The organism is Microbacterium sp. 05N427 (assembly GCF_056397105.1).
Window position 1 is genome coordinate 1 of record NZ_JBFTMT010000018.1, and the last position, 57,671, is coordinate 57,671.

The following is a 57,671-nucleotide window of genomic DNA, read 5'->3' on the forward strand; positions in this document are numbered from 1 at the left end:
TGCTGCTCACCGACGGCGGATTCCTCCTCTTCCTGCGCAACTCGATGCTCGTCGCGCTCGTGACGGTGCTCGTGTCCGGGTTCGTCTGCCTGCTCGCCGCCGTCGCCGTCGCTCGATTCCGGTTCAAGTTCCGCACCTCGGTGCTGCTGATGATCCTGGTCGTGCAGATGGTGCCGCTCGAGGCGCTGGTGATCCCGCTGTTCCTGCAGGTGAAGACCCTCGGGCTGCTGAACAACATCCTCGGGCTCATGGTCGTCTACACCGCCCTCTCGCTCGCGTTCGGCATCTGGATGCTGCGGGGCTTCGTGCAGGCCGTGCCGATCGAGCTCGAGGAGGCCGCCTACATCGACGGCGCGAGCTGGTGGCGGATGTTCCGCTCCGTGCTGCTCCCGCTGGTGATGCCGGGCCTCGTCGCGACGAGCGTGTTCAGCTTCATCACGGCCTGGAACGAGTTCATCTTCGCCATGACGATGCTCGGCGGAGCCAAGGATCAGTACACTGTCTCGATCGGTCTGAAGTCGTTCTTCGGCGAGCACTCCAACGACTGGGGAAGCATCATGGCGGCGTCGACGATCATCACCATCCCGGTCATGATCTTCTTCGTCCTGGTGCAGCGCCGGCTCTCGGCCGGACTCGTCGCAGGAGCGGTGAAGGGATGAGCGTGGCAGAGGCGAATGACGCATCGGAGCGCGACGCCGAGACGGCGCAGCTCGAGCGCCTCGCGAACGCGGTGCTGTGGCCGGGCTTCTACGGCCGCACCGTGCCGGCGTGGCTCGACGCGGCGCTGCAGCACGGGCTCGCCGGCGTGGTTTACTTCGCGCAGAACATCGGCCCCGATCTCGCCGCCCTGAGCGCCGGGATCCGCACCGCCAACCCGCAGGCGCTCATCGGCGTCGATGAGGAGGGCGGCAGCGTCACCCGGCTCGAGGCCGCGACCGGATCCACGCTCCCCGGCGCCGCGCAGCTCGGCGCGCTCGACGACGTGGCCGCGACCGCGGCGACCGGCGCAGAGCTCGCCCGCCGGGTGCGGGCGGTGGGCGCCGATGTCGTGCTCGGGCCGGTGGCGGACGTGAACACGGATCCGCGCAACCCCGTCATCGGCGTGCGCGCGTTCGGCGCCGACGCCGACCTGGTCTCGCGGCACGTGGTCGCCGCCGTCGAGGGCATCCAGGCGGGCGGTGTCGCCGCCTGCGTCAAGCACTTCCCGGGGCACGGCGATACGCACGTCGACTCGCATCACGACCTTCCGCGCATCGCCGTTGATCCGGCCGAGATCGAGCGCGTGCACCTCGCGCCGTTCCGCGCCGCGATCGCTGCGGGCGTGGACGCCGTGATGACGGCGCACATCGTCGTCCCGGCATGGGGCGAGGAGCCCGCCACGCTCAACCCTCGCGTGCTGGGCATGCTGCGGGACGCCGGATTCGACGGCGTCATCATCACCGACGCCCTCGACATGGCCGCGATCCGCGAGTCCGTCGGGATCGGCGGGGGAGGAGTGCTCGCGCTCGCCGCGGGAGCCGACCTGCTCTGCATCGGCAACCCGACGAACCCCGGTGCGAGGGCGCTGCCGGATCAGGACGAGCACGACTACCGCACGGCGCGGGACGCGATCGTCTCCGCGCTGCGGGACGGATCCCTGTCCCGCGAGCGGGTGGCCGAGGCCGGTGCCAGGGTGGCGCGGCTCGCTACGAAGCTCGCGGCGACGGCAGCGGCGGACGCCACGGATGCCGCCGTCTACGACGGTGCCGGCATCGTGCGTCGCGCGCTGCGCGTGCGCGGGGAGCTGACGACCGCGGGCGCCCCGTTCGTGGTCGATGCCCGCCGCAGTTCGACGCTCGCCGTGGACAGCGCCGCCGGTTACGTCTCGGAAGCGCTCGCCGCGGGAGCGGCGACGGTGCGTCTCGAGCCGGCGCGCCTGGATGAGACGCAACGCGGCACGGCCGTCGACGCGGCGGTCGCGCAGGCCGACGGCCGGCGGATCGCGCTGCTCGTGGACCGGATCGACACGGACCCCGCGCAGCGCGCGCTCGTCACCGCGTTCGCCGCGCGCGCGACCGATGTCGTGGCGGTGAACGTCGGCCTGCCCGTGGACGGCATGGATGTCCCGGTGATCGAGGTGGGTTCCGCGAGTAAGATCGGCGCCGAGCTCGCTCGGGAGAGGCTCGTCGGCTCCGTGCGATGATCCGCTCTCTTCGGGAGGCGGAGGGGGTGTGATGGACGCGGACGTCTTCACCGTGGTGCGCCGGGCCGTGCCGCGCCTGAGCGCCGCCGAGGCGAGGGTCGCCGAGCGCGTGCTCGCGGATCCGACCCTCGTCGTGGATCTCGCCATCACCGACCTCGCGCAGCTGTGCCGCACCTCGCTGTCGACCGTCGCGCGCTTCGCGCAGACTCTGGGCTTCAGCGGCTACCGCGAACTGCGCGTCGCCTTCGCCGGTGCCGTGGCGCGCGCGCAGGCCGAGCAGGAGCGCTTCGGCTTCGACGATGCGGTGATCGACCAGGGCGATCCGGTGGAGGCCGTCGCGGCCAAGCTCGCGGCGAGCGAGATCGGTGCGATCGAGCACACCGTCGCGGGTCTCGACTTCGTCGCGCTGGACCGCGTCGCCGTCGCGATCTCGGGCGCGAGACAGGTGCACCTGTTCGGGCAGGGCGCGTCATCGCTCACCGCGCAGGACATGCAGCTCAAGCTCGCCAGGATCGGATGCGTCGCGGTGCACTCGCCGGATCCGCACATCGCGATCACCGGCGCGTCACTGCTCGGAGCGGAGGACGTCGTCCTCGCCGTGTCGCACGATGGTGCGACCGCGGAGACGATCAGGGCCGCCGAGGTGGCGCGCGCGGCCGGGGCCTTCACGGTCGCGCTGACCAACGTCCCAGGATCCCCGGTCACGGCGGTGGCCGACGTGGTGCTCGGCACACGCGCCACGGAGTCACCACTGCGAATGGCCGCGATGTCGAGCAGGATCGCACAGCTCGCCGTGCTCGATCTGCTGTTCGTGCGCGTCGTGCAGCACCGCGGCGAGACGGTGACCGGGCCGCTGCGCGCGACCCGTCGGGCGGTCCGCGGCGCCTGACGCCGCCGGGGCGGCCTGGTCAGTCCACGTGGTCGCGGGTGCTGCCCAGCGCACGGGTCGCGATGCGGTTGGCCCTGGCCACGCAGCCGCTCAGCGACAGCCCGCTGAGCACCCCGGCGAGGAAGCCCGCCGCGAAGGCGTCGCCGGCGCCGATCGTCTCGACCACGGTCGAGGGCACGGCGGGGGCATCGGCGCGCTCGGCGCCGTCGAATGCGGTGGCCCCGTCGTCCCGCGTCACGACGAGGTGCCTCGGCCCGGGGAACAGCGCGCGCAGACGGTCCGGATCCCCGGTGCCGAAGACGGCCTCGGCGTCGTGCGCGCTGCACTGCGCCACATCGGCTGCGGCGAGATATCCGCCGAGCAGCTCGCGGGCCTCGTCCTCGCGGCCCTGCCAGAGGGCGGAGCGCCAGTTCAGGTCGAAGCCGATCAGCCTGTCGCCGCGGTCGGCGAACAGTTCGTCCTGCGCGGCGCGGGCGCCGACGGACAGCGCAGGGGTGATCCCGGTCGTGTGCACGAGCGCCGCGTCGGCGAGTACCCGCTCCGCGGCCGGCGTGTGCAGGGTCGCGGGGGAGATCCGACTGCCTGCGGATCCGGCACGGTAGTAATGCATGGCGCTCTGCACAGGGCCATCGCCCTCGGCCGAGAGCTCCTTCACGTACAGCCCTGTGGGGGCGGCGGGGTCGATCTCGACCGCGGAGGCGTCGACGCCGTGCTGTGCGAGCTCGGCGAGCAGGAAGCGGCCGAAGCCGTCATCGCCCACCCGGGAGACCACGGCAGCGCGGGAGCCGGCTGAGGCGACGGCGAGCGCGACGTTCCACTCCGCGCCGGCCAGGGAGCGCTGGAACGTCCGATTGCTCTCCAGCGGACCGGCCGTGGTGGGCACGAGCGCGACCAGGCCCTCGCCGAAGCAGGCGATCAACGGGGTTTCTGGCACGCTCGCGACGATACCGGATCCCAGTGGCAGGCACGTGTCGGGGCGCCACGCGCTCGTGGTTATACCCCCCTCGGGGCAGAAGGTCAAGAATCGCGCTGGACATGTCGCGATATCCGGCCTATAGTTGATATTTGCGCCTCGCTCCTCCCTGCCCTCATATGGTGGTCGGCAGACTCCGTACGTCTTCGCTCCTCGACAGAGCGCCTTCAGCGTGCGGCCGTGTGACGTGGCGCGCTCACCTGACGACGAGGAATCGAGACGCCCTTCGGGGCTCACGGAGGTTATTCCCTTGGCTGCTGCTCGCAACGCATCCACCCCCACCACCACCAAGAACGGGCGTGGCGCATCCCGCCTCTCGTTCGCCAAGATCTCCGACACGCTGACGGTCCCCGACCTGCTGGCCCTGCAGACCGAGTCCTTCGACTGGCTCGTGGGCAACGAGGCCTGGAAGCAGCGCGTCGCGGAGGCCAAGAAGGCCGGCCGCAAGGATCTTGCGCAGGCCAGCGGCCTGGAGGAGATCTTCGAGGAGATCTCGCCGATCRAGGACCTGAGCGAGACCATGCAGCTCTCGTTCACGAACCCGTATCTCGAGCCCGAGAAGTACTCCATCGAGGAGTGCAAGGAGCGCGGCAAGACCTACGCGGCCCCGCTGTACGTCGAGGCCGAGTTCATGAACCACCAGACCGGTGAGATCAAGACTCAGACGGTCTTCATGGGCGACTTCCCGCTGCAGACCGCCAAGGGCACGTTCATCATCAACGGCACCGAGCGCGTCGTCGTCTCGCAGCTGGTCCGCTCCCCGGGCGTCTACTTCGACAAGACCGCCGACAAGACCTCGGACAAGGACATCGTCTCGGCTCGCGTGATCCCCTCGCGCGGTGCCTGGCTCGAGTTCGAGATCGACAAGCGCGACCAGGTCGGCGTGCGCATCGACCGCAAGCGCAAGCAGTCCGTGACCGTGTTCCTCAAGGCGCTGGGCCTGACCAGCGAGGAGATCCTCGCCGAGTTCGCCGGCTTCGCCTCGATCGAGGAGACCCTGGCGAAGGACACGATCCTCACCAAGGAGGACGCGCTCCGCGACATCTACCGCAAGCTCCGTCCGGGCGAGCAGGTCGCCGCAGAGGCCGCCCGTGCGCTGCTGGACAACTTCTACTTCAACTCCAAGCGCTACGACCTGGCCAAGGTCGGTCGCTACAAGATCAACCAGAAGCTCGGCCTGGACACCCCGCTGGACGAGTCCGTCCTCACGGTCAAGGACGTCGTCGAGACGATCAAGTACCTGGTGCGCCTGCACGCCAACGTGGAGACCTTCGAGGGCATCCGCGGCGGCAAGAAGGCGGAGATCCGCCTCGCGACCGACGACATCGACAACTTCGGCAACCGTCGCATCCGCGCCGTCGGCGAGCTCATCCAGAACCAGGTCCGCACCGGCCTGTCCCGCATGGAGCGCGTCGTCCGCGAGCGCATGACCACGCAGGACATCGAGGCGATCACCCCGCAGACCCTGATCAACGTGCGCCCCGTCGTCGCCGCGATCAAGGAGTTCTTCGGCACCTCGCAGCTGTCGCAGTTCATGGACCAGAACAACCCGCTCGCGGGTCTGACCCACAAGCGCCGCCTCTCGGCCCTCGGCCCCGGTGGCCTGAGCCGTGACCGCGCCGGCGTCGAGGTGCGTGACGTGCACCCCTCGCACTACGGCCGCATGTGCCCGATCGAGACCCCTGAAGGCCCGAACATCGGTCTGATCGGCTCGCTCGCCACGTTCGCGCGGATCAACTCGTTCGGTTTCATCGAGACCCCGTACCGCAAGGTCGAGGGCGGCAAGGTCACCGAGCACATCGACTACCTGACCGCCGCCGAGGAGGTCGACTTCAACATCGCCCAGGCGAACGCCCCGCTCGACGCGGATGGCGGCTTCACCGAGGCGCACGTGCTGGCCCGCCCGAAGGGCGGATCCGGCGAGGTCGACATGTTCCTCCCCGAGGAGATCGGCTACATCGACGTCTCCCCGCGCCAGATGGTGTCGGTCGCGACCTCGCTCGTGCCGTTCCTCGAGCACGACGACGCGCAGCGCGCGCTCATGGGCGCCAACATGCAGCGCCAGGCCGTGCCGCTGCTCCGTTCCGAGTCGCCGTACGTCGGCACCGGTATGGAGGGCTACGCCGCCATCGACGCCGGTGACGTGCTCACCGCCGACAAGGCGGGTGTCGTCTCCGAGGTCTCCGCGGACCGCGTCGTGGTCATGCTCGACGAGGGCGGCACGCAGGAGTTCTACCTGCGCAAGTTCGACCGCTCGAACCACGGCACCTCGTACAACCAGAAGGTCGTCGTCTCGGCCGGTGAGCGCGTCGAGGTCGGCGAGGTCATCGCCGACGGTCCCGCCACGGAGAACGGCGAGCTCGCGCTCGGCAAGAACCTCCTCGTCGCCTTCATGACGTGGGAGGGTCACAACTTCGAGGACGCGATCATCCTCAGCCAGGACCTGGTGAAGGACGACACCCTCTCCTCGATCCACATCGAGGAGTACGAGGTCGACTCGCGCGACACGAAGCTCGGCAAGGAGGAGATCACCCGTGACCTCCCCAACGTCAGCCCCGAGCTCCTGAAGGACCTCGACGAGCGCGGCATCATCCGCATCGGTGCCGAGGTCCGCCCCGGCGACATCCTCGTCGGAAAGGTCACGCCGAAGGGCGAGACCGAGCTCTCGGCCGAGGAGCGCCTGCTCCGCGCGATCTTCAACGAGAAGAGCCGCGAGGTCCGTGACACCTCCCTGAAGGTGCCGCACGGCGAGCAGGGCACCGTCATCGCGGTCAAGGAGTTCAACGCCGAGGACGGCGACGACGAGCTCGGCTCCGGCGTCAACCGCCGCGTCGTGGTCTTCATCGCCCAGAAGCGCAAGATCACCGAGGGCGACAAGCTCGCCGGCCGCCACGGCAACAAGGGCGTCATCGCGAAGATCCTGCCGGTCGAGGACATGCCGTTCCTCGCCGACGGCACCCCGGTCGACGTGATCCTGAACCCGCTCGGCATCCCGGGCCGGATGAACTTCGGCCAGGTGCTGGAGACCCACCTCGGGTGGATCGCCGCGCAGGGCTGGAAGATCGAGGGCACCCCGGAGTGGGCAGCGCGTCTTCCCGAGGAGGCGTTCGACGTCGCCCCCGGCACCAAGCTGGCGACCCCGGTGTTCGACGGCGCCAGCGAGGAGGAGATCACCGGTCTGCTCGACTCGACGCTGCCGACCCGTGACGGTGTGCGCCTGATCGACTCGACCGGTAAGACCACCCTGTTCGACGGCCGCTCCGGCGAGCCGTTCCCGGGGCAGATCTCCGTGGGCTACATGTACATCCTGAAGCTCCACCACCTGGTCGACGACAAGATCCACGCGCGTTCGACGGGCCCCTACTCGATGATCACCCAGCAGCCGCTCGGCGGTAAGGCCCAGTTCGGCGGCCAGCGCTTCGGTGAGATGGAGGTGTGGGCGCTCGAGGCCTACGGCGCCGCCTACGCGCTGCAGGAGCTCCTCACGATCAAGTCCGACGACATCCTCGGCCGCGTCAAGGTCTACGAGGCGATCGTCAAGGGCGAGAACATCCAGGAGCCGGGCATCCCGGAGTCGTTCAAGGTGCTCATGAAGGAGATGCAGTCGCTCTGCCTGAACGTCGAGGTCCTCTCGGCCGATGGCACGGCGGTCAACCTCCGCGACACCGACGACGAGGCCTTCCGCGCCGCCGAGGAGCTGGGGATCAACATCTCCAGCCGCTTCGAGTCCGCCTCGATCGACGAGATCTGACATTTCGACGGGCTCAGCGACCTTCTGAACGGTCCCTGAGCCTGTCGAAAGGTCACCCACAGTTTGAATTTGAGACACAGGAGAACTAGTGCTCGACGCAACAACGTTCGATGAGCTTCGCATTGGCCTTGCCACCGCCGACGACATCCGCAAGTGGTCCTACGGCGAGGTCAAGAAGCCCGAGACCATCAACTACCGCACGCTGAAGCCGGAGAAGGACGGCCTCTTCGGCGAGCAGATCTTCGGCCCCTCCCGCGACTGGGAGTGCGCCTGCGGCAAGTACAAGCGCGTCCGCTTCAAGGGCATCGTGTGCGAGCGATGCGGCGTGGAGGTCACCAAGAGCTCCGTGCGCCGTGAGCGCATGGGTCACATCGAGCTCGCCGCGCCCGTCACCCACATCTGGTACTTCAAGGGCGTGCCCTCGCGCCTCGGCTACCTGCTGGACATGGCGCCGAAGGACCTCGAGAAGGTCATCTACTTCGCCGCGTACATGGTCATCTCGGTCGACGAGGACGCGCGTCACCGCGACCTGGCGACCCAGGAGAACAACATCCGTCTCGAGCTGAAGACGCTCGGCGACCGCCGCGATGCCAAGATCGCGGAGCGCCTGGCCAAGCTGGAGGAGGAGCTCGCGGCCCTCGAGGCCGAGGGCGCCAAGGCCGACGCCAAGAAGAAGGTCAAGGACGCCGCCGAGAAGGAGATGTCCCTGATCCGCAAGGGCGCTGACGAGTCGATCGTCAAGCTCGAGCGCGTGTGGGAGGACTTCCGTACCCTCGAGGTCGGCGCCCTTCGTCCCGAGGACGACGTCTTCCACGAGCTGCAGGACCGGTTCGGCCAGTACTTCGAGGCCCACATGGGCGCCGAGGCGATCCAGCGCCGCCTGGCGGCCTTCGACCTCGCCGCCGAGTCGGAGAAGCTGCACCTGCAGATCTCCGAGGGCAAGGGTCAGCGCAAGATCCGTGCGATCAAGCGCCTGAAGGTCGTGAACTCGTTCCTGGAGACCGGCATGAGCCCGGCCGCCATGGTGCTCGACGTCGTGCCGGTGATCCCGCCGGAGCTGCGCCCGATGGTGCAGCTGGACGGTGGCCGCTTCGCGACCAGCGACCTGAACGACCTGTACCGCCGCGTGATCAACCGCAACAACCGTCTTCGTCGTCTGATCGACCTCGGCGCGCCCGAGATCATCGTGAACAACGAGAAGCGCATGCTGCAGGAGGCCGTCGACGCGCTGTTCGACAACGGCCGCCGCGGTCGTCCCGTCACGGGCACCGGCAACCGTGCCCTGAAGTCCCTCAGCGACATGCTGAAGGGAAAGCAGGGTCGCTTCCGCCAGAACCTGCTCGGCAAGCGCGTGGACTACTCGGGCCGTTCGGTCATCATCGTGGGCCCGCAGCTCAAGCTGCACCAGTGCGGTCTGCCGAAGACGATGGCGATCGAGCTGTTCAAGCCGTTCGTGATCAAGCGTCTGATCGACCTGGGCCACTCGCAGAACATCAAGGCCGCCAAGCGCGCCGTCGAGCGCATGCGCCCCGAGGTCTGGGACGTGCTCGAGGAGATCATCCGCGAGCGCCCCGTGCTGCTGAACCGCGCCCCCACCCTGCACCGCCTGGGCATCCAGGCCTTCGAGCCGCAGCTCGTCGAGGGTAAGGCCATCCAGCTGCACCCGCTCGTGTGCGCGGCGTTCAACGCCGACTTCGACGGTGACCAGATGGCCGTGCACCTGCCGCTGTCGGTCGAGGCCCAGGCCGAGGCCCGCGTGCTGATGCTCGCCTCGAACAACATCCTCAAGCCGTCCGACGGCCGTCCGGTCACCCTGCCCTCGCAGGACATGATCATCGGTCTGCACCACCTGACCACGGTCAAGGAGGGCGCGACCGGCGAGGGCCGTGCGTTCGGTTCCGTGGGCGAGGCGATCCTGGCGAAGGACGAGGGCACCCTCGACCTGCAGGCCAAGGTCCGCATCCGCATCCCGGGTCTGACGTTCCTCGAGGGCGAAGCCCCCGAGGGCTACGAGCGCCACGGTCTCGTGGACACCTCGCTCGGCCAGGCGATCTTCAACGACACGCTGCCGAAGGGCTACCCCTTCGTGCGCGGCGTCGCCGACAAGGGCAAGCTGTCCCAGATCGTCAACAAGCTGGCCGAGGAGTACCCGAAGGTCGAGACGGCTGCGTCGCTGGACCGGATCAAGGACGCCGGCTTCTACTGGGCCACGCGTTCCGGTGTGACCGTCGCGCTCAGCGACGTCATCACCCCGCCGAACAAGGGCGAGATCGTCGCGGGCTACGAGAAGCAGGCCGAGAAGGTCCAGGGCCAGTACGACAAGGGCCTCATCACCGACGCCGAGCGTCGTCGGGAGCTCATCCAGATCTGGACCGCGGCGACGGACGACGTCCAGGCGGCCATGATGGCGAACTTCCCGGTGGACAACACCATCAACCGCATGGTGTCCTCCGGCGCCCGTGGTAACTGGCTGCAGATCCGTAACATCGCGGGTATGCGTGGTCTGGTGAACAACCCCAAGGGTGAGCTCATCCCGCGTCCGATCATCTCCTCGTACCGCGAGGGCCTGTCGGTGGCGGAGTACTTCATCGCCACGCACGGTACCCGTAAGGGTCTCGCCGACACCGCCCTGCGCACCGCCGACTCGGGTTACCTGACCCGTCGTCTGGTGGACGTCTCGCAGGACGTCATCATCCGTGAGGACGACTGCGGCACGTCGAAGGGCCTGGAGCTGCCGATCGCCGCGCCGAACAGCGCCGGCGAGCTGGTGCGCGACGCGAACGTGGAGAACTCCGTGTTCGCCCGTACGCTCGCGTCCGACGTCGTGAACGAGGCCGGCGAGGTTCTCGCCAGCGCCGGTGAGGACGTCGGCGACGTGCTCATCGACAAGCTGGTCGCGCTCGGCGTGGAGTCCATCAAGGTCCGCTCCGTGCTGACCTGCGACTCGGCCGTCGGCGTCTGCGCGCAGTGCTACGGCCGCTCGCTGGCCACCGGCAAGACGGTGGACATCGGCGAGGCCGTCGGCATCATCGCGGCCCAGTCGATCGGTGAGCCCGGAACGCAGCTGACGATGCGTACCTTCCACCTCGCCTCCGCCGGTGACATCACGCAGGGTCTGCCGCGTGTGCAGGAGCTCTTCGAGGCGCGTACCCCGAAGGGCGCGTCCCCGATCGCCGAGGCCGATGGCCGCATCACGATCGAGGAGACCGACAAGTCCAAGAAGGTCATCCTCACGCCCGACAACGGAGACGAGGAAGTGGTCTACCCGGTGCTGAAGCGTGCGACGCTCCTCGTCGAGGACGGCCAGCACGTCGTCGTCGGCGAGCCGCTCCAGGTCGGAACGCTCGACCCCAAGGAGGTCATGCGCGTCATGGGCGCCCGCGAGGTGCAGCGCTACCTCGTCAACGGAGTGCAGGGCGTGTACCGCTCCCAGGGTGTGCCGATCCACGACAAGCACATCGAGGTCATCGTGCGCCAGATGCTGCGCAAGGTCACCGTCGTCGACCACGGCGACACGACCCTGCTGCCCGGCGAGATGCTCGACGCCCGTCGTTACCAGGACGTCAACCGTGCGACCGTGGCAGAGGGCAAGCGCCCCGCGTCCGGCCGTCCGGAGCTGATGGGTATCACGAAGGCGTCGCTCGCGACCGAGTCGTGGCTGTCGGCCGCTTCCTTCCAGGAGACGACCCGCGTGCTCACGCAGGCCGCCATGGAGGGCAAGAGCGACCCGCTGGTCGGCCTCAAGGAGAACGTCATCATCGGAAAGCTGATCCCCGCGGGGACCGGCCTGCGCCGCTACCGCGACATCACGGTGGAGGCGACCGAGGAGGCCAAGAGCGAGCGCTACCCGAACCGGATCTTCGCATCCGACGGTGCGTACGCCGACGGTGACTTCGGTTACGTCGACTTCGACGCGTTCTCCACCGACGACATCACGCCCGGCACCTACAACTGAGTGAGGCGAGAGCCGAGAGAGCCTGCTCGCTCGGCCGAGCCGACGGACTGATCGTCTGACGGAAGGGCCCCGGATCTTCGGATCCGGGGCCCTTCCGCGTTCCCGGATCCCGCTCCCGGGGCTCGACCATCCGCTCCCGGGGCTCGACCATCCGCTCCCGTCGCGAAAGGTGCCGCCATTTCGTTCGGAAAGCATTCGGCGCTGCGCGGGGCGGCTCGGGGCCGCTCAGGATCCGAAGATGCTCGCCACGATGCTCGAGGTGTAGCCCTTCGGGGCGAGGTTGGAATAGCGGGTGTCGATGAGCACGTCGTCGCGCCAGAACAGCGTGCGGCCATCCGTGACCGGGTACTTCGGGTCTTGCCACTCCTTCTCGCAGCGCGTGCCCTTGTCCGGCGTGTAGCAGCTGTAGCCCTCGGTCTTGACGAGACCGTTCAGCATGTCCAGCGCCTCGCCGCGGGCCTTGCGGGAGATCGTCGTGGTGATGTTCGTCGTATCGGCCTTCGGATCCGCCCAGATGCAGATCAGGCTCCCGTCGGCTTGAACGCCGCTCGGCCCGAACACGGGGGAGTTCAAGGGAGTGTCGCCGAGCTGCGAGCGCACGTCGGCGGACAGGAGTGCGGGGCAGTCCTTCGGCAGCGCGACCGGGGTCGACGTCGGGGTGGGGGTCGGCGATCCGCTCTTTCCGGGGGACGGCGTCTTCGTCGACGACGCGGAGCCGGATCCTGTCGCGGAAGGGGACCCGCCGGGGGCCGAGGGGCTGCACGCGGCCAGCGCGGTGGCGAGGGCGAGCACGGTGAGAGCGACCGCGACGCTGCGTGTCTTCATGGCGCCAGGATAAGGGTCAGCGTTCGCCGGTCCGAGCGGCGCTCCGGAGTAGCCTGGGGAGATCTTCGGAGTCCATCCGGGGAGAAGGGGGCGGCATGACCGAGCATCGTGTGGTGGTCGTGGGCGAGGCGAGGGTCGATGAGATCCGGGACCCGGGCGGAGTGCGCGAGAGCGTGACCGGCGACGCCGTGGAGCTCGCCGCCGCCCTGCTCGGTCACGGTCTGATCCTGACCGTCGTCGCGCCGGTCGCGGAGGATGCCGACGGCGACCGGATCCGCACGGCGCTGCAGGATCGCGGGATCCGCCTCGTCTCCGTCCCCGCGCCCGAGGGCACGCTGCGCCGCTCGATCGTGCGGGATCGCGGCGGCGTGGAGGTCGAGCTGCGCCGGGGAGAGAGCGCGTTCACCGACACGCGCCGGTCGCTGGCCGCCCAGGGAGAGGCCGACCTGATCGTGGACTTCCGCGACCGCGATGGCTCGACGATCGCCGAGGTGCGCGATGAGGTGCTGAGCGCGTTGGGGCTCGGCGCGCCCGCCGATGCTGCGGAAGCGTCGTTTCCGAGGGAAGGCGGTGCCGAGGAGGTCGCTCCGGGGATGGCGCAGCCGGAGCAGGGGCGCGCGCCGGTGCCAGAGACGGAGGCGCCCGTGGAGGCGCCCGCAGAGGCAACCTCGGAGGCGCCGACTGTCGCTGCTGCACACGCGGCAGTGCTCCTGCCCGCCCCGATCGTCGCCGGCACGAACCGACACACGCCGGTGCGGCTCCTGCCGGATCCGCCGGTCGCGCACGCCCCGGCGCCGGATTGGCACGGGCTCGAAGCCCGGCTCGCCCGCATCGCGACCTGACGAGGAGAGCACCCGCGACGCGCTTCGCACCCGCGACGAGCTCCGCGCCCGCCCTGGTTCAGTGCCGCGGCGCGTAGCGCACGGGCGGATGCGTGCGCAGGACCAGATCGCGCAGATCCTCGAGGGAGGCATCCGCGCCGAACACCCCGGCCGCGCGTGCCTGCACGAGAACATTGCCGAGCGCGGTGGCCTCCACCGGCCCCGCGAGCACCGGCAGGCCCGACCGATCCGCAGTCGCCTGGCACAACAGCCGGTTGAGGGATCCGCCGCCGATGAGGTCGATCACGTCGACTCCGCGGCCCGTGAGCGCCGCTGCGGCTCCGACGGCGTCCGCGAACGCCTGGGCGATCGACTCCACAACCATGCGGACGAACGCGGCGCGAGTGACGGGCGGCTCACCGCCGGCGGCGCGGACGACGGCGGCGATGCGCGCGGGCATGTCGCCGGGCGCGCTCAACGACGGATCGTTCGCGTCGAACACGGAGACCGGGACGCTCGTCGTGGCGGCCAGCGCCACGAGCTCGGGCAGGTCGATGGGCGCGCCGTCCTCGGCCTCCCAGGCGCGCACGGTCTCGTTGAGCAGCCACAGTCCCGTCACGTTGTGCAGGAAGCGGATCCGTCCGTCGACCCCGAGTTCGTGCGTGAACCCCGCGTCGCGGGCGGCATCGGTGAGCACAGGGGCGTCGAGCTCGAGCCCGACCAGGCCCCAGGTGCCGCAGGAGATGTAGGCCGCCGAGGGGGAGGCCAGGGGGGCGGCGACGACCGCCGAGGCCGTGTCGTGGGATCCGACCGCGACGACGGGCAGATCCGCGCCGATCCGGGCCGCGACGGCCGGAAGCAGACGCCCGATCCTCTGTCCGGGGTCGACGAGCGCCGGCAGCAGGTCGGCGCGGATCCCGATCCGCTCCGCGAGCGCGACGTCCCACTCCCGATCGTGCACGCCGAGCAGTCCCGTGGTCGACGCGTTCGTGCGCTCTGCGACGCGGGCGCCCGTGAGGCGGTGGGCGACGAGGTCGGGGACGAGCAGTGCGGTCTCCGCCTCGGGCGCGGCGTCATCCGTCGCGAGCTGGTACAGCGTGGTGAACGGCAGGAACTGCAGGCCGTTGCGGGCGTACAGCTCGGCGAAAGGCACCCGCGCGTGCACGATGTCGACGCCGCGGGCGCCGCGATCGTCGCGGTAGTGGAACGGCTCGGCCCGCGGCGCGGCGCCCCGCAGCAGTCCGTAATCGACCGCCCACGTGTCGACGCCGATGCTCTCGATCGAGGGCTCGCGACGCACCGCCTCGGCGAGGCCCTCGATGACGCGCTCCATGAGCGCTTCGAAATCCCAGTGCAKGCCGTCGGGGCGCCGCACGGGCCCGTTCGGGAAACGCGCCACCTGCTCGAGCTCGAGCAGGTCTGCTCCGACGCGGCCGATCATCACGCGTCCGCTCGTGGCGCCGAGGTCGACGGCGACGAACGCGCGGGGGCGCTGCGGTGCGCTCATCGGGTCGCCGCCTGCGCCGAGCCCACGGAAAGCTGCCGAGCGCACGCCCCGTTCGCGCGAACGACCCGTGCGCTCGGCGCGAACCCGTGCACTCGGCCGAGCGCGCTCGGCGCGAACCCGTGCACTCGGCGAAGCGGAGTCATCGCAGGAAGGCGGCGGCGACGCCGGAGTCGACGGGGATGTGCAGTCCTGTCGTGCGGCTGAGCTCGGGACCGGTGAGCACGTAGACCGCGTCGGCGACGTTCTCCGGCACGACTTCGCGCTTGAGGATCGTGCGGTTCGCGTAGAACTGGCCGAGGTCCTCTTCGGCGACGCCGTAGGTCGCGGCACGGTTCGCACCCCAGCCCGAAGCGAAGATGCCGGATCCGCGCACGACGCCGTCGTGGTTGATGCCGTTCACGCGCACGCCGTGCTCGCCGAGCTCGACCGCGAGCAGTCGCACCTGGTGCGCCTGATCGGCCTTCGTGGCGGAATACGCGATGTTGTTGGGCCCCGCGAAGACGCTGTTCTTCGAGGAGATGTAAATGATGTCGCCGCCGAGCTTCTGATCGATGAGGATCCGGGCCGCGGCCTTCGAGACGAGGAAGGATCCCTTCGCCATCACGTCGTGCTGCAGATCCCAGTCCTGCTCGGTGGTCTCCAGGAGAGGCTTGGAGAGCGACAGACCCGCGTTGTTCACGACGAGGTCGACGCCGCCGAACGCGAGCACCGCTTCGTGCAGAGCAGCCTGCACCGCGTCGGCATCGGCGACGTTCGCCGCCACGCCGATCGCGACGTCGGTGTTCCCGAGCTCGGCCGCGGTCGCCCGGGCCTTGGCGAGATCGAGGTCGGCGACGACCACGCACGCGCCCTCGGCCGCGAGCCGGGTGGCGATGGCCTTGCCGATCCCGGAGGCCGCTCCGGTCACGAACGCGATCCGCCCCTGGTGGCTCCGCGGCTTCGGCATCCGCTGCAGCTTCGCCTCCTCGAGCGCCCAGTACTCGATGCGGAACTTCTCCGCGTCGGAGATGGGGGAGTACGAAGACAACGCCTCGGCGCCGCGCATCACGTTGATCGCGTTGACGTAGAACTCGCCCGCCACGCGCGCGGTCTGCTTGTTCGCACCGTAGGAGAACATGCCCACCCCGGGCACGAGCACGATGAGCGGATCCGCGCCGCGGATCGCGGGGGACGCCGGTTCGGCCGCTGAGCCCGCCGAAGCGTGCGCGTCGTAGTACGCCTGGTAGTCCGCGCGGTACGCGGCGTGCAGCTCGTGCAGGCGCGCGATCTGCTCCTCGGCGGTCGCCGTCGCGGGCAGGTCGAGGATGAGGGGCTTGACCTTGGTGCGCAGGAAGTGATCTGGGCAGCTCGTGCCGAGCGCGGCGAGCGCCGGGGCCTTCTCGGCGGCGAGGAAGTCGAGCACGACAGCGGCGTCGGTGAAGTGTCCGACCATGGGCCGGTCTGTCGAGGCGATGCCGCGGATCGTGCCAGCCAGCGCCGCGGCACGCTCGCGGCGCACGGCCGAGGGCAGTGCCTCGAAGCCGGCGCGGACGCCCCCGAACGGCTCCGCCTTCCCGTTCTCCGCGATGTACGCGGCGGCCGTCTCGATGATCCAGAGCGAGTTGGCCTCGGCCTCCTCTGACGTGTTGCCCCACGCCGTGATGCCATGCCCGCCGAGGATGCAGCCCACGGCATCGGGGTTCTCCGCCTTGACCTGGGCGATGTCCAGCCCCAGCTGGAATCCGGGGCGCCGCCACGGCACCCACGCCACCCTGCCGCCGAAGATCGCCGCCGTGAGCGACTCCCCATCGGCCGCGGTCGCGATCGCGATGCCGCTGTCGGGGTGCAGGTGATCCACGTGCGCCGCGTCGACGAGCCCGTGCATCGCGGTGTCGATCGACGGCGCGGCTCCTCCCTTGCCGTGCAGGCAGTAGTCGAACGCGGCGACCATCTCGTCCTCGCGATCCACTCCGGGGTAGACGTCCTGCAGCGCGCGCAGCCTGTCCAGGCGCAGCACCGCGAGGCCCTGCTCGGTGAGCGTGCCCAGGTCGCCGCCGGAGCCCTTCACCCAGAGCAGCTCGACGGGCTGTCCCGTGACGGGGTCCGTGTCGGTGCCCTTCGCGGAGGTGTTCCCGCCCGCATAGTTCGTGTTCTTCGGGTCGGCGCCCAGGCGGTTGCTGCGCGCGATCAGCTCGGCGGCGGTGGGGGAGGTCATGTCTTTTCCTTGGATGCGGTGATCGTGCAGGGTCTCGGGCGGTGGCAGGAGGGCGCTCAGGCGCCCCAACCGGCCGGGGCTCCGCCGACGCGTTCGGCGGAGATGCGCTCCAGGTAGCCGGAGGCGAGGAAGGCCGCCATCGGGTCGGCGGGAAGGCCGCGCTCCTCGCGCCAGGCGGCGAGCGCCGGACGCACGTCGGTGTAGAACGCGTCCATCAGCACGGCGTTCGCGGCCAGCACGTCGTTCGCGCGTTGCGCGGCGGTCAGCGCCTCGCGGTCGATCAGCAGGGCGCGGGCGGTCATCTCCTGCACGTTCAGCACCGAGCGGATCTGTCCCGGGATCTTCGCCTCGATGTTGTGGCACTGGTCGAGCATGAACGCCACGTCGGGGTTGTTCAGGCCGCCGCCGCGGATCACCTCGGCGAGGATGCGGAACAGCTGGAACGGATCCGCGGCTCCTACGATGAGGTCGTCGTCGGCGTAGAAGCGCGAGTTGAAGTCGAACGAGCCGAGCTTGCCGAGGCGCAGCAGCTGCATGACGATGAACTCGATGTTGGTGCCGGGGGCGTGGTGCCCGGTGTCCAGGCACACCATCGCCCGCTCGCCGAGCGCCGCGACCTGCGCATAGCTCGTGCCCCAGTCCGGCACGTCGGTGTGATAGAACGCGGGCTCGAAGAACTTGTACTCCAGCACGAGGCGTTGCGCATCGCCGAGGCGCGCGTAGATCCGCTGCAGCGAGTCCTGCAAGCGGTCCTGCCGGTCGCGCATGTCGTTCTGCCCCGGGTAGTTGGATCCCTCCGCGAGCCAGATCTTCAGATCCCGGGATCCGGTCGCGTGCATCACGTCGATGCACGCGAGGTGGTGGTCGATCGCCTTCTGCCGGATCCGGTCGTCCTCGTGCGCGAGCGCGCCGAACTTGTAGTCCTCGTCCTGGAACGTGTTGGAGTTCACCGTGCCCAGGGCGACGCCCAGGTCCTCCGCATGGCGGCGCAGGTCGTCGTAGGAGTCGACGAGATCCCACGGGATGTGCAGCGCCACGGCGGGCGCCAGAGCGGTGTACGCGTGCACCTGGGCGGCGTCGGCGATCTTCTCGAACGGATCGCGGGGCGTGCCCGGTGTGCCGAACACCCGGAAGCGCGTGCCGGAGTTTCCGAACGCCCAGCTGGGCAGTTCGATCGACTGCTTCTCGAGCTCGGCGAGGATCTCGGGGGAGAGCGTGGTCATGATGCGGTGCTTTCTTCGAGGGCGGACGTGCGGCGGGCAGCGGCGAGCTGATCCGCCAGGTGGAAGATCTCGGTGAGTGCGGTCGAGGCCTGGTCGGGCCGACCGTCGAGGCCGAGGAAGTAGGGCGCCATGTCGGACTCCCACTGCGCCGCGATCGGCGAGGCAGCGAGGTAGGCCTGAGCCGCGGCGTCGTCGTCGGTCTCGTAGTAGCCCACGAGCCGACCGCCTTCGGCGAGGAACAGCGAGTAGTTGCGCCGGCCCGCGGCGGCGATCTCGGCGAGCATCTCCGGACGCACCGGGGTGTGGCGGGCGACGTAGTCGTTGATGAGCTCGGGCCTGATGCGGAGCTCGAAGCAGTGGCGTGTCATTGTCATCCCCTTCCTCGGTTCGATCGGAACGCGCCATGAAATGAAACGTTTCATAACCAACGATGGCAAGGCTATGACATGCGTCGCTGCTCCGTCAATACTCGGGCTGGCTATGCTCGGCCCGTCCCTATGATTCGTTTCACACATCCCACGCCGCGCAGCGGTTAGAGTCGGAGCGGGAGGAACGATGTCGGCGAGCGTGAAGGACGTCGCGGAAGCGGCAGGGGTCTCGGTGGGGACGGTCTCCAACGTCCTGAACCGGCCGGACCGCGTCGCGGAGGCGACGGTCGCGCGCGTTCAGGAGGCGATCAGCAGGCTGGGGTTCGTGCGCAACGATGCGGCGCGGCAACTGCGCGCAGGCCGAAGCAACAGCATCGGCCTCGTGGTGCTGGATGCCCGCAACCCGTTCTTCGCCGACGTCGCGCAGGGCGTGGAGGAGCGCGCGGCGGAGCACGGCCTCACGGTCCTCGTCGCGAACAGCGATGAGAAGGCGGATCGGGAGCAGGCCCACATCGACCTGTTCGAGCAGCAGCGCGTGCACGGGGTGCTGATCACGCCCGTCGCGGAGTCGCTGCCCCGCCTGCGGCGGCTCCGCGAGCGCGGCATGCCCACCGTCCTCGTCGATCGCGAATCACAGGACGGCGACTTTCCCTCGGTCGCGGTCGACGACGTGAGTGGCGGACGCATCGCCGTGGAGCACCTCTGCGATATCGGGCGCCGGAGGATCGCATTCGTGGGCGGACCGCTCTCGCTCCGCCAGGTGTCCGATCGCCTCGAAGGCGCGCAGCGTGCGGTAGCAGGCCGCGACGACGCCACCGTGGAGTTCATCGGCACGGAGGCGCTGACGGTCCAGGCCGGGCGGGATGCGGGTCGCCGGATCCTCGAGCGCGAGCCTTCCGCCAGGCCGCACGCGATCTTCGCGGCCAACGACCTCCTCGCGCTGGGCCTGCTGCAGGCGCTCGTGATGACCGGCGATGTACGCGTGCCGGAGGACATCGCGCTGATCGGCTACGACGACATCGACTTCGCCTCCTCTGCGGTCATTCCGCTGAGTTCGGTGCGTCAACCGGCCGCCCTCATCGGCTCGACAGCCGTCGACGTCCTCATGCGGATCGCCGACGATCCGCACGCCGCGAACGAGCACGTCGTGTTCCAGCCCGAGCTCATCGTGCGGGCCTCGACCGGCGGGTCCGCCGCCCTCTGATCGGCCCGCCGGATCGGCGCGCTCCGCTCGATTTCTCGTGTCCGGATCCGCCGGGTATGCTTGATCTTCGCGCCCCCGGTCGGCTGGAAAAGCGGGGCGGGCGTGCATGGCAAGTTGCCCGAGCGGCCAAAGGGAGCTGACTGTAAATCAGCCGCGTAATGCTTCGGGGGTTCGAATCCCTCACTTGCCACCCAAACGACGAAGGCCTCCGCAATGCGGGGGCCTTCGTCTTTGCGCGGATGCGTGGCATCGCACCAAGTGTCAGCCTCTCCGGCGTCTGCACCGTAAGTCGTCGGTCGTGGCCGTTCGTCTCTGCGTCTCAGGTCGTTCGGGGACAGACAGGATCACGTGGAGCCGATTACCCTGGCCGTCATGTCGCCCCGCGGGCGACGGGAGCGAACCCAGGGGGAGTCATGTCGATGATGCAAAATGATGGTGCAAGTGCCGCTTCCGGGTGGGGGGGTCGGAAGCGTCTTGTTGCCGGCGCGGCGGGTATGGCGCTGGCCCTCTCCGTGTCAGTCGGAGTGGCTATCGCGCACCCGGTGCCGGTGACTTCGCAGGCCCTCGGCACCTGCAACGCCGGTCGCGACGGTGCCCGTGAGATGTGGAACGGAAAAGAGTTCGAGTGCAAGTGGATGGGGTGGTTCAGTTGGGAGTGGGTCCTGGTAGGACGTGGGGGTTCCGGCGGTCGCTTCGTCGTCCAGGCCTGAGCGGCTCGCCATGGAAGATCTGAAGCGCACGCCTGCGAGGGAGTTCTTCGAGGTGCTCGACCTCATCACCGAGGATCCTTGGAGCGAGCAGCACGTCGGCTACTTCGCGGACAAGGTGAACGCTCAGAGGGTCGCAGACGACGGCCAGGTTCGGAGTCCACACGCCGCAGGCAGCTTCATCAGGATCCACACCTTCGACGACAACATCGCCGGCTTCTTCCGGTAGAGCTGCAGATCCAGGAGCGACGGACGGGCCCGGCGGGCGAGGTCGTGTCTGTTGAGGTGGTCAGCGCTCGGCGCCGCGCAGATTCAGGCCCTGGGTGAGCCCTTCTTAGACTGGTCGTCATGCGTGCGCTCACCGAAGACCAGATCCGGGCGTCGTTCCGCAATGCGGAGCTGGACGAGACCGCCGAGATCGCGATGCCGCATGACCTGCTCCTCGCGGAGTGGGACTATCTCGACTTCTTGGCCTGGCGGGATCCGATCGCATCCCGCAACGGCTACATCCTGATCGAGCAGGACGGCGAGGCGGTCGGGATCGTGTTGCGCGCCGCGGATCCGACCCGTGTGCACTCCGGGATGTGCAACCTCTGCCACACGATGCAGCCCGGCAACCAGGTCGCCCTGTTCGCCGCGCGCCGTGCGGGGGAGGCAGGGCGCAAGGGATCCGTCGTGGGCACCTACATCTGCGCCGACCTCTCCTGCCATGAAAGCGTACGGATCGTTCCTCCTCTCGCGCCCAACGAGATCCGCGCAGAGCAGCACGTCGATCGTCGCCTGGACGGCACGCATCGGCGGGTGTACTCCTTCGTCGCCTCCGTGCTTGGCGAGGTCTGACCCGCCCGCTCGCGGGGCCAGGCGCCGCTTGCCGGCGCGGCGCGCGACCCGCGACGGATGCACGACCGCGACACGGATGCACGACCGAAACGGCGGATCCGTCGTGCGTCCGTTCCCGGGTCGTGCATCCGTCGCATCGAATCTGGATCGGGGCGCCCAGGGCGGCGACGCCCGGCGCCGTTGCGTCCCAGTGTGGGCCTGAACCTCAGGCTCACGTTTCTTGAGACTCGGTGCCAACGATGGGGGCGGCGCGGGTAGGCTGAACGAGCGGCCGAGGGCCGTGCGATCACCGCCGATCCCGAAGGAGCACCATGTCCGAGCCCCTGCTCTACCGCGTCGAGGACGGCCTCGCCCGGATCACGCTGAACCGTCCGCAGCGGCTGAACGCCTTCAATGCAGAGCTCGCGCATGCGTGGGCGGACGCGACCGCAGCCGCGGTCGGCGACAGCACGGTGGGGGCGATCCTGATCGAGGGCGAAGGCCGCGCGTTCTGCGCGGGCGGCGACGTGATCGACATGGCGACGGGCATGGGCGGGAACGACGAGATCGAGCGGCTCGCGCAGGTCATCCACTCCGGGATCGCGGCACTCACGTCCTCCTCACTGCCGGTCGTCGCGGCCGCGCACGGCACGACCGCCGGCGGAGGCCTCGGGATCCTGCTCGCGAGCGACTACGCCGTCGTCGGATCCGACTCGCGCTTCGGGAGCCTCTACGCGAACGTGGGCCTCACGCCGGATCTCTCTGTCAGCGCGCAGCTGGCGGCGGCCGTCGGCGAGCGCCGCGCACTGCAGCTCCTGCTCACAGACCGCATGCTCACGGCGGCGGAGGCCGTCGAATGGGGTATCGCCGCCGAAGCCGTGGGTGAGGGTGATGCGGCGACGATCGCGGCCGCCGTGCGCGCCAGGGCGGAGGAGGTCGCGCGGTTCTGGCTGTCCGGCGCGTTCGGCGCTTATGGGCAGGCGAAGCGCCTGATCCGCTCCCGCGCGGAGCGCACGTTCCCCGAGCAGCTGGACGAAGAGGCCCGCACGATCGCCGCCGCGTTCGGCGGTTCGGAGGCGCAGGGTCTCATCGCGGCATTCGCGAAGCGGTCCGCCGGACGCTGACCGCTCGCCGCGACCTCCTCGACGGAGTCATCGCTCTGCACCGCATCGGCCTCCACAGCGCTCCGCCCCGGTGACTTCTCCCCTGATCGTGGATCCGCCCGCAGCACGCACGTCGGTGCGTGCGAGGATGAGAGCACCACAGACGGGGGATTCCATGGCGAACACGACGACATCGGCCAAGTCGGGGCCGAACACCTCACTGCTCATCCGCGGAGCGATCTGGATCGCGATCGGCGCCCTCATCGCTGCCGCCCTGGTGTGCGTCGTGTGGGTGCTCATCGGAGACCAGCAGGGGCTGATCGGCCGCGCATTCCTCACGATCGTGCTGCTCGCGGGCTTCGCGGCGATCGCGATCCTCGAGGCCAGCCTGGCGCCGAACCGTGAGGACTGGCTCGCGCTGCTCAGCATGCTCTCCTGGATCATCGCGCTGCTGGTCGGCGCCGTGAAGATCTGGCTGCCTGACGACTCCTACTTCGGCGGCGTGGAGCGCTTCTTCCAGTTGGTGCTCGTGGTCGGGATCCTGCAGCTCGCACTGCTGCACCTACGGCTGTTCCAGAAGGCGGCCGCGCGCCACGAGACCACGTTCACGCGCGCGATCGTGTGGGTGACGTACGCGTTGCTCGCAGGCCTCGTCGCGATGCTGGTCTTCTACCTGACGTTCCCGCACACCTTCCACTACGACGAGCTGTACTGGCGCATCGTCGTCGCGCTCACGATCCTCACCGCAGTGGGCACGATGCTGATCCCTCTGCTGAACGCACTGTTCGCTCCGAAGAAGCCCGCGCCTCTCGCGCCTGCGCTCATGGCCTATGCAGCGCCGGCCGCAGTCGGTTACCCCGCGGCCGAGCCGCAGCCGTGGCCTACCTTTGCCGACGGCCGCACGCCCCTGCCGATCCTCGCGGACGGCAGCCCGGACTGGAACGCGTACTACACGGGCGTGCCCTCGCCGGGGGCGACGATTCCCGGGCAGGCCCCCGCGCCGATCCCGCCCGTGCCCACGCAGTCCGCGACCGAGGCCGCCATGGCGCAGCTCGGCGTCGATGCAGCGGCTCAGCCGGTGGCCCCGGCTCCGGTCCAGGCTGCGCCCGTTGTCCCGGACGCCCCCGCACAGCCCGTCGCCGATGTCGCCGCACAGCCGACCGCGGGCGGCCACGGCCTGACGGGCGCACTGCACGCGGAATCGTCTGCGACCGACGCGGATCCGGCTGCGCCATCGACGCCGGTCGCGCCCGAGTTCCCGCCGGCACCGCCCGCCGCGCCACCGGCCGCACCGACGCCTCCGGCCGCTCAGTGATCGCGGCAGACCTCCGCGCCCTCGCGATCGAGATCGCGCTCGAGGCCGGGGAGCTGGCGCAGCGGCGGCGTGCGGAGGGCGTGTCGATCGCGGCGAGCAAGTCATCGCTGGCCGACATCGTCACCGAGGCCGACCGTGAGGTGGAGGCGCTGATCCGTGCGCGTCTGAGCGCAGAGCGTCCGGGCGACGGCTTCCTCGGTGAGGAGTCGGGCGGCGGCGAGGGATCCACGGGCATCACCTGGGTCGTCGATCCGATCGACGGGACAGTCAACTACGCCTCGGGGATCCCGCTCTACGCGGTGAGCATTGCGGCCGTCGAAGGCGGAAGCGACCCCGACCGATGGACCGCGCTCGCCGGGGTCGTGCAGTCGCCGGTCGTGGGTGAGACCTTCTCCGCCGTCCGCGGCGAGGGCGCGTTCCGGAACGGCGAGCGCCTGCGCATCGCCGAACCGGGTCCCGCGGGCGCGCTGCTCGCGACAGGCTTCGGCTATGACCCGAGCACGCATGCCGGCGACCTCGCCACGGTCGGGCGGGTGATGCCCATCGCCCGCGATCTTCGCCGCGGAGGCAGCGCCGCGACCGACCTCGCGTACGTCGCTGCGGGGCGCCTCGACGGTTACTTCGAGCGCGGCTTGAGCCCGTGGGACTACGCCGCGGGAGCCCTTCTGGTGCAGGAAGCAGGCGGGGTCTTCCTCCGTCCGGAGGCCCCCGATGTCGGACGCCGACTGAACCTCGCCGGCGGCGCCGAGCTCGTCGCGGAACTGCAGCGCAGGATCCTCGACGCCAACTGAGATCGACGGATCCGCACGCGGACACGCCCGTGTTACGGCGGAGTCGCCACGATTCGTTGGTGCGCCGAATCTTTGGTATTCTCGTCTGGTTGCCCTCTGAGGGCAGCGCGCCCCGATAGCTCAGTGGCAGAGCACTTCCATGGTAAGGAAGGGGTCGTCAGTTCAATCCTGACTCGGGGCTCGCAGTATCCATGAGGATGCCGTGCGGCAGGGTAGCTCAGCTGGTCAGAGCGCACGACTCATAATCGTGAGGTCGCGGGTTCAAGCCCCGCTCCTGCTACTTCAAACACCTCCACACTCGCGGAATGACGCGAATCCTGTGGAGGTGTTTTCATGTTGGACGAGATCAGCATGGCCAGTATGAGGCCACTTTGGTCGGTTCCGGGGCGAGAATTCGGGGTGAGTCGCCGTAGCTACCGAGGATCCTCGGAACCTACGGATCAAGCCGGGAGCGGTAGAGATCTGCACGGCGCCGCGCATGTGGTGGACATGGACACCATCGCAACGCCCGTATTCCTTACCCCGCAGCAGGTCGCCGAGAGCCTGCAGATCTCGATCAGGACCCTCGAAGACTGGCGCCTGCGCGGCTACGGGCCACCGTTCTTGCCCGTCGGCAAGCACGTCCGCTACCCCCTCATCGGTTTCGAAGCCTGGGTCGCTGCCGGGACGAAGGGCGCCGCCTGATGGCCCGTCGTCGTCTGGGGCCGGGCGAGATCGGTGGGATCAGTCTCACCAGAGTCGGGAACCGTGTCCAAGCCCGCGCACGTACACGCGACGCCGCAGGCAATATGCTCCGTGTGTCTTACACTGCCGACTCGGATGAGGCTGCCGTCGCTGGGGTAACCGCCGAAGTACACCGGGCGGCCTTCGGATCGACAGAGATCAYACGCGCGACAACACTCGCTGAACTCCTGGACCTTTGGCTCACAGACCGACGTGACGCCGTCCGCCCGCAAACGATCCGCGTCTACCAGGCGGCTGCCGACCGACTGAACCGGCGAGCCGGAGCCCTCACACTGGAGCAGCTCACCCCAGGGCGGTGCAAACGACTTCTCAGTGATGAAGCGATCAATGTCAGCGGCCACTCGGCAAAGCAGGATCGCGTAGCCCTCAGAGGTGCGCTCGACATGGCACTCGAAAGCGATGCCATCAGCCGTCACCCCGTCTCCGCCATTCCGCGCCGTGTGCGGGCCAGCAGCGAAACACGAGCGCCGTTGGCGCTCAACGTCGACCAGGTGCAAGAGCTGCGCCGGGCGGTCATTCGCCGCGAGGAGAGGGTCAAGCTTCAGCTTGCTGATGCTCGCCCGTATCTTCGATGGGCGGTGGAAGTGCAGCTCGGATCAGGTCTTCGCATCGGCGAGGTGCTCGCGCTTCGTCATCGTGATGTCGATCTCACGAACGGCGTCATCACCGTCACCGGCACGCTCGTCGACGGTGAACAATGGGAGGTCGTGCGACAGGACGTGCTCAAGGGCAAAGGCCAGGCCCGACGAATCCGTCTCCCACGGTTCGCTGTATTGGCGCTCACGGAGGCGCGCGCATCATGCACCGACGTGCCCTCCCGGCTTCCAGATGCGCCAGCCATTCAGTCCCAGGCTGGCACCGCAGTCGCAGCTCGCAATCTTCGTAGGCAACTTCGTGAACTGCGTCAGGATCGAGAACTCCTCCTATCGCTCGCGGCGACCGGGCTCAAGGCTGAGGATCTCATTCCACATCTTCTGAGGCGAACTGCGGCGACACTCGTGGCAATGGTTGACGAGGATCTGTCTGGGGCTCAGCGGCTACTCGGACATTCGGACCAGAGGACGACGAGGGATAGCTACGCGGGGGCCGCCTTCCGCGTTGTCGGTTCGGCTGAGGTGCTCGATTCGCTGCTAGGTAGTGGCCAAGGTCCCTCTCCCGGGAACACCGGTGCAGTTGGTTGAGCGGCTACAACAGCAGCGATCTAGCCCCGCGTTATAGAAAATCATAGATCCTTGGTTCTTGGTTTTCCTGTAACGTCAGATCCAGGAAAACATAGGGAACGTCATGAAGAAGAACGAGATCGTCTGGCGCACGATCGCCGACCATGCGCTGGTTCGCGAACGACGACGATGGGAATCGATCGCAGACCTCGCCTTCGAATCCGGTGTGCACGAACAGACCACGTATCTCGCCGTGCGCAAGCTTCGAGAGATCGGCGCCGTCACGATGTTCGGACGTTCAGGGATCTCGGTCACCAGTCCCGACAAGGTGGTTACCGTTTTGAGTGCCTGGCGGAACATCACGGCTGACACGGTCACACGAACCACGTTCGAGGCCATCGGGGCGCTCGCGGGCGAAGGAGTGAAGGTTTTCGCCGGCGGATTCGATGCTGCCGTCCATCATCTGGGGGGTGTGAACACCGTCGCCGACTACTCCGCGGCCGCCGCCTACGTCGGCGAAGCGGACCTCGCCGGCCGCTTGTTCCCAGAAGGGGACGACATTGCGATTGTGCGAACGGACGAACGCGCTACACAGACCTGGCTTGGCGTGGCTTCCGTGGCGCAGACTATCGCCGACCTCTTCGCGACACCAGGATGGCAGTCCGCGGAATTCCGCTACGCGATGCTGGACCGATACGTGCCACGACGGGACTGGGACCAGCGATGACCGTCATAACCGCTGACGAACTCGGGCGCCTGCAACTCCTAGTCGACAGCCTCGGATACGACCTCGAACCGTCAATCCTCATCGGTGGGTGGGCGACGAAGCTGCGTATCGGTGGTGAGGCGAGCAAGGATATCGACCTCATCATCAATGACCTAGGACTGCGCAGCAAGCTGCGGAACGAGCTCACCGACTACAGCGAGAATACCCACCATTCCGGTGGCCTCAAAGGGCGCGGCACCGTGAAGGGCGTCCATGTCGATACGTACATCCCCTACGAGTCGCAACTCGGGGACAAACTACGCCTGAAAGTCGAAGAGCTGAGCAAATACGTCGAACCGGAGCGCGTGCAAGGTTGGCTGATGCTCACCATCGACGCGCACATCGCCACAAAGTTTGCCGCGCTCCTGGACCGGCCGGACTCAGAGAAGGGCGCGAAAGACGCGCGAGAAATCGTAGGACTCTTCAAGCACAACCCCACAGCGTCCGGCGTCATCGACGTACTGCGCACCGCAACCGCGGCAAACCCGGCCGACATCGCAAGCTACGTTTCTGACGTCTTCGAACTGCTCCCGGATCGAGCGAAGCTGAACAAGAAGGAGCGCAGGGAACTCGCCAACATGAGGCGCGCCTGGGTCGAAGAGGCACTCAGGCAGAGTAGCCACGCGTCTGACGAGTTCGAGGTGCCACGCGCCCCAATATTCGCGGGACAAGCCCGGAAGCCCAAAGGATAACCGGGCAGCGCCGGCGGCCAGTTCTCAGGCCGGTCGTCCACACCGCCACGCGAAACTCTGCATTGAACGCATCGCGGCCCCGCCCCCGGCGATCCAGAGATATATCGACGGAAGCTCCTGTTGACCGGCCTGGTCGAGCTTCAAGGATGCGTCCAGGAGGAAGAGATGGTCGGCGATTCATTCGCCATGACTCGAACCGCTTTTCGCTCGAACATGCGGGGCGTCAATGAGGATCCGTTGATCAAATCCCAGTTCAAGATGTGATTCCTTGAGTGCTGTCGACCTTGATGCTACATGCAGTCGAAGTGGAGCTTTCCCTGACGAACAGTCAGCGATCCACGCTCAAGGCAGCCCCCGCGCTCATTGAGTTCTACGAACACTGGCCACAGTCTGAACGGCGCAACTAACGGCAGCACGTCGCTGTAGCACACCGAATCGGTGCACCAGCGCATGCCGAAACGCCACAACAACGCAACTGACGGTCACGTCGTTTGATAGCCACCGAGGCAGCGAAGTCGTTCACAATGACGGTCAACGCGTCAAACAGCTCGCGCCATACCGCCGCCGTCAAGCCACCTCCAGTCCGTGCTTTCGAAGGTGCAGTCTCTTCGCCCTCGCAGCCCTCCAAGGTGAAGTTCGCTGCTACCAAAAGTTCCCCACAGGTGAGACCAGGGCGAACCCCAAACCCGCGCGACGTGAATTCCGCACAGCGGCGTGGAATCGCCCGGACCTACGGAGATCGTTGGCTGGGCCGAACGTTGCTCATCGCACCACACCGGCCCACGTGAAACCTTCGACCTTGACGGCAGGAACGCGAATGAAACTGAGTCCTCGCTCGATGTTGGCAACCGCCGCAGCGCTGGCATGTATCACCGTTGGGCTCATCGGTGCTTCGTCGGCAGTTGCAACCGCGGAGCCCGCGCACGGAACATACGTAGCACTCGGAGACTCATACGCGGCCGGCCTCGGGACAGGAACCTACGATCTTGCCAGCGGCCCCTGCTTCCACAGCCCTCTCGGATATCCCGCCCTGCTCGGAGCGACCACTTCGTTCGCATGCTCGGGCGCCAAAGTTGCAGACGTCCTGGGAACAGGGACAGCTGCAGAACCATTGATCACAAACGCACTCCAGAGTGCCGAACATGTGACGCTCACCGTTGGTGGCAACGATCTCGGGTTCGTACCCACGCTGACGTCCTGCCTGTTCATGACCGACTCTGAATGCAGCGCCTACCTCCAGAGCAAGGTCGGCGCCGCGCTCAATCAGCTTCCGGCTTCACTCGACGCCCTCTACACGTCGATCCGCCAGAAGGCGCCGGCGGCTGACGTGCAGGTCGTTGGCTACCCCAGACTCTTCGACCTCACCGGAAATTGTGAACAGTCGGGAAACTGGTCGATCGCGAAGCGGACGGCAATCAACGCGATCGCCGACCAACTCGCTGGCATGATGCACCGACTCGCGGACAGTCGGGGCTTCACTTTCGTCGACATCCGGGACACGTTCAACGGGCACGGCGTGTGTGGAGGGGCGCCGTGGATCAATGGTCCGGTGTACAACAACCTGGCCGAGTCATTCCATCCGACTGCGAACGGGCAAGCTGTGATCGCGTCGGTGATCAGGTTCCGCAACCCGATGGCGAATGCGTCTGTTGATGCAACGAGTGATTCCGTCAGCACCGGAATCCGGGTCGCTGTCGGCGACAAGGTGAGCGTGACTGCGGGCGGCTCAGTCCTCTACGGCTGGGAAGGACAACCTGAATGCTCAGGCCGTCCGGAACTGGACGCCGACGGTAATCGGACCCTGGGAGCAGGCCATCTCTGCACCCCCAAACTTGACGGCTGGTCATCCCGTGCGGACCTCCCGGTAGGGACCCTGATCGGACGAGTCGGAAACGGCCCGTGGATCAAGATCGGCAAGTCCGCGACGTTTACGGCAGATGCTGCGGGAGAGCTCGTTCTGCGAGTCAACGACTCCAACTCCACCGACAACAGCGGTGCATTTGAGGCACAGATCACTACTCAAGCCGCTCCGGTTACGTCGACGCCCTAACGATCTCGAAGCAAGGACCGCGTGCGGAGCGCCGCTGTCGGGGACAGGGGCTGGAATCGCGCGTGGTCCTGTGCGCTCACGCATTGTCATCGGACGCCGTGTACAGCGGCGAGCCGACATATAGCACCGAGGTATTGAGAAGAGCGTTCTCTCAACCTGGCACCGAAGCTACGTGGCACCGGAGTCGCAGACAGAACGACGACAACGGAGGATCAGCTGTGGCGCGTCAAAACGAATCGGATGGGACCGCGGTCAGCAGTCGGCAGCGGAAGCAGATCTGGATATTTGTCACCTTCGTCGCGATCGCATTTTCAACAGTCATCGCGCTAGTCGCAATCGGACTTTCAGGAGCGCTCCGCCACCACCCTGGCGAAAGCCGTGGTGAAGCGATCAGCGAGCTTCCGACGGTCACCGTCACCAAGCATCCGGGCACGACCGCGCCGAACACACCCTCGCCGACCCCTTCGACGCAGAAGCCGGGTGCCAACGCACCCGAAAGCTCTGCAGACCCGACTGACGGAACGATGACCCTGAATCCCCGCAACAGCGGAGCCATTACCGGTTCTCGAACTGATGCGCCTGTCGGCCAATACTGGTCAGACCTTCGTGCGCAGGCAGGCATCCCGGCGCTGTCACGAACCGCTTGCCTCGATCAAGCGGCTGACAGATACGCGCAAGCCGCAGCACAAAGCGGCGGCGTCTCCGGCAGCCCAGACGTGCCCGACAACTCATGCGGCGGCAACGTTCGCTTCGGATACATGCTCGGGTTTGACCCATCAGGCGCGGGGCAAGCAAGCGCCTCGCTGACAGTGACTGGAACAGGATCATCGCCGTTGATGGCCGCCGATGTCCGCAAGTTCGGATACGCGATCACGTCCACGCATGGTGAAACCGGTCGCGTGAATGGCTACATCCTCGCGTGGGCGGTGTCCCGATGAACTTCCTTTCCTCAAAGAGCTCCGGAGAGTCCCCACTGATGAAACTCGGCCTTAGGTCTGCCGCTCTCGCGATGATTGTCATCGGGGCAGTCGCGGCCTCTGCTTTGACGGCCCAACCAATTTTCGCTGCGACGAGGACGCCAGCAGCGAAGGTGGTGTTGGACCCTGACAACAACTACTCGTGGGCGGAGTGGGACGGTGTTCGATACTCGGAGCTTCCCATCACCTCGCAAATCGCGAAAGACGTGAAGGCACAGCTAGAGGGCCTCTGCGACACCAGCGTGGTCATCACCCGTGACGCATCCCAGGACCCTGTCTCAGAGCAGACACGTGCGGACATGATGCAGGACGCAAACGTGTCGCTGACGATCGCACTCAACGGCCTCACAGGCAGACCCTGGGGAACGGCCAGCGACGGCGGAGCCATGTCGTACTCCACCATGTACTCGAGCAACGTGGCGTTCGCGCAAAAGACTCTGGACGAGTGGACCAGGTTCACGGGACGTCCTGCCGCCGGTGTGAACATGGGGGCAACCAACGGAACGGAGTACCCGTACTCAGCGTTCCGGAACTTGCCTGGCGTGTATGCGCACACGTTCTTCGGATTCAACGACCACAACTTCGACCACCCCGCGATCATGAGCTCGTACCAGGGACAGCAATACGGGTTCCAGGTCGATGCGATCGTCACGGCGATCGGGCGGCAGCTGCTGGATCAGGGCATCACCTGCGGTGACGCGAGCGCGGGGCAGTCGGCGTTCCCGGCCGTGCCGTCCGCGGCGGAGCTGGCGAATCTGTTCGGTCTCGGGTTCGCGAACTGGGCACGGTACGGATCCGACCCGGTCAACTTCGGCACCGGCAACTTCCTGCAGAAGGCGGATGTGTTCACGGTGACCGGCCCGGGAGGGTCGAAGACGCCGGTGAACCTCACGTATAACTCGATGGATTCCCGTGTCGGTGCGTTCGGCCGAGGGTGGTCTTCGCAGATCACCGGTTCGGCGCAGACGTACTCGGACGGATCCGTGCTGGTGACGTATCCGGACGGGCACACGATTCCGTTCACCCGCAACGGCGACGGCACGTACAAGCCCGTCTATGCGGGCGTGTACACGAAACTGACGAGCGACCTGGGTGCGCCGGGCGATACGACTCTCACGAGCGGCCAGGCGGCGAAGCACATCACAGCGACGGAGCCGGACACGTCGACGATGGTGTTCGCCGTGAACCCGGTGACGGGCAAGGGCGATCTGGAGAAGCGGACCGACCGGCAGAGTCACGTCTGGACCTACACGTACCAGCAGACGACGTGGACGTCGCCGGTGCCGAAGACGCAGTGGCCGGTCGCCCCGGACGGATCGTCGGGCGGGCCGATCGTGACACCGGTCACCCTCACCGTGAACGGTCCCCTCACGTCCGTGACGGAGCCGGGCGCGCAGGTGATCGGGTTCGCCATGAACGCGGACGGGCGCATCGAGAAGGTGACGCGGCCGGACGGCGCCGTGTGGTCGTTCGCGTACTCGGGCGACCAGCTGACGTCGATCACTGACCCGCTCGGGCATGCCACCGCATACGGGTACGACGACGGGAAGCGGATGACCACCGTCACAGCCGCGGACGGCGTCACGTTCGTCACGAACACTTATGACGACCAGGGCCGGGTGGTGAAGCAGGTCAACGGCGACGGGTCGATCTCRACGCTCGCGTACAACGGCAACGACACCGTGTACACCGACACGACGGGCGCGAAGACGACGTTCACCCGGGACGAGCAGGGCCGTGTGGTGAAGGTCGTCACCCCGTTGAACAACACGATCGAGACCGGGTATTCGAACTGGGACACGTCGTCGAAGAAGGACGCCAACGGGCACACGACCTCGTACTCATACGATTCGCAGGGACGGCCGGTGCAGGTGTCGCAGGCGGACGGCACGACCACGAAGGTCGCCTACACGAGCAGCGGTGACGTGTCGAAGACGACTGCTGCAGACGGCGCGGTCACCACGTACGCGGTGGATGCGAAGGGCCGGGTGACCGGAGTCACTGGACCAGACAGCGCCGTGTGGGCGTCGACCTATGACGATGCGGGCAACCTCGCGTCGCGGACGGATCCGAACGGCAACGTCACGGCGTATTCGTACGACGGGTACGGCAACCTGACCGGCATCACCGATGCCGCAGGGGGCGTGACGACGCTCGCCTACGACGCCGCGAGCCGACTCACCCAGGTCACTGACCCCACCGGAGCGGTGTCAGCATTCGCCTACGACGCGGTCGGAAACCTGACGTCGCGGAAGAACGCGGACGGTGCGACCACGACTTACACGTACAACGCAGACAACCGCCTCGCGACGGCTACGGACGCGAACGGCGGTACGACGACCTATGCGTACAACAACGGCCTGCAGGTCTCGAAGGTCACGGATCCGGCCGGGGGCGTGACCACGTACGGGTACGACAGCGAGTACCGCCGCGTCTCGGTCACGAATCCGGACGGGGGCGTGACGAAGTACACCTACAACGGCGAGGGACTGGTCACCGCGGTGACGGACCCGAACGGTGGGCAGATCCGCAAGGAGTACGACGGCAACCAGAACCTCACGAAGGTGACCGACCCGACCGGCGCGGTCACGTCGTACGCCTACGACGCGATGAACCGGCCGACAACCGTCACGGACGCGAAGGGTGGGAAGACCGCCTACGGGTACGACAAGGCAGGTCGCGTCACGAAGGTGACGAACGCGAACGGCGAAGCAACCACGTACTCCTACGACGCTGCCGGGCGTGTGTCAAAGGTCACCGATCCGACCGGTGCCGTCACGACATACGCGTATGACAAGGCCGGCAATGTGACCGGCAGCACGGATCCGCTCGGGCGGACCACGGCCACGGCCTACGACAAGCTCAACCGGGCCGTGACGGTCACGAGCCCCGCGGGCGGCGTGACCTCCTACGAGTACGACGCGGCGAGCCGGGTCGTGAAGACCACCGACGGTGCGGGGCGCACGCAGCAGTTCGGCTACGACCCGGCCGGTCAGCTGACCTCGGTGACGGACGGCGAGGGCGCGGTCACGAACTACGCCTACGACCCGGCCGGCAACATCACGGGTGTCACGGATCCTCGCGGTGGCACGATCAGCCTCGGCTACACGCCCACCAACCTGCTGGCGTCGCAGTCGAACCAGAACGGCGAGACCACCCAGTACGCATACACCGAGGCCGGGGTGCTGAAGTCCGAGACGAACCCGCTCGGCGTGGTCACCACGTACGGGCACGACAAGAACGCGAACCTCACGCAGGTCGTCGAGAACGCCAAGGTTGACGCGGCGTCCTCGGCGGACACGAACGTGACCACGACCTACGCGTACGACCCGGCGAACCGTCTCACCCAGGTGACGGACGCGAAGGGCGGCAAGACCGGGTACGAGTACGACCCGCTCGGTGCGTTGACGAAGTCCACGAACCAGGTCGGCGACACGACGAAGTACACGTACGACGCGGCGTCGCGCACCAGCACCGTCACCGACGGCAACGGGAAGAAGACCACCTATTCGCGGGATGCGGACGGGCGCATCACCAAGGTCTCTCCGTCGGACGGCAGCACAGCGTCGTTCACGTACGACAAGGCCGGGCAGCTCACGCAGATGGTCGACCCGACCGGCAAGACTACGTGGGACTACACCCCCGACGGGCTCACCAAGATGGAGACCGCCAAAGCCGGCACCGCCGACGCGAAGTCGGTGTCGTACGGGTATGACGGTGGCGGTGCGCGCACTTCGCTGACGTATCCGGACGGCACCCAGGTGGGCTACACGCTCGATGGTGCCGGGCTCGTTGCCGGGATCTCGGATCCGACCGGGACCAGCACGTATGCCTACAACGCGTCTGGGCTGTTGACGACTGCGAACCGGTCGAACGGCACGACCAGCACGTATGGGTACGACCCGACAGGGCGCATCACCGACATCCTGCACACAGGCAGCACGACGGTGAACCCCGACGCGAAGGTGGCGACGGGGACCGGTGCGAGTGCGCCGAAGGATCCGGCACCGAACACGACCGTGGCCCCGGGCGCGGGGGTGTCGAAGGCACCGACGGCCCCGACGATGGCTCCGGCAACATCGTCCCCGTCGGTCCCGACACCGAGCCCTACTCCCACCGTCTCCGCGAACGGCAACGGCACGGGGAATGGCAAGGGAAACGGTGCTGGCAACGGGTGTGGCAACGGCGGAACCACCCCGGGCTGCCCCGGCGCATCACCGACTCCCACGCCCACCCCGTCTGTGACACCCACACCCACGCCGAGCCCCTCCACCACGCCGACTCCGTCGACGCCGTCGGACGGAACGACTGGTCCGGGGTGCGGGAACGGGGGAGTGGCCCCGGGGTGCCCGATCGCGGCGCTGACCGCGGCCGACGGTCTTCCGCTGCACTTCACCTACACCTACGACAAGGCGGGGAACACCACCCAGTTCGTGCAGGCGGGAGCGRCCAAGTCGCTGACGACGGACTACGCCTACGATCCGCTCGGACGCCTGACCGGCTCCACCCGCACCGACGGAGCTAAAGCGACCTATGCGTATGACGCGAATGGCAACCAAACCACTGGCACTGACACCGATCGTCTCACCGGGCAGCTGGTCAAGTTCTCCGCGACGTACACGGCGGCGAACCAGGAGACCGACCGGACCACGACCCCGGATGCGGGACTGTCATTGGACGGCCCGGCGAAGACGGTGGTGACGAACACGTTCGACCATGCCGGGAACCTCACTGGCCAGTCGACCGCGTCGACCCGTCAGGTCAACGGCAACTCTGGTCACACCGAAACGACCACGGTGACGGCGAAGGACACGTTCGACTACGGCGGCCGGTTGCTCACCCAGACCCGGGACGATGGTCAGAACACTTCGTATACGTATGACGGACTGGGACGCACCGTGTCCCAGACTCTCCCGACCGGGCTTGATCAGAGCAAGAAGAACAAGGGCAACGGGAACGGTGCGGGTCCGCACCTGACCGGCTGTGGGATCGGGGGAACGACCCCGGGTTGCCCCGGTGTCGGTGACCTGACGATGTTCGGTGGGGCCGCGACGCGGGTGTTCAACGACGGGTTGACGCCGATCGCGTGGGCCACCTCCACGCTGACCACGGATCTCGTGTACGGACCGCAGGGCGCGGACCACCAGGTCACAACGACCGGGTCCGGCTCGACGAGCTCGTGGTTGTATCTGGACCGGCAGCGCACGGTCCGGGCCACGGCCGGGTCGGACGGTGTCACGACGAGTGCCTCGAGCTACACGGATTTCGGTGTTCTCGAGCCCGCGGCCGGCACTCTCTATGCCGGCGCGGGTACTGAGGCGGCACCTGGGCAGGAGGACAAGCTCGCAGCAATTCACCTCCCGGTCGCGACCACACGGACCCCGGTCGGCTACACGGCCGAGCAGGCCAACCCGGTTGCTGGGTTGCAGCACTACTACGCCCGCGACTACCAATCGGGGCTCGCGTCCTGGATCCAAGCCGACACCTGGGCGGGAAACCTGGCAAAGCCCGGAACGTTGAACAGGTACGCGTACGTGCTCAACAACCCCACCACGCTCACCGACTGGATGGGTAACCGCCCGTGGGACCCGGCGTACGACGTCCGCTCAGACGGACACGGCTCCTGGAACCTCCAGCCCAAGCCCGGCGTCACCACCGTAGACGGCAACACCCCGCCCAGCTTCAATTGGGCCAACCCGAGTGGACCTGCACCTGATCCCTGGGTCTCCAACGAACCCACCGGGGGAACCACGCAGGAGGGTCCATCAACCAATAGTCAGCAAAGCGACTACGCTAGCTCTGGAGGTATGTGCCCCAGTAACTGGTCAACATCCTCCTATGACTATCAGTGCGATTTCTATCTGGCCAATGGTGACAAATACCGATGGGGCAGCAATGAGGAGGCTTTCCGCTACTTTTCAAGCCATCTCGAACAGCTGTTCCCGTTTGACGCCAAGAACAACCCAAAAGTGGGCCAAGAGTTCAATCTCTGCGTAAAGACATTCATCGCATGCTTTGGTGAAGCACCGATTCGCGTCACGGAAGTTGGGTCCAACAGCCTATCGTTTACGTCATTGCCTGGACATCCGGAAGGAGCGGGCAACGTAATTACGTTCTCATTCTATGACAACGGCCGGGGGCTTCGAATCGAGGCTACCGGTCCAAACAGCCGCAACTGGTTCCAAAGCTATCTGCCGTGGTACTTTTGGAGTCGCCTTGGTTACGGCCTTGAAAGTGCGGCGCAATGAGACAGTTTAGAGTTTGGGCTGGTACGCTGGCGTTTGCTGCCTTCTCTTTCGTCTGGGCATTTCTTCTCCAGGTGTGGAGTGTCATTGTAGGCAAGGAACCTGCAAACTTTGACTGGAGTCCTGACCTCGTCTCCTCGGTCTTTCCGTTTGGGATCGGCGTAATATACATGGCACCCGTTGTTGTCTTGTCGCTACGTCAAAAGAAGCATTTCGTTCTGCGCATTGGGATTTTCATCCTGGTCTCAATCGTCGTGAAGGTTGTTGGGTCGTCAACTTTCTATGTGCCGGGACTAGTTGCCTTTGCTGTCATAAGTTCACTATTTGCCGTCGCGGTAAAGTACTTGAGTACAAACAAGGATCTTTGGTGGTATCTCACTGCGTACTGGGTGGCTGTTAGCGGTGGTTTTTGGATCGCCGTTAGCAGTGGCAACATTATCGCGCGCTTCGACTCAGCGCTCCATTGGTTGCTGCTTGTCCTGATTCAAGTTGCAATCATGGTCTTGCTTGCCTGTATTGCAGTCAAAGTGGACGGTAGAGTTCCCACGAAGTCGATAGTCAAGCTGTTGGCATTTGCTATCATTTGTTTGCTGCTTCCGTACGTCTTTCTCATTCCTGGCGTCCCGGCGGCACGGTTCTAGTGAGCGCGATTCCTCCAAATGAAAGATGATTTCTCAGCAGTGCTCTTTGGAGCTTCGTTTCTCGTTCCTGCGGACAGTCCCCGCGCTAGGCTGCTCGTTAGCGCGGCGGAAAATTCGAGAGTTCAGAAGGACCGGTCTCTCATCAGGATCGTTCCGTTCCGAAGCAGATACGTGGCCGGTGGCGATGGAGAAGGCCTCAGAGCCGCGTGGCGGGATACGGAGGAGTGGCTTTCAGATCGTGTCGCCGTAGACGCGGTAGAAAATGGCTTCGCAACCTTGAGCCGTAACGACCGCACGATCTTTTACAGCCCAGAGAACGACGTGAGCGTCGTTGTGGAGTCAAGTGGACGTGTCGTGACCGTCAGTTATGGAAAGCTACGTCCATAGGGTATTGGAACTGCAATGTGTAATGACAATGACTTGCTCGAAAGGGTCGAGCGTACGATGGCCATAATTAGGCAGGCAATCGACGATTATGACTTGCGTTCGCGAGAGTACTCGCGAACTGTCGCCAGATTGAAGGGCGCGATCTATGCACTAGAAGGTCTGGTCGGTCAGGACTGTTTCGACAAGGCGCGAAGTGAGTGGGGTCGGCTGGAGCTTGTGAATGCTGATCTGCTGTTTGACCATCGGAGCGTGATGACGGAAGAGAAGGAGAGCGTGGTTTCTGCATCGCTACGTGCGATCCGTGAACTCACCGCAACGGCCGCGTAGGGCAGCGAGCGGGGCGAGGATCCGGGAGTCTCTCCGTGGTGTGGCGCCGCCAGCGCGGTCTCGACGGACCCGCTTGGACGCCTGACCGCCTCCTCCCGCACGGATGGGGTGAAGGCGACGTACGGGTATGACGCGAACGGAAACCAGACTTCTGGCACCGACACCGATCGTCTCACCGGTCAACTGGTGCGCTTCTCCGCGACGTACACGGCGGCGAACCAGGAGACCGACCGGACCACGACCCCCGATGCGGGACTGTCGTTGGATGCTCCGGCGAAGACCGTGGTGACGAACACGTTCGACCACTCCGACACGACCACCGTCACGGCGAAGAACACGTTCGACTGCAGCAGCAGGCTCCTCACCCAAACCACCGACCTGGTCTACGGACCCCAGGGCGCGGACCACCAGGTCGCCACCACCAGCGCCGGCACGACGAGTTCGTGGCTGTATCTGGACCGGCAGCGCACGGTCCGGGCGACAGCGGGTGCGGACGGAGTCACGACGAGTGCCTCGAGCTACACGGACTTCGGTGTTTTCGAGCTCGCCGCCGGCACTCTTTACGCCGGTGCCGGAACCGAGGCTGCACCCGGCCAGGAGGACAAGCTCACTGCAATTCACCTCCCGGTCGCGACCACACGGACCCCGGTCGGATACACCGGTGAGCAGGCGAACCCGGTTGCCGGGTTGCAGCACTACTACGCCCGCGACTACCAGCCCGGACTCGCATCGTGGATCCAGGGCGACAAGTGGGCGGGGAACCTGGCACAGCCCCGAACGTTGAACAAGTACGCGTTCGTGCTCGACAACCCAGCCACGCTCGTCGATGTGTTGGGGAACCGGCCGTGCGCGTATGAGTACAACTACGGCTGCCACGACACGCCGCTCGTTATCGCGGTCAACGACAACTGCTCACCCATGAACGGGTGCGCTGTCGACCGAGGATGGGATTCCGGACCTGGTAGCGGTGAACCTATCGAATACGGACCCCAAGATGGCGGCCCCAGCTACGGACCCACACCGCAAACGGACCCGTCCAACCCAGGAAGTGACAACGGACAGTACTCCGGCAACCCCATCTGCAATCCGAGGTTCATCACGAGCGGAACCTGTCAGGTCACCGGCATCAGCCTCGATCCGAACTCCTGGTTGTTGGGCCTCGGGATCGCGGTGGGCGTCGTTGCCGCAGCTGCAATCGTCGCCTGCGTGCTCGCGACTACCGGATTTTGCGCCGCAGTCGGAGTGGGCGCCGGCGCGGCCGCAGCGGACGGCACCGCTGCTGGCATCGGTGTTGCCGGCGAAACGGCCGTTACTGCATCCGGCGGAGAGGCCGTGGCAATCGTTGCGGAGCCAACGGTCGCTGACCTCAATGCATTGGTCCCTACGGGGCCAACCTTGGGCTCATGGGGCAACCAAATTTGGGGGACAGGGATGAGCGGGGCAGCCGAACTCATCGGGGCGCGAACGGCTTCCGAGTTGTCCCAGATACCGGGATTGACTGTGGAGTCTGCAACGACGTTGAGAAACTTCTATCGTTTGGCGGTAGAAGCTGGAAAGGGAGGTGCAGCCGCACCTGTCCGAGTGGAACTGCTTAACAACATCATCAAAGTCCTGGGAGGTACTCCGTGACGAGCGTCAGCGAGCATCAGCCAAGCATCCGCTTGTCCTGTTTGGATGAAGAACAGTGTTCGATATATTTCGAACCGTGGGGAACCGAGTATGTCCTCCTGAAAGGCGATTCTTTCGTCGTCAGATCCAGTGCGTTCACCACGGGGGATGTCGAGGTCTCATACGTCACAGGAGGTATTTCTCTGACGTTCACGGTTGATGACGAAATCGAGATCCTTGATAGTTCAGGAGCGCGGCTGTCCGTCTGACCTGACCATCGGCTGACCGCCACCAGCACCGTCACAGCAAGGTCGACCTGCGGGGAACCTGACGGTCCAGTCGACGGAGTCGACTCGGCAAGTGAAGGGGAACTCCGGCAAGACGGAGACAACGACGGTGGCCGCGAAGAACACGTTCGACTACACCGGCCGGCTCCTCGCCCAGACCCGCGACGACGGACAGAACACCGCCTACACGTACGACGGCCTCGCCCGAACCGTGACCCAGATGCTGCCCACCGGGCTCGCCGACGACAAGAACGACAACAAGAAGAACGGCAACGGTGCAGGCCCGCACCTCACCGGGTGCGGCATCGGAGGCACGACCCCCGGCTGCCCGGGCGTCGGTGACCTCACGATGTTCGGCGGGAAGACCGCCCGGGTGTTCAACGACGGGCTGACGCCGATCGCATGGGACACGGGCACCCTGACCACGAGCCTTGTCTATGGGCCTCAAGGACCAGACCACCAGATCACGACCACCGGCTCCGGCACGGCGAGCGCGTGGCTGTACCTGGACCGGCAGCGCACCGTCCGCGCGACCGCGGGAGCGGACGGAGTCACAACCTCCGCGTCGAGCTACTCCGACTTCGATGTCCTCGAGCCGGCCACGGGCACGCTCTACGCCGGCGCAGGAACCGAGGCGGCCCCCGGGCAGGAAGACAAGCTCGCGTCCGTCCACCTCCCCATCGCGACCACGAGGACGCCGGTCGGGTACACGAGCGAGCAKACCAACCCTGTCGCCGGCCTGAGCACTACTACGCCCGCGACTACCAATCGGGGCTTGCGTCCTGGATGCAAGCCGAGACCTGGCGAGGCGTCGCAACCCTTGGGCAGACGCTCAACAAGTACGCGTACGTGCTCGACAATCCCGCCACGCTCACCGACTGGACTGGTACCGCCCGTGGGACCCGGCCAGCGAGTATGTCGCCGCGGCAGCAGCAATCAGCGTGCGCGGCGGGAAACGCATCGCAGAACAGATGTTCCCAACGCAAATCAGCGTGGAAGAGAACTCCCAGAGCTGACCGCAACCTCGGGGCCGAACCATCGCCCGTTCGTCTACAAACAGGGGTCCGCTCGTCGCACAGAAACGGCCACTCGTCGCATCGGGCGATGCCCGGACTCACTCGGCACGCCGCACGCGACGCTCCCTCCTAGCATGACGAGGTCGCAACGAGGCGGCGAAGAACTATGAGGAGAACTCGTATGGCAGTCGACGATTCCGGCGCACGCAGCACCGACACGAGTGGCGGTGAGACGATCCTCATCGATCGTTCGCTACCCCCTACGGCCGTGCCCGATGACGCACGCGCGAAGGAAGCGCGTTGGACGCTGTCCAAGGTCCTTCTTTGGGCGGCGATCGCTGTGCTCGGCGGTGTCGCATGGGTGATGCTCGCCATCGTTCGCGGCGAGACCGTCAACGCCATGTGGTTCGTTTTTGCCGCAGTCTGCACATACCTGATCGCCTACCGGTTCTACTCCAAGGTTATTCAGAAGTACATCACCCGGCCCGACGACCGCAGGGCAACCCCTGCCGAATATAAGAACGACGGCAAGGATTACACGCCCACTGACCGTCGAGTGCTGTTCGGCCACCACTTCGCCGCCATCGCGGGAGCCGGACCCCTTGTCGGCCCTGTCATCGCGGCGCAGATGGGTTACCTGCCGGGAACCCTCTGGATCATCGTCGGTGTTGTGTTCGCAGGGGCGGTGCAGGACTACCTCGTCCTGTTCTTCTCGATGCGTCGCGGCGGACGCACCATCGGTCAGATGGCCAAGCAGGAGCTGGGACGTTTCGGCGGAACCGCGGCAATCATCGCCTCGCTGCTCATCATGATCATCATCATCGCGATCCTCGCGCTCGTTGTCGTCAACGCTCTTGGTGAGAGCCCCTGGGGTGTCTTCTCCGTGGCGATGACCATCCCGATCGCTCTGTTCATGGGGGTGTACCTGCGCTACCTGCGCCCGGGACGCATCACTGAAGTCTCGATCATCGGGTTCGTCCTGCTCATGGGTGCGATCATCGCCGGCGGATGGGTGGCCGGAACCGACTGGGGCGTCGCGATCTTCCACCTCCCCAAGGAGACCATCGCGTGGGGCATAATCATCTACGGCCTGGTCGCCGCAGTCCTTCCCGTGTGGCTCCTGCTCGCACCACGCGACTACCTTTCCACGTTCATGAAGGTCGGTGTCATCGTCGTTCTCGCCGGCGCGATCGTGATCGTCATGCCAGCGATCCACGTCCCCGCGTTCAGCCAGTTCGCTTCAGGTGTCGCCGGGCCCGTTGTCGCCGGGCCACTCTTCCCGTTCCTGTTCGTCACCATCGCGTGCGGTGCCTTGTCCGGGTTCCATTCACTGATCGCGTCCGGAACGACCCCGAAGCTGGTGGAGAAGGAACGCCAGACGCGATTCATCGGGTACGGGTCAATGCTCATGGAGTCGTTCGTGGCGATCATGGCGCTCGTTGCGGCCGTCTCGATCGACCAGGGCATCTACTTCGCCATGAACTCCTCGCCAGCGGCTACCGGAGGCACCGTGGAAGGCGCGGTCGCCTGGGTGAACTCGCTGGGAATCACAGGTGTTCATCTCACCCCGGAGCTTCTGTCGCAGACGGCAGCAAATGTTGGTGAGGAGACGATCGTCTCCCGCACAGGAGGCGCACCGACGCTCGCCCTCGGAATCGCACACATCATGCAGCAGGCGTTCGGCGGCACCGCGTTGATGGCGTTCTGGTACCACTTCGCGATCATGTTCGAGGCGCTGTTCATCCTCACCGCTGTTGACGCGGGCACCCGTGTCGCCCGCTTCATGCTGCAGGACGCGGTCGGCACGTTCATCCCGCGGTTCAAGGACGTCACGTGGCGGCCCGGAGTCTGGATCACCACAGCGATCATGGTCGCCGGGTGGGGGTCGATCCTTATTCTGGGCGTGACCGACCCGCTCGGCGGAATCAACACCTTCTTCCCGCTTTTCGGTATCGCCAACCAGCTGCTGTCGGCCATCGCGTTCTCGGTGGTGCTGGCTATCATCGCCAAACGAGGTCGAAGCTATGCGCGGTGGCTCTGGATCGTGGCAGTCCCGCTTGCGTTCACCGCAGCGGTCACCATCACGGCATCCATGTACAAGATCTTCTCGCCGCTGCCGGCGATCGGATACTTCGCGAGCAACGGGGCATTCAGAGCGGCCCTGGCCGAGGGGAAGACCTCTTTCGGTACCGCGAAGACGGTGACGGCGATGGAAGCAGTGGTGAGGAACACGATGATTCAGGGGGTTCTCAGCGTCATCTTCGTGACGTTGACCATCATCGTGATCTTCGTCGCTGTGATCTCCGCAATCCGGAACGTCATGAAGGGTGGGGGAGAGAACCACGAGGACGCGGCCATCGCATCTCGCCGGTTCGCGCCGGACGGCCTGATCGCCACTCGGACCGAGCGTGCAATCGAGAAGGAATGGTTGGAGCTTCCCGACGAGCTGCGCCCCTCCGTTTCGCGAGGGCATTGAGTGAGCACCACAGTTGAGCGCCCGGTGCGGGGGAGGATCCTCTCCCGCGCCGGGCGCGAGCTCCGCCGGGCGGGGCGTGCAGTCTGGTGGTACACCACAAATCTGATGGGGGACGCCTCTTACGGCACCTACTCGGAGCATCATCGCATGGCTCACCCGGGTACTGAACCAATGAGCGTCCGAGAGTTCTGGCGCCGGCACTATGCCGAGCAAGACGCGAACCCGGGCTCGCGCTGTTGCTGAATATCACCCTGTGACAATGCACGTCGAGTCCTACAATGTGGGGATGCCCGATGACGTGCTCCTCTTGTGCGGCGCCGGTATCGGCGCCGCACTCGTCATCGTGCTGCTCCTGGCTCGGAGACTTGCGATGGGTTCAAAAGACCTCGGATCCCGCGAAGAACGAGCTACCTACCGCACCCTGCATACTGCACGGAAGGCAGCCGCGGACATCCGAAGATCGGGAGATACGGACCTCGCACGTGCAGCGCGACATGTGCGATCACTACTTGGAGCACGAGCGGTTGCGCTGACCGGACCTAACGGTGAGATCGCGTTCGATGGGCCAGCCGACGGGCTTGCTGAAACAGTGTCGACTATCTCAGAGCAGCTGACGTCAACAGACCGGCATCAGATCTACATTCGGCGGCACGGCGAGCAAGGCGGATTTGGAGCAGTCGGCGCCCCCATCCTGGTCGACGGGGCAGTCTGGGGAGCGGTGATCGCGTTCGACGACCCCGTCCGTGCCCCCTTGGTGCGAGCCGCAGGCGGGGTCGCTGACTGGTTCGCAGGTCAGATCGCGCTCGGGCAACTTGAACGGTCACGATCCGCGCTTGCTGAAGCGGAGCTCCTCGCCCTCCGCGCTCAGATAAGCCCACACTTCATCTATAACGCCCTCACAGCGATCTCCTCCTACATCATCACCGACCCTCCTCGTGCCCGGGAGCTGGTGCTCGAGTTCGCAGATTTCACACGGTACTCGTTCCGGCAACACAGCGAGTTCACGACTCTCGCTGACGAGCTTCGATCCATCCATTCGTATGTCGAGCTGGAACGCGCCCGGTTTGGCGACCGCTTGACCGTTCGCCTGCGAATCGCACCCGAAACATTGACCACGGTGATGCCGTACCTGGCATTGCAGCCGCTCGTAGAGAAYGCAGTGAAACATGGTCTTGAGCCAGGGGCCCACGGCGGACTCCTCACCATCGCGAGCGAGGACCTCGGCGCTCACACCGAGATCACAGTAGAGGACGACGGCGTCGGTATGGATCCCGAGATGGCCCGGGCGCTGCTCAGCGGCGCGGAATCCGATCATGTCGGGCTGCGAAACGTTGACATGAGATTGCGCCGTCTCTACGGCAACGGTGTTGTCGTAGAGACCGCAGAGGGCGCCGGAACCCTCATACGGATTCGAGTGCCACGGTCTCAACCAGATCATGAGACGGGGACCACATGACGGACGTCCTGGTTGCAGACGATGAAGGCCCCGTCCTCGACGAACTGGCATTGCTTCTTCGCGCAGATGAACGCATCGGTCGCATTCGACTTGCACGCACTGGAGCGGAAGCCCTGCGACTGCTGAGCGAAGAGCCAGCCAAGATCGTGTTCCTCGACATCCATATGCCGGGCCTTTCCGGGCTCGACCTCGCCCGGACACTTCAGCAGTTTCACCTGCGGCCGGCGGTCGTGTTCGTTACCGCTGCCGACGATCGCGCGGTCGAAGCATTCGACGTCGCCGCCGTGGACTACCTTCTCAAGCCCGTCCGACCCGAACGACTGCGCGTGGCCGTCGGCCGCGCTATCAGAGCAAGCACGCCAGGCGAAATCGCACAGCCGGACGAGCGGATCCCCGTGACCATCGCAGGTGAAACCCGATTCGTACGTCGCAGCGAAGTGAGGTGGGTCCACGCTCAAGGCGACTACTCACGTCTCTGGACCGCCAACGGCGACTTCCTCGTCCGCACTCCGATCTCCAAACTCGACGACCAATGGTCGTCGTCAGGCTTCATAAGGGTGCATCGTTCGTTTCTGGTTCGATCGGACGCCATCGTCAACGTGCGACTTGGCGGTCCGACCCCGTTCGTGGGGCTGCCAGAGATCGAGATACCTGTCAGCCGGCGTCTTGTCGCCGACGTACGCGAACGGCTCTCCCGACGATGAGAGAGCGCGTGCGGGTCACCGCCGATTCTCCTCGGGAGCTCGAAACTCCTCGGCCCTTGGCTCAGTCGCGGGAGGCTGCGCGCAGTGGGCACTCGATCGCTGAACCTGAGGCAGTGTACGTGTACGGACTGATGAGAGCCCAACTGAAACTCGCGTTTGGGTGCCTTGTCGGATTCCTGGCGACCGCGGGATCCCTTGCCGTACTGCTTACGACAATGTCGGTTTTGAACGAGGTCATCCTGTGGGGCGTACCGCTTTCCTGGCTGCTTCACGCGTTCGGGTTCTACCCGGTCATCTTCGTTTTCGCTCTCATCTATGCGACAGCCGCACGACGGAATGAGCGTCGCTTTCGCGCGTTGAAGGAAAGTGTCGAATGACCAGCCCGTTTGCCCTGCCAGCGGTGGCGCTGGTGCTCGTGATCACGTTGATCCTTGGGTTCGCAGGAGTCAGACTCTCTCGTAGCACGAGCGACTTCTTTGTTGCCTCCCGGAGCGTCCGACCATTCTGGAACGCGTCGGCAATCAGCGGGGAGTACCTGTCCGCGGGGACCTTCCTGGGGTTGTCTGGGCTTGTGCTGCTCTCCGGTTCCGCGGGCTTCTGGTTCCCGATCGGCTACGCGGCCGGATATCTGTTGGTGCTGTTGTTCGTTGGAGCACCACTGCGTCGCTCTGGCGCATATACCATCCCGGACTTCATCGAAGCCCGGGTGGAATCTCGAGGCGCCCGCCAGCTCACCAGCGTCATCGTCGTCATCACCGGATTTCTCTACATCGTTCCGCAACTGCATGGTGCTGCGATCACGCTGAACGTCGCCGCGGGTCTGCCCCTATGGGTGGGTGCGGTTGTCGTGGCCCTCGTGGTCGCTGGCGCTGTCGCTGGAGGAGGCATGCGGGCGATTACCGCGGTCCAAGCGTTCCACTACTGGCTGAAGCTGTTTGCCCTGCTGGTCCCCGCGGTGTTGCTGCTGATAGTGGTCGCTGGGGATCCCTCGCCGCCCGATCCGCACCTGGCTTTCCCTGAAAGCGCGGGTCCGGCAGGGGCCGACCTGTACCGGACTTTGTCGTTGCTGATGGCACTCCTGCTGGGCACGATCGGGTTACCACACGTGCTGGTGCGGTTCTACACCAGTCCGGGAGGGGACTCCGCTCGTCGCGCGACTGTCATCGTCATCGTCCTGATCAGCGCCTTCTATGTGGTGTCCTCGACAATTGGTCTGATCGCACGCATCGCTGTCCCGGACCTGGCTGCCCCCGGTGCGGCAGATACAGCTGTGCTGGCCCTCCCATCGCGACTGCTGCCAGGCGTACTTGGGCAGGTCGTCACCGCACTTGTCGTGGCTGGAGCGTTCGCAGCTTTCCTGGCCACATCATCGGGCCTGGTCGTCGCGCTCGCGGGTGTCGTGAGCCAAGACCTTTTTGGCGGCACGGTCCGATCCTTCCGATTCTCTGCCATCGCGTGTGCGCTGACGCCGTTGCTGTTCTCGTTCCTTACGCTTGGTGGTGGCCTCGTCTCGAGCGTTGGCCTGGTCTTCGTGTTCGCAGCATCCAGCCTCACCCCCGTTCTTCTTCTGGGGGTGTGGTGGCGCAAGCTCACTGCTCGGGGTGCCATCGCGGGCATGGCGGTCGGTGCGATCAGCAGCGCGGGATCCCTGATCGGAGCGAAAGTCGTGCCCAGGAATTCCTGGTGGGCATCGATTCTGGAACAGCCGGCGGCGTGGACCGTCTGTCTTGCCGCTGCCGTCATCGTTGTCGTGTCATTGTGTGACCGTTCGCGTCGACCGAGGCGGGCAGACTGGTTCCTGTCGCGGTTGCATGTGCCTGAGGCGCCAGATGCAAGCTGAACGATGGTTCGCTGTGGTCCGCGCTGATGTTGGCGAGGCCGCGCCTGATGTCTGACTGACATGTTCCGGAGAGCTTAGTTTCGCTCTGCCCAATGTCTCGTCGCGGGTGGTCGCCGGGTGATAAGCGGAGCGCAGCCCGCTCTTGRGCTTGCCCGCGAGTAGGATCTCAGCCGTGAAGGTTTGCCTGCCGAGAGCACGCACCCGTGGCCGCCGTACTCGCTTGCGTGGTCGGCAGGGGGCTCGTCGTGCCCGGCGATCGGTCAGCGCCGCAGAGAGCATGAGGACCAGCACCACGCTGGCGGTCCGACCCTGGGCGGTGATGATCGGCGCCCTCGTCGTTGTGCTGACCTCCGTGCTGGTATCGATGCCGCTCGCTTAGGCGCGAGGACTCGACGGAGCTATCCGGCTTCGCCGTACAGCTCCAACGACTTGGTGAGCGGGCACTTATTCCTGCCCGAACGTTGCGTGTAGCAATCTCATCAGCCGCTTCGACCAGAGTGTCGCCTCCGATAGCCGTCGGGTTTCCGTGCGACCGCGTCTGGGCACATTAGAGCATCCGAGATCGAGCTGCAACCAGTGAAATATCGACTGATATTCCGGATAGCCCGGCTTCGTAATGAATGTCAAAGTATCGCTATCTCTCACAGTGTACGGCTAGCCACAGTCACCCGACGGCACCCGATAGCACGTACACAACTTGAAAGGGCCTTTAGCATGTATGGAACCATTCCCCCCACGTCTGCGGGAGCCGGCGGCGTCCTGGCGATGACCGGCGTCCCGTTCTACCAGATCCTGGGGATCGCGATGATGGGTATCGGCGCGGCTGTAGCTGGACTGCTTCTTATGCGGTCCCAGTGGCGCCGTCGCGCCGACACGGCCTCCTGATGGCTATCACTGCGGTACCGAGGGGAACCAGAGCCTCGGAGCGAGCCGCACGGACCGGGGGAGCCAACAGAACCTTTCGTGTTCTGCTTGGCCTTTCATTCCTCGCCGTTTGCGTGTTCCTGATCCGGTTCCAGGACCAGATTCGCGTCCTTGAAGCTCGCGCGATGGCCAGCATCCTGAAGCCGTTCCTCGGTGACAAGGTCTTCGCCTGGGGTGACCGGTTCATGATCCGCACGGACCCCTCGCACTACCTCGGCCTTCAAATCACCGCCGAATGCACCACGCTTGTGCTCCTCATCCCGCTGCTGGTCTTCTCCGTCGCTGTACTCACCTTCACCAGGGTCACCTGGCCTCGATGGATCGTGGCTCTCGTGATGGGCATGTCGTTGATGATCGTTGTGAACGCTCTGCGGATCGCGATGATCACGGCCGCGACTGTGTGGTGGAAGAACTCCGGCTACGAATGGGCTCACACCTTCGTTGGAACGGTCATCGCCCTCATCGGAATCGTTGGCACCGCCCTACTGATGCTGAGGGTGATGAACTCCAAGCGCGCAATGCGAAACCGGGTGCCAGTAGCGGAGCCTGGGCCGCGACGGATCGGAAACCCGGAGGGCTAGTGCAATGACTCTCCTACTTAGCATCGTATCGACTGCGCTGGTCATCTCCTTCCTCACATACGTGACCCTGATCGTCGTCCCGTTCATGCGCCGAAGCAAGGAAGCTCCCGCGGATCAGTCCAACTTCCAGTGGCACTTCTTCGTTCCATGCAGGGACGAAGAGGCCGTCATCGAGACGACGATGGCGCGCCTGCGCGATCAGTTTCCGCAAGCGCACGTCTGGGTCATCGACGATGACAGTGATGACGAGACAGCCGCACTGGTCAGACGACGTTCGGTAACGGACGACATGGTGCACCTGGTGTCACGGCGCCGTCCGGATGCCCGAACGGGCAAAGGAGCTGCGCTCAACGCGGCGTATCGGATGTTCATGGATTGGCTTCCCGCTGGTTCGGACTTCGCGTCCACCATCATCTGCGTGGTCGACGCGGACGGTGAGATGTCGTCGAACGCACTCGATCAGGCAGCTGGGCGCACGGTCTTCGGCGACCCGCTGGTTGGTGCTGCACAGGTCACAGTTTGGATGAAAAACCGCAACGACAAGTTCGATTCCGCAGGAAACAAGATCTCGCCGTTCTCGCGATATCTGGTGCGGATGCAAGACCTTGAGTTCCGCACAATCATCGCCGGCATGCAGAGCCTGCGGAGCCGAACAAGGACTGTAGGACTCGGCGGAAACGGTCAGTTCACCCGGCTATCCGTGCTTGACGCGATCGACGACATGAAAGGACAGCCCTGGCACGGCTCGCTCCTGGAAGATTACGAGCTCGGAGTTCACGTCCTACTCGCCGGCTACGAGATCCGTCACATCCACGACGCTCACGTCGAGCAGGAAGGACTGGTCGACGTCCGGCGATTCCTGACCCAGCGAACTCGCTGGGCGCAGGGAAACATCCAATGCTCCCGGTACATCACGGACATCCTGCGCTCTCAGCACTTCACACCAGGTGGCGCAATCGAATCCGCCTACTACCTGATGCTCCCGTTCCTCCAGCTGCTGGGCTTCCTGACCTGGACATTCCTTGCAGTGGTCATGGTCAACGCGGTGATCCAATACCCAGGAGGAATCCATGGGTGGGCCTCCGACAACTGGTGGCTGATCTTCGTATATCTCCTCGTAGGAGTCGCCCCCTTCGCCATCTGGGGACCGGTCTACAAGAAGTTCTGTGAACCTCGCGAATCCTGGCTCACCGCCATCGGCTGGGGGCTGGGCGTCTGGATCTACACGTTCTACACGTGGATCACTTCAACGCGAGCGTTCGCCCGCATCTTGCTGGGTCGCGACGGCTGGGCGAAAACACGTCGAAACGACGAATCCAATCAAATGTCACTGGTGGCGAAAGAGGCCTGACGTGCCGCTCATCTGACATCCGCCCGATGATGAGCCATACCACTACAAGCTTTCGTTCCCCGATCGTGGAGCGAATACCGGCGCTCACCCGAACGACCGGAAGAAGCGAGAGATCGCGATCCCTCGCACCTATTCAAGGAGTAACCATGACTACCACCCATACCCGTAAGCGGCGCGGCATCGTCAGCATCCTCGCTATCACAGCCGCTGCAGCTGCACTGACGCTCGGCGGTGCACTCGGTGCAAACGCTGCGACCGGCCACGCCAATTTCGGTGTTCGTAACCTTGTTCTGGTACCAGCGTCTCCCGCGACAGATTTCTCTGCAGTTGGCACCACCGGGACAGTCAAGTGGAATGGGGGCGACGGAACCGCACAGAGCAACGCGGCCATCGTTGTCGGCGACACGACCAGCCGCCAGACGGTGCTTCCCCAGGGCCTTGAGTTCGCGGCTAACGCGTGCGCTGGCTTCACGGCTGGAACCTCGCTCTACAGCGAGACCTGCACCCTGTCGGCTGACCATCGCACGCTCAGCTATACCGCGACGGCTATCGCCAATGGCACCGTGGTGATCGACGCCAACGGGATTGTCGGGAGCTACCCGGTGGTCTCCACTGGGCCGATTAGTGGTGACATCGTGGCGACGTTCACGCCGTGGACTGGGACGACGACCCAGGCGCCCCAGGCGACGCTGCACATTGACACCGTCGGTACGCCGATCCTCAACCCAGCTGTGGCTGGTGGGGTCCTGGCGGCTGGTGCACTCGGAGCTTGTGGCGTTGTCCTCCTGAAGCGTCGCACTCGCGCCGCAGCCTGACCCCCTCCCGGCCATCCACTGATCCCCGGGGATTGCAGCAACGGGACCGTCGCTGCAATCCCCGGGGATCGCCCGGCACTCGCACCGAGAACCACCTTCTTTGTTGCGGATATTCTCCTGAAGACCTCTGTCTCAACGAAAGTCACGACAAATGGTAGCCATCAAACCAATGCACCCCACCACGAAAGCCAAGGGGCGAACTCGATCTAACCGCCGGCGCCATGACGCGATCGCGAGCGCCGCAGGTATGTTCATCTGCGATGCAGGGACGATTGCCTCAAGTGGCTTCCTGCTGTGGGTGTCGGCGGGAACGACGGTCCTCAACGGCAACACGTCAACCCTCACCCTCGCCTTCATTCTCTCTGCGGTTCTCATCACCGGAAGATCCATACTGGGTCGCAGACTGGCCGCAGCGAGCGGAACCCTCGCGCCGGTGCTCGTCGCCGTCGCCAACGCCGTGCTCACGGTCGGAGCTCTGACAGCTGCTTACACGATCACGGGAGAGTACTTCCTCGGCTGGCTCACAGCTCTGGCGGCCGCGCTGGCCGCTGTTTCCGCCATCGTCAGCCTCCTGCTCAGCCTTCTAGGGACAGGCGGGAGCATTTCCCTTCTCTACCTCGTTCCGGCGGCGATCGGCATCGCGGGTTTCATTCCAACGCAGCAGGTGTGGGCCGACAACGGTGTACTCACCGGACTCATCTTGTTCGTCGGCGGATTCATCCTGTGCGGACAGTTCTTCCACCTGATCGTGCAGGTTGCCGCCCCCACACCCGGATCCCGAACGGATGACAACGCCGCAGATTCTGGAGCGCAGCGATGAGTTCCCGCGGAGACATCGCCGTTGTCCTCGGAACGCGTCCGGAGATCATCAAGCTCGCGCCAGTCGTGAACCAACTCGGACCACGAGCCCGAGTGATTCACACAGGGCAGCACTGGGACGATGTCATGTCCGGTCAGTACCTTCGCGAGCAGGGGATCACCGCAGGCGTCGAGACGCTCAGCGGCATCGGCGGCCTCACCCGTGCAGCTCAGATCGCTTCCGGTATTGCGCAGCTCGAAAAGATGCTTCTCGAAGACCGCCCTCGTGCGCTGATCGTTCAAGGCGACACAAACAGCACCTCCATCGGAGCGCAAGTCGGCAACTATCTGGACATCCCGGTCATCCATGTCGAGGCGGGCCTCCGCTCACATGACCGTGGCATGCCTGAGGAGATCAACCGACAGATCGTCGGCGTGCTCGCCGACGTTCACTGCGCCGCTACGTCGTACAACGCAGAGAATCTTCTCAGCGAAGGCGTAGATCGTGAACGCATCTACGTCACTGGGAACACGGTGGTTGAAGCGACGCTCCGGTCGCTGGCCATGCCCGATACGGCACAGGACGTCGAAAAGGGCGACTTCATCCTTGCAACCATCCATCGACCGGAGAACACTGACGCGCCCGAAGCGCTCGAACGAATCCTCATGGCGCTGGCAGCAATGCCGCTCCCCGTACGTTTCGTGGCTCATCCTCGGACGGTCGCAGCGGCCCAGCGCTTCGGTCTTCGGCACTTGCTTGCCCGAGTCCAGCTGCTTGAGTCCGTGTCGCATAGTCACTTTCTGAGCTTGGCCACTCATGCGACCCTTCTCATCTCGGACTCTGGAGGTATCCAGGAGGAAGTCACTGTGCTGAAGAAGCCGCTCCTGGTGGTTCGCCGCTCGACCGAGCGGCCCGAGTCGATCGACGCGGGGTTTTCCACACTGGTGACTCCGGAGATGTCCATTCGCGATGCGGCCGCGACTGTGCTTGCTGACGAGTCATTGCCGGAGAGGCTCGAGGTCACGCCTTCGCCGTATGGTGACGGGTCTGCCGGCTACAGGATTGCGGAGATCGCGATCAGGCTTGCTGAGCAGAAGGAACTGGCGCTCCTCTCAACGACACCACGTTTCGCGACCGCTTGAATACTCGTGTAGTATCTTCGTTGCAGGATGCCGCAAGGCCTCCCGCACCAGCCAACGCCCCGCTCACGCGGGGCGTTGTGTTTTGGGTCGCCAAATGTACTCTCGATCAGTTACAAGGCGTATGTTCTTGACGATCCGCTCCACAGCCCGCTGTGCACGAAGGTCACGCTCTGTGATCGTCATATTCCGATTGAGAAAGTACGTGGCGACATCTGTGGCCTGAAGCAGTCTGCTTTCATTGGACGGCCCGAAGTAGATCGTATCGGCGATATTGTCGAGTGTGCCTGTCGTATATCCGGGCCGCGGCGCCGCCTTGAGATGACGGAGACTGCGACGAGCGCTAGGCGCCATATGGTGCTCGTCCGCCAGGACAAGGCCAAGCTTGTCCTGATCGCCCTGCGCCGGTAGCTGGAAATGCAGTTCTTCGAGCAGATGCGCCAGCGTGAGCAAATGCGCAGGATATGGATTCTCATAACACTCACGGTGGCGAACAAGATCCGTCCCGCGGAAGATGAACCTTGCCGATGATCTCGCGATCACCTTCGATACGAGCTCACATGCCTTCACCCGCCAGGCGGGGGATAGAGACTTCCAGCCAAGCCTGCCATGGAAGATGTCAACGCCGTGGAACTCAGTGTCTACCTTGAATGACGGATGATGCGCGGCGATCAGCCTTGCGATACCGTTCATGCCGTCTTCGATCATCCTCACGGCACTGGCATCAGCGATCAGTGCACCGAAGAAGTAGTAACGGTTGTCTCGAGCGGATTCATCGATGAAGATCAGGCGCACGTTCACGAGCGTATGCGCGGACCATGCCGTCGAGCACGCTTCGTACTACCCAGAATACTGGCCAGCATGCAAGGGACTATCCTCAGGTGATACCGCGCATGAAGTTTCGACGCGTCACCGCGCCGACTGAGTCAGGATGCTCAACTTTCCCCAACGAACCGCTCCTGGGGGTGTCCATGATTCGAGAGAGCAGATTGGCCGGCATCAGCGTTCGAACGCAGCCTGCACCGTCCGCAGTAGAGAACGACCAGCGCTGGACGCGCGGGGAATCCGAGTCGCTGAGCGAGTACACGTATCGGCGGCTAGCCGACGCAATTCTGACGGGCGAGATCCCAGCGGGCCCCCCACTTGATGTAGGGCAGCTCTGTGAAGCCTTTGGAGTCTCGCGTACTCCCGTCCGAGAGGCGCTGATTCGGCTCCAACATCAAGGAATCGTGACGACGCGAGCGAACAGGTATACGCACGTCCACCCGGTAACGCCAGATCAAGCGAAGGTTTCTCTGCGCCTGACTCGCCATCTGGCTGGCAGCGCACTGCGCCTGCTCGTATGGAGCCGCAACCCCCTCATCCGCGAAGACTTCCTCTACGGACTGGAAGACTACGGGAACGCGCTTGAATCCGACGATCCTACGGAGGCGCGAAGGCAGTTCTTTCGATGCTTCGCGGTACTAGCGGAAGCTGCGGAAGGCACAAGCTACGCCACAGTCATGTCGGAGATGGGTTTCGTCCTGGAACGGGACCTGCAGCTTGCGGTGTTCTCAACGGACAAGCTCCCCAGTGCACTCAACCATCTTGCAGACCTCGTCGAAGCGATCGGATCTCGGGAAGCAGCGTCCGCAGAGCGGCACCTGGACTCGCTTCTGGTTGCGACCATCCGCTTCGAATCCGGGAGCGAGCGAGATGCGCACCCGAACGTCACTCGCCTGCATCGTTGACGACGGTCCTTGATATCCAGGCTGAAATACGCGCGTCATGCTCAGGGAGTCTCCTCGTCTCTCAAGTGAAGCAGTAACAGTTGGCTTATCTTGGAGGCACGTCTTGCCCGTTCAGTTTGATGCGACCGCGTACGCAGAGCCTGGAGGCTGGGTCATTCACGCCGTCGACATCGGCCGGCAGATCCGGATTGATGACAAGGCCGACGCTGCATCCGCTGCTCGGCAGCTCTACGCAACCGTGCTGGCTCGCCCCATCGACGAGATACGAGTGGACGTTCGCGTGTATCGCACGACTCTATTCGGCGCGCTCCGCGCGCTAACGCGGCAAGTTCGGCGAAATCTCAGCTGATCAGGTTGTGCAGGCCTATGGCTGCGGCTCACCGAGAAAGGGGGGGGGCTCGGTGAGCCGCAACCGGTGTATTTGCGCCCGCGAGTACGCAATACACCCGCTCGGTCCTCCGGAGAGAAGGCGCTCGAGCTGTCGGGCACGTCGGTACCCGTCCCCTGGGGTCCAACGTGGCAAGGCCGGGGCACGATTGTGCCCTCCCGCACCCAAAAGTGTGAGCCTTGCGAAGACCTTAATTCGTCGTGCCAGAATAATGAAACTCATATGTTGGCGAATATTTCGGCAGGTGCAACGAGGAAGAACGCCGTCAAGGCTGCTATCAGACTGCTCGAGCCTGAGCTCGACAAGGCGAATATGACAAGCAGCGCAATGCAGCAATCACGGCGCTCGCCTCGCCAATCTCCCAGGAGAACGGCACACCAATGATGCCGGCCAACATCGCCGGCTCCGCCACGTGTTCTGGACTTCACTCAGGATGGCCTCAGCAGTACTCGACTACTGCGATGAAGCTACATCGCTCTCGGTCTCGGTCTCGGTCTCGGCTGCGGGGGCGGTTCCGGATGCCTCGCTGCCGAGCGCGCCGTCAGGGCGGATCAGCTCGCGCACCTCGGCCATGAAGCTCGTGAGCTGCTGCTGCTGCCAGCGCAGCTGACGGGCACGGTCATCCGCATCACGGACCACGTTCCCGGTGTGCGCGGTCACCATGTCGACGATCTTCTGCGACTTCGTGCGGGCGCGGTCCAGGGTCTCCCTGGCGCGCACCTGCGCCTCGGCCTCGATCGCGCTCGCCTGGGAGCGCATCAGGCGCTCGTAGTCCTCCGCCTTCGCCGAGATCCGCTCCGCGTGCGCGAGCGACGAGGAGACCTGCTCGTTCGCATCCGCGGTGATCCGCTCCGCGTGCGCGACGGCCTGGTTGTGCAGCACCAGGAACTCCTGCTGCGCATCGTCCTGACGGCGGGTGAGGGACTCCTCCATCTCCAGCACCCTCGCGTTCATCTCCCGCACCTCGCGCTCGGCGGAGACGCGCAGATCCGTCGTCTCCCGGGTGACCATCGCCCGCAGAGCCGCCGCACCCTTCTCCGCCTCGGTGCGGATCGAGTGCGCCTCCTGCTCGGCGTGGTTCACCTTCTCGGCCGCATGCGCGGCCTCGCGCTCGACCTGCGCGGTGTGCGCGGTGAACTCGGTCTCCATCTTCAGGCGCACCTGGTCGGCGTCCCGCTCGGCCTGCGCCGTGATCCGGGCGACATCCGCGTCCAGCTCCGCACGCTTCGCGGCCGCCTCGTCCCGCGCCGCCTCCAGCAGCCGCTCCGCCTGCACCGCGGCGTTCTGGATCAGCACGCTCGCCTGCTCCTCCGCCACCCGCAGCACGGTCTCGAACTGCGAACGGGACGTGGCCTCGTCGATGTCCTCCTGGGATCCGGCGAGCGCCGTGCTCAGCGACTGGATCTGCTGCGCCGACTCGGTGACCTTCGCGTTCGCCGTCGCGAGGTCGGACTCCAAGGTGCACACAAGGGCGTCTTCGTCACCGCAGAATGCTTCAAGGGCTTGCTGATGGTCAGCCCCTAGCAGTTCCAGCTCCGCCTGGTGCAACTCCTGTGCCTGGTCAAGTGAGGAACGGACGCGCCTGAGCTCCGCAGTGAGCGCAGCGACATGCGCGTCCACTTCATCCTTGTCGTATCCGCGGAAACTCATTGCAAATCCTCGAGTCGAGGAAGACAACGAACTGTCCAACAATTGCGCGAAGAGCTCGTCGGCGTCGTTCAGGCCCCCGCCATCAGAAGTCATGATTGTTCCTTCCCGATCGTCGCCGTAGGAGTACCACAAACCCGACCGCCAGCTTGGGCCGAAGGAAAGGTGCGCTTGTTAGGGATCGGCAGGTTGGACGTCGAGCAAGCAGGTGAAAGCAACTTCTCGGACACCAGCACGATTGAACGCGTACGGGTAGCGAATCGCGTTCTACGCCGCTGCCACCGAATGGAACGC

42 protein-coding genes and 3 tRNA genes are annotated in these 57,671 nt (G+C 65.5%); 37 read left to right on the forward strand and 8 right to left on the reverse strand.

The window, feature by feature from the left end; all coding sequences use genetic code 11:
• From AC1DG4_RS15865 to AC1DG4_RS15875, 3 genes are all read left to right on the forward strand, one after another.
• On the forward strand, positions 1–659 hold a 659-nt coding region (locus tag AC1DG4_RS15865), incomplete at its 5' end, for a carbohydrate ABC transporter permease (protein WP_477421336.1).
• Positions 656–2,182, forward strand: coding sequence for a glycoside hydrolase family 3 protein (locus AC1DG4_RS15870; RefSeq protein ID WP_477380303.1), 1,527 nt, complete (start codon positions 656–658; stop codon positions 2,180–2,182). The genes AC1DG4_RS15865 and AC1DG4_RS15870, both read left to right, overlap by 4 nt.
• Before the next feature lie 31 nt (positions 2,183–2,213).
• Positions 2,214–3,071 (forward strand): MurR/RpiR family transcriptional regulator, encoded by an 858-nt coding sequence (locus AC1DG4_RS15875; protein ID WP_477380301.1) that lies wholly within the window; start codon positions 2,214–2,216, stop codon positions 3,069–3,071.
• A gap of 19 nt (positions 3,072–3,090) precedes the next feature.
• Here AC1DG4_RS15875 and AC1DG4_RS15880 read toward each other — a convergent pair whose 3' ends face one another.
• Entirely contained in the window at positions 3,091–4,005 is a 915-nt protein-coding gene (locus tag AC1DG4_RS15880) for a sugar kinase (RefSeq protein WP_477380299.1), read from the reverse strand.
• Between the two features lie 289 nt (positions 4,006–4,294).
• Between AC1DG4_RS15880 and rpoB the strand changes: the two genes are divergently transcribed.
• A complete protein-coding gene (gene rpoB / locus AC1DG4_RS15885; RefSeq protein WP_477421337.1) occupies positions 4,295–7,795 on the forward strand; it encodes a DNA-directed RNA polymerase subunit beta in 3,501 nt (1,166 codons plus the stop codon).
• A gap of 88 nt (positions 7,796–7,883) precedes the next feature.
• Positions 7,884–11,750, forward strand: coding sequence for a DNA-directed RNA polymerase subunit beta' (gene rpoC, locus AC1DG4_RS15890; RefSeq protein WP_477380295.1), 3,867 nt, complete (start codon positions 7,884–7,886; stop codon positions 11,748–11,750).
• Between the two features lie 225 nt (positions 11,751–11,975).
• On the opposite strand, the gene AC1DG4_RS15895 is transcribed toward rpoC, so the two are convergent.
• Positions 11,976–12,575 (reverse strand): hypothetical protein, encoded by a 600-nt coding sequence (locus tag AC1DG4_RS15895; protein ID WP_477380293.1) that lies wholly within the window; start codon positions 12,573–12,575, stop codon positions 11,976–11,978.
• A 95-nt stretch (positions 12,576–12,670) separates the two neighbouring features.
• Between AC1DG4_RS15895 and AC1DG4_RS15900 the strand changes: the two genes are divergently transcribed.
• Positions 12,671–13,417, forward strand: coding sequence for a hypothetical protein (locus tag AC1DG4_RS15900; protein ID WP_477380291.1), 747 nt, complete (start codon positions 12,671–12,673; stop codon positions 13,415–13,417).
• 58 nt (positions 13,418–13,475) lie between these two features.
• Here AC1DG4_RS15900 and AC1DG4_RS15905 read toward each other — a convergent pair whose 3' ends face one another.
• From AC1DG4_RS15905 to AC1DG4_RS15920, 4 genes are all read right to left on the reverse strand, one after another.
• Entirely contained in the window at positions 13,476–14,903 is a 1,428-nt protein-coding gene (locus tag AC1DG4_RS15905) for a rhamnulokinase (RefSeq protein ID WP_477421338.1), read from the reverse strand.
• A gap of 139 nt (positions 14,904–15,042) precedes the next feature.
• A complete protein-coding gene (locus tag AC1DG4_RS15910; protein ID WP_477421339.1) occupies positions 15,043–17,097 on the reverse strand; it encodes a bifunctional aldolase/short-chain dehydrogenase in 2,055 nt (684 codons plus the stop codon).
• Between the two features lie 56 nt (positions 17,098–17,153).
• Complete coding sequence (gene rhaI / locus AC1DG4_RS15915; protein ID WP_477380286.1) at positions 17,154–18,320, reverse strand: L-rhamnose isomerase; 1,167 nt, start codon at positions 18,318–18,320, stop codon at positions 17,154–17,156.
• Positions 18,317–18,688, reverse strand: a complete 372-nt coding sequence (locus AC1DG4_RS15920; protein WP_477380417.1) for an L-rhamnose mutarotase — start codon at positions 18,686–18,688, stop codon at positions 18,317–18,319. The genes rhaI and AC1DG4_RS15920 overlap by 4 nt, the downstream gene beginning before the upstream one ends.
• A gap of 187 nt (positions 18,689–18,875) precedes the next feature.
• Between AC1DG4_RS15920 and AC1DG4_RS15925 the strand changes: the two genes are divergently transcribed.
• The 30 genes from AC1DG4_RS15925 (at position 18,876) to wecB (ending at position 53,615) form a co-directional block, all read left to right on the forward strand.
• A complete protein-coding gene (locus AC1DG4_RS15925) occupies positions 18,876–19,892 on the forward strand; it encodes a LacI family DNA-binding transcriptional regulator (protein WP_477380284.1) in 1,017 nt (338 codons plus the stop codon).
• Between the two features lie 108 nt (positions 19,893–20,000).
• Positions 20,001–20,082: transfer RNA gene (locus AC1DG4_RS15930), tRNA-Tyr, on the forward strand.
• Between the two features lie 530 nt (positions 20,083–20,612).
• Complete coding sequence (locus AC1DG4_RS15935) at positions 20,613–20,828, forward strand: hypothetical protein (protein ID WP_477380282.1); 216 nt, start codon at positions 20,613–20,615, stop codon at positions 20,826–20,828.
• Between the two features lie 119 nt (positions 20,829–20,947).
• A complete protein-coding gene (locus AC1DG4_RS15940; RefSeq protein ID WP_477380280.1) occupies positions 20,948–21,439 on the forward strand; it encodes an FBP domain-containing protein in 492 nt (163 codons plus the stop codon).
• 311 nt (positions 21,440–21,750) lie between these two features.
• A complete protein-coding gene (locus AC1DG4_RS15945; protein WP_477380278.1) occupies positions 21,751–22,542 on the forward strand; it encodes an enoyl-CoA hydratase/isomerase family protein in 792 nt (263 codons plus the stop codon).
• Positions 22,543–22,696: 154 nt separating this feature from the next.
• Entirely contained in the window at positions 22,697–23,836 is a 1,140-nt protein-coding gene (locus AC1DG4_RS15950; RefSeq protein ID WP_477380276.1) for a hypothetical protein, read from the forward strand.
• Positions 23,833–24,627, forward strand: coding sequence for an inositol monophosphatase family protein (locus AC1DG4_RS15955; RefSeq protein WP_477380275.1), 795 nt, complete (start codon positions 23,833–23,835; stop codon positions 24,625–24,627). Before AC1DG4_RS15950 ends, AC1DG4_RS15955 begins: the two co-directional genes overlap by 4 nt.
• A 109-nt stretch (positions 24,628–24,736) precedes the next feature.
• Positions 24,737–24,808 (forward strand) — tRNA-Thr (locus AC1DG4_RS15960).
• 25 nt (positions 24,809–24,833) lie between these two features.
• A tRNA-Met gene (locus tag AC1DG4_RS15965) sits at positions 24,834–24,907 on the forward strand.
• A gap of 209 nt (positions 24,908–25,116) precedes the next feature.
• The gene (locus tag AC1DG4_RS15970) at positions 25,117–25,311 is read left to right on the forward strand and encodes a helix-turn-helix domain-containing protein (protein WP_477420261.1); all 195 of its coding nucleotides are present in this window, start codon (positions 25,117–25,119) and stop codon (positions 25,309–25,311) included.
• 443 nt (positions 25,312–25,754) lie between these two features.
• Positions 25,755–26,552, forward strand: a complete 798-nt coding sequence (locus tag AC1DG4_RS15975) for a site-specific integrase (RefSeq protein ID WP_477420263.1) — start codon at positions 25,755–25,757, stop codon at positions 26,550–26,552.
• A gap of 103 nt (positions 26,553–26,655) precedes the next feature.
• Complete coding sequence (locus AC1DG4_RS15980) at positions 26,656–27,258, forward strand: hypothetical protein (RefSeq protein ID WP_477420265.1); 603 nt, start codon at positions 26,656–26,658, stop codon at positions 27,256–27,258.
• Complete coding sequence (locus tag AC1DG4_RS15985; RefSeq protein ID WP_477420267.1) at positions 27,255–27,989, forward strand: nucleotidyl transferase AbiEii/AbiGii toxin family protein; 735 nt, start codon at positions 27,255–27,257, stop codon at positions 27,987–27,989. Before AC1DG4_RS15980 ends, AC1DG4_RS15985 begins: the two co-directional genes overlap by 4 nt.
• A gap of 838 nt (positions 27,990–28,827) precedes the next feature.
• Entirely contained in the window at positions 28,828–30,039 is a 1,212-nt protein-coding gene (locus AC1DG4_RS15990; RefSeq protein ID WP_477420336.1) for an SGNH/GDSL hydrolase family protein, read from the forward strand.
• Positions 30,040–30,257: 218 nt separating this feature from the next.
• Positions 30,258–30,977 carry a hypothetical protein gene (locus AC1DG4_RS15995; RefSeq protein ID WP_477420268.1) on the forward strand — a complete coding sequence of 240 codons (720 nt, stop codon included), beginning with the start codon at positions 30,258–30,260 and terminating at the stop codon, positions 30,975–30,977.
• Positions 30,978–31,315: 338 nt separating this feature from the next.
• On the forward strand, positions 31,316–37,264 hold the full coding sequence (locus tag AC1DG4_RS16000) for a DUF6531 domain-containing protein (RefSeq protein WP_477421340.1): 5,949 nt from the start codon (positions 31,316–31,318) through the stop codon (positions 37,262–37,264).
• Positions 37,261–37,902: a hypothetical protein gene (locus AC1DG4_RS16005; RefSeq protein ID WP_477420272.1), complete on the forward strand. Its 642-nt coding sequence runs from the start codon at positions 37,261–37,263 to the stop codon at positions 37,900–37,902. The genes AC1DG4_RS16000 and AC1DG4_RS16005 overlap by 4 nt, the downstream gene beginning before the upstream one ends.
• Positions 37,903–38,304: 402 nt before the next feature.
• Positions 38,305–38,616, forward strand: coding sequence for a hypothetical protein (locus tag AC1DG4_RS16010; RefSeq protein WP_477420274.1), 312 nt, complete (start codon positions 38,305–38,307; stop codon positions 38,614–38,616).
• A gap of 108 nt (positions 38,617–38,724) precedes the next feature.
• Positions 38,725–40,245 (forward strand): RHS repeat-associated core domain-containing protein, encoded by a 1,521-nt coding sequence (locus tag AC1DG4_RS16015; protein ID WP_477420276.1) that lies wholly within the window; start codon positions 38,725–38,727, stop codon positions 40,243–40,245.
• A 375-nt stretch (positions 40,246–40,620) separates the two neighbouring features.
• Positions 40,621–41,697: a hypothetical protein gene (locus tag AC1DG4_RS16020; RefSeq protein ID WP_477421341.1), complete on the forward strand. Its 1,077-nt coding sequence runs from the start codon at positions 40,621–40,623 to the stop codon at positions 41,695–41,697.
• Between the two features lie 11 nt (positions 41,698–41,708).
• Complete coding sequence (locus AC1DG4_RS16025; RefSeq protein WP_477420280.1) at positions 41,709–44,003, forward strand: carbon starvation CstA family protein; 2,295 nt, start codon at positions 41,709–41,711, stop codon at positions 44,001–44,003.
• 24 nt (positions 44,004–44,027) lie between these two features.
• Positions 44,028–44,246 (forward strand): YbdD/YjiX family protein, encoded by a 219-nt coding sequence (locus AC1DG4_RS16030; protein ID WP_477420338.1) that lies wholly within the window; start codon positions 44,028–44,030, stop codon positions 44,244–44,246.
• Between the two features lie 43 nt (positions 44,247–44,289).
• Positions 44,290–45,459 carry a sensor histidine kinase gene (locus AC1DG4_RS16035; protein WP_477420282.1) on the forward strand — a complete coding sequence of 390 codons (1,170 nt, stop codon included), beginning with the start codon at positions 44,290–44,292 and terminating at the stop codon, positions 45,457–45,459.
• Complete coding sequence (locus AC1DG4_RS16040; protein ID WP_477420284.1) at positions 45,456–46,163, forward strand: LytR/AlgR family response regulator transcription factor; 708 nt, start codon at positions 45,456–45,458, stop codon at positions 46,161–46,163. Before AC1DG4_RS16035 ends, AC1DG4_RS16040 begins: the two co-directional genes overlap by 4 nt.
• 373 nt (positions 46,164–46,536) lie before the next feature.
• Positions 46,537–48,003 (forward strand): sodium/solute symporter, encoded by a 1,467-nt coding sequence (locus AC1DG4_RS16045; protein WP_477420286.1) that lies wholly within the window; start codon positions 46,537–46,539, stop codon positions 48,001–48,003.
• Between the two features lie 1,049 nt (positions 48,004–49,052).
• Positions 49,053–49,508, forward strand: a complete 456-nt coding sequence (locus AC1DG4_RS16050; RefSeq protein ID WP_477420288.1) for an exosortase/archaeosortase family protein — start codon at positions 49,053–49,055, stop codon at positions 49,506–49,508.
• Between the two features lie 61 nt (positions 49,509–49,569).
• Complete coding sequence (locus tag AC1DG4_RS16055; RefSeq protein WP_477420290.1) at positions 49,570–50,859, forward strand: glycosyltransferase; 1,290 nt, start codon at positions 49,570–49,572, stop codon at positions 50,857–50,859.
• Between the two features lie 146 nt (positions 50,860–51,005).
• Complete coding sequence (locus AC1DG4_RS16060; RefSeq protein WP_477420292.1) at positions 51,006–51,674, forward strand: hypothetical protein; 669 nt, start codon at positions 51,006–51,008, stop codon at positions 51,672–51,674.
• A 151-nt stretch (positions 51,675–51,825) separates the two neighbouring features.
• Positions 51,826–52,494 carry a hypothetical protein gene (locus AC1DG4_RS16065; RefSeq protein WP_477420294.1) on the forward strand — a complete coding sequence of 223 codons (669 nt, stop codon included), beginning with the start codon at positions 51,826–51,828 and terminating at the stop codon, positions 52,492–52,494.
• The gene (wecB, locus tag AC1DG4_RS16070) at positions 52,491–53,615 is read left to right on the forward strand and encodes a non-hydrolyzing UDP-N-acetylglucosamine 2-epimerase (protein ID WP_477420296.1); all 1,125 of its coding nucleotides are present in this window, start codon (positions 52,491–52,493) and stop codon (positions 53,613–53,615) included. The genes AC1DG4_RS16065 and wecB overlap by 4 nt, the downstream gene beginning before the upstream one ends.
• Before the next feature lie 63 nt (positions 53,616–53,678).
• On the opposite strand, the gene AC1DG4_RS16075 is transcribed toward wecB, so the two are convergent.
• Complete coding sequence (locus AC1DG4_RS16075) at positions 53,679–54,407, reverse strand: DUF3800 domain-containing protein (protein WP_477420298.1); 729 nt, start codon at positions 54,405–54,407, stop codon at positions 53,679–53,681.
• Between the two features lie 176 nt (positions 54,408–54,583).
• Between AC1DG4_RS16075 and AC1DG4_RS16080 the strand changes: the two genes are divergently transcribed.
• The gene (locus AC1DG4_RS16080; protein WP_477420300.1) at positions 54,584–55,342 is read left to right on the forward strand and encodes a GntR family transcriptional regulator; all 759 of its coding nucleotides are present in this window, start codon (positions 54,584–54,586) and stop codon (positions 55,340–55,342) included.
• Positions 55,343–56,183: 841 nt separating this feature from the next.
• Here the strand turns inward: AC1DG4_RS16080 and AC1DG4_RS16085 are convergent.
• Entirely contained in the window at positions 56,184–57,197 is a 1,014-nt protein-coding gene (locus tag AC1DG4_RS16085; protein WP_477420302.1) for a cell division initiation protein, read from the reverse strand.
• Between the last annotated feature and the right edge of the window lie 474 nt (positions 57,198–57,671).

Bases quoted from the DNA above. Each gene is read 5' to 3' on its own strand.
- AC1DG4_RS15895 (WP_477380293.1), bottom strand. From the start codon at position 12,575: ATGAAGACACGCAGCGTCGCGGTCGCTCTCACCGTGCTCGCCCTCGCC.
- AC1DG4_RS15975 (WP_477420263.1), top strand. From the start codon at position 25,755: ATGGCACTCGAAAGCGATGCCATCAGCCGTCACCCCGTCTCCGCCATT.
- AC1DG4_RS15950 (WP_477380276.1), top strand. From the start codon at position 22,697: ATGGCGAACACGACGACATCGGCCAAGTCGGGGCCGAACACCTCACTG.
- AC1DG4_RS15910 (WP_477421339.1), bottom strand. From the start codon at position 17,097: ATGACCTCCCCCACCGCCGCCGAGCTGATCGCGCGCAGCAACCGCCTG.
- AC1DG4_RS16080 (WP_477420300.1), top strand. From the start codon at position 54,584: ATGATTCGAGAGAGCAGATTGGCCGGCATCAGCGTTCGAACGCAGCCT.
- AC1DG4_RS15985 (WP_477420267.1), top strand. From the start codon at position 27,255: ATGACCGTCATAACCGCTGACGAACTCGGGCGCCTGCAACTCCTAGTC.
- AC1DG4_RS15990 (WP_477420336.1), top strand. From the start codon at position 28,828: ATGTTGGCAACCGCCGCAGCGCTGGCATGTATCACCGTTGGGCTCATC.
- AC1DG4_RS15945 (WP_477380278.1), top strand. From the start codon at position 21,751: ATGTCCGAGCCCCTGCTCTACCGCGTCGAGGACGGCCTCGCCCGGATC.
- wecB (WP_477420296.1), top strand. From the start codon at position 52,491: ATGAGTTCCCGCGGAGACATCGCCGTTGTCCTCGGAACGCGTCCGGAG.
- AC1DG4_RS15940 (WP_477380280.1), top strand. From the start codon at position 20,948: ATGCGTGCGCTCACCGAAGACCAGATCCGGGCGTCGTTCCGCAATGCG.
- AC1DG4_RS15935 (WP_477380282.1), top strand. From the start codon at position 20,613: ATGGAAGATCTGAAGCGCACGCCTGCGAGGGAGTTCTTCGAGGTGCTC.
- rhaI (WP_477380286.1), bottom strand. From the start codon at position 18,320: ATGACCACGCTCTCCCCCGAGATCCTCGCCGAGCTCGAGAAGCAGTCG.
- AC1DG4_RS16065 (WP_477420294.1), top strand. From the start codon at position 51,826: ATGGTAGCCATCAAACCAATGCACCCCACCACGAAAGCCAAGGGGCGA.
- AC1DG4_RS16060 (WP_477420292.1), top strand. From the start codon at position 51,006: ATGACTACCACCCATACCCGTAAGCGGCGCGGCATCGTCAGCATCCTC.
- AC1DG4_RS16040 (WP_477420284.1), top strand. From the start codon at position 45,456: ATGACGGACGTCCTGGTTGCAGACGATGAAGGCCCCGTCCTCGACGAA.
- AC1DG4_RS15900 (WP_477380291.1), top strand. From the start codon at position 12,671: ATGACCGAGCATCGTGTGGTGGTCGTGGGCGAGGCGAGGGTCGATGAG.
- AC1DG4_RS16045 (WP_477420286.1), top strand. From the start codon at position 46,537: ATGACCAGCCCGTTTGCCCTGCCAGCGGTGGCGCTGGTGCTCGTGATC.
- AC1DG4_RS15875 (WP_477380301.1), top strand. From the start codon at position 2,214: ATGGACGCGGACGTCTTCACCGTGGTGCGCCGGGCCGTGCCGCGCCTG.
- AC1DG4_RS15925 (WP_477380284.1), top strand. From the start codon at position 18,876: ATGTCGGCGAGCGTGAAGGACGTCGCGGAAGCGGCAGGGGTCTCGGTG.
- AC1DG4_RS16010 (WP_477420274.1), top strand. From the start codon at position 38,305: ATGTGTAATGACAATGACTTGCTCGAAAGGGTCGAGCGTACGATGGCC.
- AC1DG4_RS15970 (WP_477420261.1), top strand. From the start codon at position 25,117: ATGGACACCATCGCAACGCCCGTATTCCTTACCCCGCAGCAGGTCGCC.
- AC1DG4_RS16005 (WP_477420272.1), top strand. From the start codon at position 37,261: ATGAGACAGTTTAGAGTTTGGGCTGGTACGCTGGCGTTTGCTGCCTTC.
- AC1DG4_RS16025 (WP_477420280.1), top strand. From the start codon at position 41,709: ATGGCAGTCGACGATTCCGGCGCACGCAGCACCGACACGAGTGGCGGT.
- AC1DG4_RS16050 (WP_477420288.1), top strand. From the start codon at position 49,053: ATGGCCAGCATCCTGAAGCCGTTCCTCGGTGACAAGGTCTTCGCCTGG.
- AC1DG4_RS15920 (WP_477380417.1), bottom strand. From the start codon at position 18,688: ATGACACGCCACTGCTTCGAGCTCCGCATCAGGCCCGAGCTCATCAAC.
- AC1DG4_RS15980 (WP_477420265.1), top strand. From the start codon at position 26,656: ATGAAGAAGAACGAGATCGTCTGGCGCACGATCGCCGACCATGCGCTG.
- AC1DG4_RS15870 (WP_477380303.1), top strand. From the start codon at position 656: ATGAGCGTGGCAGAGGCGAATGACGCATCGGAGCGCGACGCCGAGACG.